This is a genomic window from Spirosoma areae (assembly GCF_054781775.1).
The window spans coordinates 56,652-114,322 of sequence record NZ_BAAGTT010000052.1; the positions used below are offsets into that span (position 1 = coordinate 56,652).

General features: G+C 52.4%; 43 protein-coding genes and 1 pseudogene (2 of these 44 cut by a window edge). 19 read left to right on the plus strand and 25 right to left on the minus strand.

Annotated features, from left to right (window positions below; translation table 11 throughout):
• Positions 1-1,424 carry the 5' portion of an ABC transporter ATP-binding protein gene (locus ACYVI1_RS29150; protein ID WP_460914940.1) on the minus strand. 358 nt of this gene lie to the left of the window's left edge, so only the first 1,424 of its 1,782 coding nucleotides appear in the window; the start codon lies at positions 1,422-1,424; its stop codon lies off the left edge, out of view.
• A 232-nt stretch (positions 1,425-1,656) separates the two neighbouring features.
• Between ACYVI1_RS29150 and nusB the strand changes: the two genes are divergently transcribed.
• From nusB to ACYVI1_RS29185, 7 genes are all read left to right on the plus strand, one after another.
• Entirely contained in the window at positions 1,657-2,793 is a 1,137-nt protein-coding gene (nusB, locus tag ACYVI1_RS29155) for a transcription antitermination factor NusB (protein ID WP_460914941.1), read from the plus strand.
• Between the two features lie 94 nt (positions 2,794-2,887).
• Positions 2,888-3,190, plus strand: coding sequence for a YtxH domain-containing protein (locus ACYVI1_RS29160; protein ID WP_460914942.1), 303 nt, complete (start codon positions 2,888-2,890; stop codon positions 3,188-3,190).
• A 90-nt stretch (positions 3,191-3,280) separates the two neighbouring features.
• Positions 3,281-3,733 carry a DUF1573 domain-containing protein gene (locus ACYVI1_RS29165; protein ID WP_460914943.1) on the plus strand — a complete coding sequence of 151 codons (453 nt, stop codon included), beginning with the start codon at positions 3,281-3,283 and terminating at the stop codon, positions 3,731-3,733.
• A gap of 13 nt (positions 3,734-3,746) precedes the next feature.
• Positions 3,747-4,070 carry a preprotein translocase subunit YajC gene (gene yajC, locus ACYVI1_RS29170; protein WP_460914944.1) on the plus strand — a complete coding sequence of 108 codons (324 nt, stop codon included), beginning with the start codon at positions 3,747-3,749 and terminating at the stop codon, positions 4,068-4,070.
• Between the two features lie 62 nt (positions 4,071-4,132).
• The gene (locus ACYVI1_RS29175; protein WP_460914946.1) at positions 4,133-4,828 is read left to right on the plus strand and encodes a YbbR-like domain-containing protein; all 696 of its coding nucleotides are present in this window, start codon (positions 4,133-4,135) and stop codon (positions 4,826-4,828) included.
• Positions 4,829-4,909: 81 nt separating this feature from the next.
• A complete protein-coding gene (coaE, locus tag ACYVI1_RS29180) occupies positions 4,910-5,515 on the plus strand; it encodes a dephospho-CoA kinase (protein WP_460914947.1) in 606 nt (201 codons plus the stop codon).
• Between the two features lie 163 nt (positions 5,516-5,678).
• Positions 5,679-7,103: a DUF937 domain-containing protein gene (locus ACYVI1_RS29185; protein ID WP_460914949.1), complete on the plus strand. Its 1,425-nt coding sequence runs from the start codon at positions 5,679-5,681 to the stop codon at positions 7,101-7,103.
• Between the two features lie 121 nt (positions 7,104-7,224).
• Here the strand turns inward: ACYVI1_RS29185 and ACYVI1_RS29190 are convergent, their stop codons facing one another.
• Positions 7,225-8,136, minus strand: coding sequence for a nucleotidyltransferase family protein (locus ACYVI1_RS29190; RefSeq protein WP_460914951.1), 912 nt, complete (start codon positions 8,134-8,136; stop codon positions 7,225-7,227).
• A 308-nt stretch (positions 8,137-8,444) separates the two neighbouring features.
• On the opposite strand from ACYVI1_RS29190, the gene ACYVI1_RS29195 reads away from it, so the two are divergent.
• The 7 genes from ACYVI1_RS29195 (at position 8,445) to ACYVI1_RS29225 (ending at position 14,884) form a co-directional block, all read left to right on the plus strand.
• Positions 8,445-9,638 carry a homogentisate 1,2-dioxygenase gene (locus ACYVI1_RS29195; protein ID WP_460914953.1) on the plus strand — a complete coding sequence of 398 codons (1,194 nt, stop codon included), beginning with the start codon at positions 8,445-8,447 and terminating at the stop codon, positions 9,636-9,638.
• Between the two features lie 102 nt (positions 9,639-9,740).
• Entirely contained in the window at positions 9,741-10,865 is a 1,125-nt protein-coding gene (gene hppD / locus ACYVI1_RS29200; protein ID WP_460914954.1) for a 4-hydroxyphenylpyruvate dioxygenase, read from the plus strand.
• Between the two features lie 75 nt (positions 10,866-10,940).
• Positions 10,941-11,675, plus strand: a complete 735-nt coding sequence (gene phhA, locus ACYVI1_RS29205) for a phenylalanine 4-monooxygenase (protein WP_460914956.1) — start codon at positions 10,941-10,943, stop codon at positions 11,673-11,675.
• Positions 11,676-11,759: 84 nt separating this feature from the next.
• Complete coding sequence (locus tag ACYVI1_RS29210; RefSeq protein ID WP_460914957.1) at positions 11,760-12,197, plus strand: MarR family winged helix-turn-helix transcriptional regulator; 438 nt, start codon at positions 11,760-11,762, stop codon at positions 12,195-12,197.
• A gap of 76 nt (positions 12,198-12,273) precedes the next feature.
• On the plus strand, positions 12,274-13,452 hold the full coding sequence (fahA, locus tag ACYVI1_RS29215; protein ID WP_460915318.1) for a fumarylacetoacetase: 1,179 nt from the start codon (positions 12,274-12,276) through the stop codon (positions 13,450-13,452).
• The gene (locus tag ACYVI1_RS29220; RefSeq protein WP_460914959.1) at positions 13,439-14,335 is read left to right on the plus strand and encodes a flavin reductase family protein; all 897 of its coding nucleotides are present in this window, start codon (positions 13,439-13,441) and stop codon (positions 14,333-14,335) included. Before fahA ends, ACYVI1_RS29220 begins: the two co-directional genes overlap by 14 nt.
• 12 nt (positions 14,336-14,347) lie before the next feature.
• Entirely contained in the window at positions 14,348-14,884 is a 537-nt protein-coding gene (locus ACYVI1_RS29225) for a hypothetical protein (protein ID WP_460914961.1), read from the plus strand.
• A gap of 1 nt (position 14,885) precedes the next feature.
• Here the strand turns inward: ACYVI1_RS29225 and ACYVI1_RS29230 are convergent, their stop codons facing one another.
• Positions 14,886-15,548, minus strand: coding sequence for an endonuclease III domain-containing protein (locus tag ACYVI1_RS29230; RefSeq protein WP_460914962.1), 663 nt, complete (start codon positions 15,546-15,548; stop codon positions 14,886-14,888).
• Between the two features lie 82 nt (positions 15,549-15,630).
• The gene (locus ACYVI1_RS29235) at positions 15,631-16,935 is read right to left on the minus strand and encodes an OmpA family protein (RefSeq protein WP_460914963.1); all 1,305 of its coding nucleotides are present in this window, start codon (positions 16,933-16,935) and stop codon (positions 15,631-15,633) included.
• 608 nt (positions 16,936-17,543) lie between these two features.
• Here ACYVI1_RS29235 and ACYVI1_RS29240 point away from each other — a divergent pair.
• Positions 17,544-18,017, plus strand: a complete 474-nt coding sequence (locus tag ACYVI1_RS29240) for a response regulator (RefSeq protein WP_460914964.1) — start codon at positions 17,544-17,546, stop codon at positions 18,015-18,017.
• 44 nt (positions 18,018-18,061) lie between these two features.
• Here ACYVI1_RS29240 and ACYVI1_RS29245 read toward each other — a convergent pair whose 3' ends face one another.
• From ACYVI1_RS29245 to ACYVI1_RS29265, 5 genes are all read right to left on the minus strand, one after another.
• Positions 18,062-18,820 (minus strand): hypothetical protein, encoded by a 759-nt coding sequence (locus ACYVI1_RS29245; RefSeq protein WP_460914965.1) that lies wholly within the window; start codon positions 18,818-18,820, stop codon positions 18,062-18,064.
• Between the two features lie 104 nt (positions 18,821-18,924).
• Complete coding sequence (locus ACYVI1_RS29250) at positions 18,925-22,995, minus strand: CheR family methyltransferase (RefSeq protein WP_460914966.1); 4,071 nt, start codon at positions 22,993-22,995, stop codon at positions 18,925-18,927.
• A 112-nt stretch (positions 22,996-23,107) separates the two neighbouring features.
• Positions 23,108-23,263 carry a chemotaxis protein CheB gene (locus ACYVI1_RS29255; RefSeq protein ID WP_460914967.1) on the minus strand — a complete coding sequence of 52 codons (156 nt, stop codon included), beginning with the start codon at positions 23,261-23,263 and terminating at the stop codon, positions 23,108-23,110.
• 502 nt (positions 23,264-23,765) lie between these two features.
• Positions 23,766-25,139, minus strand: a complete 1,374-nt coding sequence (locus ACYVI1_RS29260; RefSeq protein ID WP_460914968.1) for a RagB/SusD family nutrient uptake outer membrane protein — start codon at positions 25,137-25,139, stop codon at positions 23,766-23,768.
• 96 nt (positions 25,140-25,235) lie between these two features.
• Complete coding sequence (locus tag ACYVI1_RS29265) at positions 25,236-28,313, minus strand: SusC/RagA family TonB-linked outer membrane protein (protein WP_460914969.1); 3,078 nt, start codon at positions 28,311-28,313, stop codon at positions 25,236-25,238.
• A gap of 438 nt (positions 28,314-28,751) precedes the next feature.
• Here ACYVI1_RS29265 and ACYVI1_RS29270 point away from each other — a divergent pair, with 438 nt between their 5' ends.
• Both ACYVI1_RS29270 and ACYVI1_RS29275 read left to right on the plus strand, forming a co-directional pair.
• Complete coding sequence (locus tag ACYVI1_RS29270; protein WP_460914970.1) at positions 28,752-32,009, plus strand: PA14 domain-containing protein; 3,258 nt, start codon at positions 28,752-28,754, stop codon at positions 32,007-32,009.
• Entirely contained in the window at positions 32,006-32,581 is a 576-nt protein-coding gene (locus ACYVI1_RS29275; RefSeq protein ID WP_460914972.1) for a hypothetical protein, read from the plus strand. Before ACYVI1_RS29270 ends, ACYVI1_RS29275 begins: the two co-directional genes overlap by 4 nt.
• A 172-nt stretch (positions 32,582-32,753) precedes the next feature.
• Here the strand turns inward: ACYVI1_RS29275 and ACYVI1_RS29280 are convergent.
• Positions 32,754-32,855: pseudogene (locus ACYVI1_RS29280) on the minus strand (T9SS type A sorting domain-containing protein); the annotation flags it as partial.
• Between the two features lie 93 nt (positions 32,856-32,948).
• Here ACYVI1_RS29280 and ACYVI1_RS29285 point away from each other — a divergent pair.
• Both ACYVI1_RS29285 and ACYVI1_RS29290 read left to right on the plus strand, forming a co-directional pair.
• Positions 32,949-33,167: a hypothetical protein gene (locus ACYVI1_RS29285; protein ID WP_460914974.1), complete on the plus strand. Its 219-nt coding sequence runs from the start codon at positions 32,949-32,951 to the stop codon at positions 33,165-33,167.
• Positions 33,164-33,502 (plus strand): type II toxin-antitoxin system RelE/ParE family toxin, encoded by a 339-nt coding sequence (locus ACYVI1_RS29290; RefSeq protein ID WP_460914976.1) that lies wholly within the window; start codon positions 33,164-33,166, stop codon positions 33,500-33,502. Before ACYVI1_RS29285 ends, ACYVI1_RS29290 begins: the two co-directional genes overlap by 4 nt.
• Before the next feature lie 84 nt (positions 33,503-33,586).
• On the opposite strand, the gene ACYVI1_RS29295 is transcribed toward ACYVI1_RS29290, so the two are convergent.
• The 15 genes from ACYVI1_RS29295 to ACYVI1_RS29365 all read right to left on the minus strand — a co-directional run.
• A complete protein-coding gene (locus ACYVI1_RS29295; protein WP_460914977.1) occupies positions 33,587-35,962 on the minus strand; it encodes a M43 family zinc metalloprotease in 2,376 nt (791 codons plus the stop codon).
• Positions 35,963-35,966: 4 nt separating this feature from the next.
• Entirely contained in the window at positions 35,967-36,461 is a 495-nt protein-coding gene (locus tag ACYVI1_RS29300; protein ID WP_460914978.1) for a hypothetical protein, read from the minus strand.
• Between the two features lie 44 nt (positions 36,462-36,505).
• Positions 36,506-37,363, minus strand: a complete 858-nt coding sequence (locus ACYVI1_RS29305; protein ID WP_460914980.1) for a hypothetical protein — start codon at positions 37,361-37,363, stop codon at positions 36,506-36,508.
• A gap of 93 nt (positions 37,364-37,456) precedes the next feature.
• Positions 37,457-38,860, minus strand: a complete 1,404-nt coding sequence (locus ACYVI1_RS29310; protein WP_460914982.1) for a RagB/SusD family nutrient uptake outer membrane protein — start codon at positions 38,858-38,860, stop codon at positions 37,457-37,459.
• A gap of 34 nt (positions 38,861-38,894) precedes the next feature.
• On the minus strand, positions 38,895-41,930 hold the full coding sequence (locus ACYVI1_RS29315; protein WP_460914984.1) for a SusC/RagA family TonB-linked outer membrane protein: 3,036 nt from the start codon (positions 41,928-41,930) through the stop codon (positions 38,895-38,897).
• A 384-nt stretch (positions 41,931-42,314) separates the two neighbouring features.
• Positions 42,315-43,961, minus strand: coding sequence for a RagB/SusD family nutrient uptake outer membrane protein (locus tag ACYVI1_RS29320; RefSeq protein ID WP_460914986.1), 1,647 nt, complete (start codon positions 43,959-43,961; stop codon positions 42,315-42,317).
• Positions 43,962-44,036: 75 nt separating this feature from the next.
• Positions 44,037-47,279, minus strand: coding sequence for a SusC/RagA family TonB-linked outer membrane protein (locus ACYVI1_RS29325; RefSeq protein WP_460914988.1), 3,243 nt, complete (start codon positions 47,277-47,279; stop codon positions 44,037-44,039).
• A gap of 412 nt (positions 47,280-47,691) precedes the next feature.
• On the minus strand, positions 47,692-48,915 hold the full coding sequence (locus ACYVI1_RS29330; protein ID WP_460914990.1) for a monooxygenase: 1,224 nt from the start codon (positions 48,913-48,915) through the stop codon (positions 47,692-47,694).
• An 86-nt stretch (positions 48,916-49,001) separates the two neighbouring features.
• Positions 49,002-49,700: a hypothetical protein gene (locus tag ACYVI1_RS29335; protein ID WP_460914992.1), complete on the minus strand. Its 699-nt coding sequence runs from the start codon at positions 49,698-49,700 to the stop codon at positions 49,002-49,004.
• 126 nt (positions 49,701-49,826) lie between these two features.
• Positions 49,827-51,608, minus strand: coding sequence for a SusD/RagB family nutrient-binding outer membrane lipoprotein (locus tag ACYVI1_RS29340; RefSeq protein ID WP_460914994.1), 1,782 nt, complete (start codon positions 51,606-51,608; stop codon positions 49,827-49,829).
• Between the two features lie 34 nt (positions 51,609-51,642).
• Positions 51,643-54,921 (minus strand): SusC/RagA family TonB-linked outer membrane protein, encoded by a 3,279-nt coding sequence (locus ACYVI1_RS29345; RefSeq protein WP_460914996.1) that lies wholly within the window; start codon positions 54,919-54,921, stop codon positions 51,643-51,645.
• A 358-nt stretch (positions 54,922-55,279) separates the two neighbouring features.
• Positions 55,280-56,059, minus strand: coding sequence for a patatin-like phospholipase family protein (locus ACYVI1_RS29350; protein ID WP_460914998.1), 780 nt, complete (start codon positions 56,057-56,059; stop codon positions 55,280-55,282).
• A 114-nt stretch (positions 56,060-56,173) separates the two neighbouring features.
• Positions 56,174-57,010, minus strand: coding sequence for an MBL fold metallo-hydrolase (locus ACYVI1_RS29355; RefSeq protein ID WP_460915000.1), 837 nt, complete (start codon positions 57,008-57,010; stop codon positions 56,174-56,176).
• Positions 57,011-57,059: 49 nt separating this feature from the next.
• Complete coding sequence (locus ACYVI1_RS29360; RefSeq protein WP_460915002.1) at positions 57,060-57,395, minus strand: hypothetical protein; 336 nt, start codon at positions 57,393-57,395, stop codon at positions 57,060-57,062.
• Positions 57,379-57,671, minus strand: partial view of a DUF4267 domain-containing protein gene (locus tag ACYVI1_RS29365; protein ID WP_460915004.1) — the 3' portion only. The gene runs 118 nt beyond the window's last position; only the last 293 of its 411 coding nucleotides appear in the window; the start codon falls outside the window, past its right edge; its stop codon occupies positions 57,379-57,381. Before ACYVI1_RS29365 ends, ACYVI1_RS29360 begins: the two co-directional genes overlap by 17 nt.

Consider the following 57,671-nt stretch of genomic DNA (forward strand, 5'->3'; position numbering starts at 1 on the left):
GGGAAATCCAGCACATTCTGATATAAATCAGCATCGCGCAGAGCCTGTTCGACGCGCTCCTGCGGCAAATCGGGCTTGCCAAAGCGGACGTTGTTGCTGACGGTTTCTGAGAATAGAAACACGTCCTGCGGCACGTAGCCCATCTGCTCACGCAACGACGTCAGGTTGTAGTCTTTAACGGGAATGTTATCCACCCGAATCTCGCCCGATGTTACGTCATACATGCGCGTGAGCAGGTTCGCCAGCGTACTCTTGCCGGAGCCGGTTGTGCCCAGAATGGCTACCGTTTCGCCCGCCCGAACACGCATCGAAAAGTTTTTGATGGCAATAATGCCCGAATCAGGGTACACGAACCGCACGTTTTTGAACTCTACATCGCCATGAATGACGTGCTGGATATTCTTCTGGGAAACGATGTCGGTTTTTATGTTCAGGAATTCGTTGATGCGTTCCTGCGAGGCAGCCGCCCGCTGGGTTTGGCTGGTGGTCCAGCCGAGAGCCATAACGGGCCACGTCAGCATGTTCACATACAGAATAAACTCGGTGATGTTACCAGGCGTTAGTCGGCCTGCCAGAATTTCCTGCCCGCCAATGTAAATCACCAGCACGTTGCTTAGTCCAACCAGGATGGCGACGATGGGAAAAAACAGCGAATCGACCCGCGTCAGGCTCAGCGATTTAGCGCGGTATTCGTCGCTTTCAAGCTCGAATTTGGCCGCAGAATTGTTCTCCTGCACAAACGCTTTCAGCACGCGAATACCCGAAAAGGCTTCCTGCACATAGGTCGACAACCGCGACAACGACCGCTGAATCTCTTCTGACCGGCGAATGATGATGTTGTTGACAATGTAAATCGCCACCGACAGAATCGGCAACGGCAACAGCACGTACAACGACAGCCGCGCGTTAATACTGACCATGTAGGTGATGACCAGAATAAACAGCACAATCAGGTTCAGCCCATACATGATGCTCGGCCCCACATACATCCTGACTTTGCTCACATCTTCCGAAATACGGGCCATCAAATCGCCCGTATTATGCTGTCGGTAGAAGCTAAGCGGCAGCGTTTGGTAGTGGTCGTAAATCTCGTTTTTGAGGTCATATTCAACGTGCCGCGACATCACGATGAGCGTTTGCCGAACCAGAAACAGGAAGAATCCTTTCAGCAGGGCCAGTACGAGCGTGAGCACGCCGAACAGCAGAATACTAAAGCCAAACACTTCATACAGACCCGCTTGCAGAGGTGATTTATCGTAGAGGTAATACACATCGAGGGTTTCCCGGACTAAATCGAGGGCGTACCGCACCAACTGCGCCGGAAAGATGCCAAACAGGTTCGAGATGGCGGTAAAAACCGTTCCCAGAATCAGGTACCACTTATACTTGAGAAGGTATTTATTAAGGTAGGAAAGTGCTTTCACGGGACAACCAACAGCGTTTTGTTCGTAACGGCAGGGGGTAGGGAAAAGTTGCAACGTGGGCAAGGGGCGGGGAGCAAGGAGCGGGGACTTCAAACTGCCTACTCTACACCCCGCCCCCTGCACCCCGCTCCCTGCACCTTGCCCATTCCCTGCTTTTTCCCTATTTTTGCACAAAAATCAGTTCTTTTCTTACCGGCGGATGCTCAACAGGCGATTACTCCGAATAAAGGTCATGCAGGCGTTGTACGCGTTTCGCCAGGCCCAGTCTTCCAATCAGCAATTAGCCCTCGATGGCATTGATGACCTCTTTCAACCCGATTTAAACTCGATGCTGCCGCAGAACAGGCGGCAACTCGAAGGCTACCGAAAACTCGCCGGTCTGCTCTTTGAGGAGGCCATCAAAAGCGGACAGCCTGCTCAGGACGACGACGCGCCCCAACAGGTGCTCAAAGCCGCCAACGATGGGTTGCTTTTTTACCAGATTCGCGCCAAAAAAGACCGCCAGCACCTCGCCCAGATGCTGCTGAAGCAGGTTAATGGCATCTACGACGATTATTTGCGCGTGATGCTGCTATTGGTCGAACTCGGCCATACTGCCGACGTTGACCGCGACCGTGTTCACCGCAATGTTGACGAAACGCCGTTTCCGTTTGAGTCAACCCTTAACGATAACACCGTTGTGCAGGCATTGGCCACCCACCAGCCACTTCGTAATGAGGCACTTCGGCACGGTATTTCGTGGACTGAGGATCTGAGCTTTGTTCGTAAGGCCCTGCGCGACGTGCTGAAAACCGATGAGACATACCGGGCCTACTGTGGGCAAAAAACCCATACCGCCGACGACGATCAGGCATTGGCACAGTATGTGCTTAGAAGCTTGATATTCAAGCATGAAACCATTCGCGACTATCTGGCGGAGATTGATTTGAACTGGACCGAAAACAGCGAAGTCGTGCGGGGATTAGCCATCCGAACCCTCAAGTCGGTGCAAAGCCCAGCGGGGTTACAGCTCGAGCCGCTCACCGACGACTGGGAAGAGGATGAATTGTTTCTGAATACGCTGTTTGAGAAATCGCTGGAGAACGATGCCGACTACGAACAACTACTGACCGATCAGTTACAGAACTGGGATGTTGAGCGGGTAGCAATGATCGATAAAATCATTTTGAAATTAGCAGTTTGCGAGTTGCTCAGTTTTCCAAACATTCCGGTCAAAGTAACGATTAACGAATATATTGAGCTGGCAAAGGCGTACAGTACGCCCAAAAGCGGTAAGTTTGTCAATGGAATATTAGACAACCTGTCCGAAAAACTACAGGCATCGGGACGTCTGCGAAAGAGCGGGCGTGGGTTGCTGGATAATAAATAAAATGAGTTTGTAGTTTGTAGTATGAGGTTTGTCGTTCCGCCGGCGTAATGACAAACCTCATACTACAAACTACAAACCACAAACTGGTTGTCAAATGAGCAGAATTGGACGTGACATAACCTTTGTGCTGACCGGCTTAGCGATTGGCTCAGCGTTTGGCTTGCTGTATGCGCCCGACAAGGGCAAAATCACCCGGGACCGGCTGTCGTTCCGGTTGTCGAAGTATCGTGAACAAATCAATCTATTACTGCAGGATTTGGGAAGTTCGACCGATTTGCCCGAAAATTCGTCGAAGAACGAGGGGCAGCGCGTGGTAAACGACGCTCGTGAGAAAGCCGAGCGGCTTCTGGAAGACGTGGACCGGCTCATGGCCCAGATTAAGCAACAAAACGCCTGATACGTTAAAGGTTTCAAGTTCAGAGTTTCAGCCAGACTGTTGGCGCTAATCTGGAACTTGAAACCTGGAACCTGGAACTATCTTTTAAACATGAACCTCAAAAATTGGCTGCTCGCGCTGATTATAGCCGGAACAGGCATTAGTTACAGTGGTTGCGATAACCGGAAGCAGGGCGAATCGGCGCGGGCGACCGTATCCGAAAAACGGCCCAAACTGACATTTGCCGAAAACGGTATCTACGATTTTGGTACGCTCACCGAAGGCGACACCGTTGAACATGTGTTCGCGTTTACAAACACCGGCGAATTTCCGCTGATTATCAACAACATCACTGCTTCCTGCGGCTGCACAACCCCTGAGTGGCCGCGCGAACCGGTAGCACCGGGGGCCAAATCGTCGGTGCGGGTTCGTTTCAATAGCCGGGGCAAAAGCGGAGAGCAGAACAAAACCATCACCATCTTTGCCAATACCGAACCGGCCATGACTGACCTGCAGTTCAAAGCCCTGGTGCAACCTAAACCCGATTCTCCCAAAACATCATAAATTCAGTAAAAACATGTCATCAATTTTACTACAGGCCGCAGCCGGTTCCAACACGTCGATGATCTATAATGTGCTGCTGTGGGTGGCCATCATTGGGGTATTTTATTTCTTCATGATTCGGCCGCAGCAGAAAAAACAGAAGGATCAAAAGTCGTTTGTCGATAATCTTAAAAAAGGGGACAGCGTCGTCACGATTGGCGGTCTGCACGGCCGTATCGCGTCGGTCGATGGGGCCCTCATTACGCTGGAAGTGGATCGGGGGGTTAAGCTGACATTCGAGAAAACGTCTATCTCGCGTGAAGCAAGCGCGAAACCAGCCGAAGAGGAGAAAAAATAGTTATTTAGTGTTTCACGTTCCAGGTTCCGGATTGAACATGAAACCTGGAACACCCTTCCTTTGTGAATACCCATATCCAAAACGTTCGAACCTTTCAGCCAACAAAGGCCCTGCTTTGTTTGGGAGCAGCCACACTCTTTTGGTTTTTGAGTGCGCTGAACAAACCCGGCTACACCCTCAACGTTGAGTATCCGGTACAGTTTGTGTACGACGACTCGCTGTTCATACCCACCTCTCCGCTCCCCCGCACCGTGCAGGTCAATGTATCGAGCGATGGCTGGGGTTTGCTTCGCCATTCGTGGTTACCTTTCCGGGTCGATCCAATTAATTACGTTGTTAAGAATCCGCTGAAAGAGACGGTCATCAACACGGTATCGCTGGCAGCCGCCCTGGCCGAACACGTTAAAAAACTACACGTTAATTACGTTGTATCCGATACGTTAGAGATGAGTTTCGACCGGCGCCTGACCAAAACCCTCCGGTTGGTAGCCGACAGTCTGCATATCAATCTGGCTCCGCATTTTGTGGTATCCAGCCTGATTAACCTGACTCCGCGCACGATTGAAATAGAGGGTCCGGCTAAACTGGTACGTGGCCTTCCCGATACGCTGTGGGTAAAGATTCCGCGTAAGCGCATAGCCGATAACTATGATGAAGAATTACCGCTGAATCAACTGCGCCATCCGCTGCTGCGGACCAGCGCCGACCGCGTAGCCGTCAGTTTTGAAGTTGGTGAGTTGCTGTCGCCGGTTAAATGAATAATGAATAATTGATGATGCAGCCAACGTCCCATTTACCCTTTATTGTTCATTTTTCATTCTACATTATTCATTAATACTATGCCCCTCCAAATCGGTGTAACGGGCGGCATCGGCTCGGGTAAAAGTATTGTCTGTCAGGTATTTCGGACGTTGGGTATTCCGGTTTATGAAGCCGACGAACGGGCTAAATGGCTGACTGAACATGACCCAATCCTGAAAGCCGACATTCAGCGTGTTCTCGGAACAAATGCCTACACGGTTCTGGGCCAGTATAACCGGGCGTGGGTGGCCTCACAGGTATTTGCGAACCCGGAATTACTTGCCCTGCTCAATGGGGTTATCCACCCGCGCGTGTTTGCCGACACAACCGCATGGGTCAATCAGCACACCGGCAAACCTTATGTTGTGAAAGAGGCAGCCCTGATGACCCAACCGGCGGGCGTTGGGAATTCACTCGATAAACTTATTGTCGTACACGCCCCCATATCCCTGCGAATCGAGCGCATCCGCAAACGCGACCCGCACCGCTCCGAGGCCGAAATCAGCCACATCATCGACCGGCAACTAAGCGACGAAGAGCGATTTAACATTGCGGATTACGTGATCGAAAACGACGAAAGCCGATTGCTGCTGCCCCAGATTATCGGCCTGCATGAATTTTTTTTGCAACAAGTGGCGGAGTAGCGTTCGTGCTTCCCTACTGAAGCGGTTCGTTGCTGTGACGAAAAAGAACCGGCTCGTCTAATCCACTGTTGCAGTTTTTCTGCTAAACCTTTGTCGTGGTTTGTTGTTGACCTCAACAGCGCTTTAGGGTAAGCGCTGTTAACCTTTTAACCTTCTACGTTCTATGGAAGTGAATCTATTGGATTTAGCCAAGACTTACCTCAACGATACGATCGTTAGTCAGGTAGGTACCATGCTTGGTGAACATGAGCAGACTACCCAAAAAGCCTTCGATGGTGCCTTACCTACCATTCTAAGCGGTGTGATGCAGAAGCTCTCTGAGCCGGGTGGCACTGGTTCAATCATGGATTTAGTTGCCGAAGTGACGGCCCCAAATCGCGCGGCAGGCGATGTGATCACGCCCGTTGGAGGCATTTTAGGTCAATTAGAAGACCTGCTAACCAGCAAGAGCCAGTCCAGTAGCCTGCTATCTGTAGGTGCAGGCATTAGCCAAAGCCTGTTCGGCGATAATGACGAGCGAATAGCGGACGCTCTCTCCTCCTATAGTGGCATTAAGCAGTCGTCGGCCTCATCGGTGATGAATATAGCCGGACCTGTCCTGCTTAGCCTTCTGGGCAGGAAATTAGCCGACGATGGTACGGGTATTTCAGGATTATCCAACCTGCTCAGCAGCCAAACAGCGAATAGTCCGGCAGCCGTGCCCTCTGGTTTGAGTGTATTACTCGCCAAGATTCCAGGATTAAGCTTTCTGGGCGGATTGGGTAGTGCAGTAAGTGGCATGACCACTGCACTGAATGAACCCCTTCCTGTGGATGAGCCAACTCCGCGCGTGGTCGCCCCTGTGGCGGTGAGCGATATTCCCCCTATTCGGCCAGCCGCTGTGCCAGCACCTGCACCTATATACACTGACGACAACGACCGCTCATCGGGTAGTGGCAATCGGTGGTTACCCTGGCTATTGCTGTTACTGGGCGCGGCTGCCTTGTTTTTCCTGCTTCGCTCCTGTCGTGATGATAAAAACCAAACCGCTGTGACCACAACCGAAACCACCATCGACAGCACAGCTTCAACGATGGGCACGGCTGCTGATTCGACGGGTGACGCGATGCGTGAGGCAACAGCCAGATTAGGGGCGTTCTTTAAGCGCAAACTGCCATCGGGTTATGAGTTGAACATTCCCGAAAATGGCATCGAGAATAACCTCGTAAAATTCATCGAAGATGACAGCCGCCCCGTTGACAAAACCACCTGGTTCAACTTCGACCGGCTGCTGTTCGATACCGGCAAGGCAACCTTACGGCCAGAATCGCAGGAGCAATTAGGCAACATTGCCTACATCCTGAAAGAATTTCCGAACGTGACCATTAAACTTGGTGGCTATACCGACAACACGGGCAGTGCAGCCGTGAACAAAAAACTCTCGCAGGACCGGGCCGATTCGGTACGTGGCGAGTTGGTTAAACTCGGCGTCGACAAGGCCCGCATGGATGCGGAAGGCTATGGCCCCGAACACCCCGTAGCCTCGAACGACACGGAAGCCGGGCGGGCTGAAAACCGCCGGATTGCCATTCGGGTAACAAAGAAGTAGAGCCGCTTAACAATACAAACCCATAAAATGTAGCGAAGGCATCTCTGTCAATCTGACAAAGATGCCTTCTTCAGTTTAGTCAAACCTAAACGGTGCTATAGACGTTTAGGTTTTTACGTTCTCACCACAACTTTGCCGGATACGCTCCACCATCATGGAGTTTCTTCAGGGCGGCCTGCACCGTTGGCTTATCGTCGGGGTAAGTAACCCCAAACCATTCGGACCGGCTCCGAAACACTTTGCAATGGCCTGTATCGGTCTGAATTAAGTTCGTCATTATCGTTGGAATGTAAAACTCAGCTTTAGGCGAGTCGATGTTGGCGATGGCGTAACTCTCGAACTGGTGCTGCACCAACGGAAACACGCTTGGTTTGAATCCCCAGAAGTTCATCGAAACAGGTGTATCGGGCGGTAGCAGCGTAACGCCTTCGCCTTCCTCAAAAACAATCCGTTTAATGCCTGGGTCGGTTTCCTGCTCGTAAATCTTCGTGCGTTCGATAACAGACACGAGATTCCCATCTTCGGCCACGTCACAAACCCCCCGCGACACAGAGCCATTTTCCGACAGGGTATTCTTCACTTCATACCCTACCATCGCGTGAAGCTGGTCGTTGGTATCGGTTTGCAGGAATTTGCTGATTAACTGGAACGCTTCGAGACCATAAAAATCATCGGCATTGATGACCGCAAAGGGTGTATGGGTATGGTTTTTGGCGCAGAGCATGGCGTGGCCCGTCCCCCAGGGTTTTGTGCGCTTCACCTCACCCAACTCCTCCGGCACGAACGAGCCGAGCGCCTGAATGGCATAATCGACCTCAATTTTTCCGGCTAATTTTTTACCAAAAATCTCCTCGAAATCATCTCGTAGTTCTTCCCGGATGATAAATACGACTTTGCCGAAACCGGCCCGGATGGCATCATAGAGGGAATAGTCGATGATGGTTTCGCCGTGTGGTCCAAATTGGTCGAGTTGTTTGATACCACCATAACGGCTGCCCATACCGGCAGCCAGAATCAGAAGGGTAGGTTGCATAATAAGTCGTAGGTCGATAGTTGTGAGTTGTTCTAAGTGTTACCGGCGAACGTCGCCCGGCGAACGTCGCCCGGCCAAAATTAGATAAAAGGGTGGTGTCTACCAATCAAAGTCGGTTGGTCGCTGTTTTATCCATACACACACCGTTAAATAAAATTCTTTCTAAACAATATACCATTTTCAATAGTTGTCGTTATAATTGTACGCTCAACAATAGTTGTCTTAGCAATTAAATACAATTCATCAACAAACAGGCAGTTTTCTCCGGTCTATGGGCACCAAATCGGGGTGAACTGCTGTCCTGCACGATGCCTTTCTACCATACACTCGGCCAGATTCCACCCAAACGGCACACGCAGTTTGCTAAACCCACCGGCAGCAAGGGCGAGCCGGGTGTGCCTGGTGATGGCCCGTTTTATTACGAGCAATTATTCGGAACAATTGGCTTCGAGGGTATGTCGTCGCTGCTGTATCATGTGCACCGCCCCACAATGGTGCGCGAGGTGCTGGACAGTGTGGACATGACGCCAAAATTGGCGGTCCAGAAAAACATGCTGTCGCGTAAGTTGATTGGCTTTACCATCGACCCTGCCGATGATTTTATAGACAGCCGCGTGCCGTTATTAGCAAACAACGACCTGATTTTCGGGCTGGCAGCTCCGCGCCGATCCCTGACAACCTATTTTTATAAGAATGCCGACGCCGACGAGCTGCTGTTTGTGCATCGCGGGTCGGGCCGGTTGCGGACGCTGTTCGGCACGATTCCGTTTCAATATGGCGATTACCTTGTTATTCCGCGCGGAGTGATTTACCAGATTGATTTCGATTCTGTTGATAACCGACTCTTGTACGTCGAATCGCATTCGCCGATATATACGCCCAAACGCTACCGGAATCAGTTCGGTCAACTGCTCGAACACGCGCCCTTTTGCGAACGCGACATCGTTCGCCCAGGAAGCCTCGAAACCCACGACGAAACCGGCGATTTTCTCCTGAAAATCAAGAAACAGGGGTCGCTGCACTCGCTTGTTTATGCGTCGCACCCGTTCGATGTGGTGGGTTGGGACGGGTACAATTATCCGTATGGATTCTCAATTTTTAACTTCGAGCCAATCACGGGCCGGGTGCATCAGCCCCCACCGGTACATCAGACATTTCAGACCGATACGTTTGTCGTCTGCTCCTTCGTGCCGCGCCTGTATGATTACCACCCGAAGGCAATTCCGGCCCCGTATAACCACTCGAATATCGACTCCGACGAGGTGATCTATTACGTCGATGGTGATTTTATGAGTCGCAACGACATTGCGCCGGGGCACATCACGCTGCACCCCGGTGGCATTCCGCACGGCCCGGCCCCCGGTGCAATGGAACGCAGCATCGGCAAAAAAGAAACGCAGGAATACGCCGTCATGGTCGACACGTTCCGGCCCCTGATGCTGACCGAACAGGCATTAAGAATTGATGACGGAACGTATTATAAATCATGGATAGATATGTAGAGACGCAATACCCTGCGTCTCCTGACCGGATGGTTTTTCTGACACATAGGAGAGCACAGGAGACGCAAGGTGTTGCGTCTCTACACAACACATCAACAAACAATGGAAACACTCGAACTTGTAGAATCTCAGTCCTTACAGGATTTCCTGCCGCTTAATGGCACAGATTATATCGAATTATACGTGGGCAATGCCCGGCAGTCGGCGCACTATTTTCAAACGGCCTTTGGCTTCCAGCCGGTAGCCCACGCGGGCCTTTCGACGGGTCTGCGCGACCGCGAGTCGTATGTGGTGCAGCAGGATAAAATCCGGCTGGTGCTAACCTCGCCCCTGCACGGCGATTCGGACATTGGGCGGCACCTCGACCAACACGGCGACGGTGTTCGGGTGGTGGCGTTGTGGGTAGATGATGCCACGCGGGCGTTTGGGGAAACCGTTAGCCGGGGCGCAGCGCCTTATCTGGACCCCACCCGCCAGCAGGACGACCACGGCTATGTTGTCCGGTCGGGCATTCATGCCTATGGCGATATGGTGCATGTGTTCGTGGAGCGGAACGACTATTCGGGCGTTTTTCTGCCTGGCTACGAACCCTGGTCCCCAGCGTATCAGCCGGCTCCTGTTGGGCTGAAATACGTGGACCACATGGTGGGCAATGTAGGCTGGCACGAGATGAACCAGTGGATGACGTTCTATCAGGATGTAATGGGCTTTCAGCAACTCGTTTCGTTCGACGATAAAGACATCTCGACCGACTACACGGCGCTGATGAGCAAGGTCATGAGCAACGGAAACGGGCGCGTGAAATTTCCGATCAACGAACCTGCCGAAGGCAAAAAGAAGTCGCAGATTGAAGAGTATTTAGATTTCTACGGCGGGCCGGGCATTCAGCACATTGCCGTAGCGACCGATAACATTGTGGAGACCGTGCTGGCCCTGCGCGACCGGGGCGTTGAGTTCCTGACTGTGCCGGATACGTATTACGATCATTTAGCCGAGCGCATCGGTCAGATTGACGAGGAAATATCCACCCTGCGGCCACTTGGCATTCTGGTCGACCGCGACGATGAGGGCTACCTGCTTCAGATTTTCACGAAGCCTGTCTGTCCGCGTCCCACGCTGTTTTTCGAGATTATTCAGCGTAAAGGTGCCCGCTCGTTCGGGAAAGGTAATTTCAAAGCATTGTTCGAGGCCATCGAGCGCGAGCAGGAACTGCGGGGAACGTTGTAAGAAATGGACAATGGATAATGAACAATGCCTACGTCGGCCATTATTCATTGTTCATTCTACATTATTCATTAAGAAATGAACCAGAATTATCAAAAATACACTCCCGACGAGCAGGCCGTATGGAAACTGCTCTTTGAGCGGCAGATGGCCCGATTACCGGGGCGGGCCAGTCAGGCGTATATGGACGGAATTCTGGCAACCGGGTTCCCCAACAGCCGCATTCCCCACTTCGATCGCGACCTGAATCCGCGTTTGCTGCCCATTACGGGCTGGCGTGTGGTGGCCGTGCCGGGGCTGATTGGCAACCGCGAGTTTTTCGAACTGATGGCCAACCGCCAGTTTCCGGCTACCACCTGGGTCCGTAGCCGCGACCAGTTAGACTACCTGCCCGAACCCGATATGTTTCACGATACGTTTGGCCACGTACCAGTGCTGACCAATCAGTCGTTCTGCGATTTTCTGGCTGCCCTGAGCCGCATTGCCCTGCGGTTTGTTGATCATCAGGAAGCCATCGACATGATTTCGCGGCTATACTGGTACACGGTTGAGTTTGGACTTATACAGGAACCCGGAGGCTTACGAATCTATGGCGGGGGCATCCTCTCGTCGCCGGGCGAAACGATCTACAGTCTGGAAAGCACCATTCCCAACCGGCTACCCTACGACGTATCGACATTACTGCAAACGCCCTACATCATCGACCATTTTCAGACCCAGTATTTCGTCATCGAGTCCTACGAGCAGCTCTTTCACTCCGTTCCCGAAATCGAAGCAACGCTGGAAGAACTACTGTTAATGAGCAATGTATAATTTATAATGAATAATTTTGACGTGCCAGCAATAGACAGTTAGTAGTTGATTGCCCATTATACATTATACATTACTCATTTTGCCGTGACGCACCCAGCCGACACCCGTGCTTATTTTTTTAAGATTGACACCACAATCAAGAAAATCCGGAATGCCCTGCAAAAGCAGTTTACCGATGCGGGTTTCGACCTGACCGTTGACCAGTGGGTCGTGATTGACCACCTCTACCGCAATCCGGGCATCAGCCAGAATACCCTGTCAGAAATGACAACCAAAGATGCGCCCACCGTCACGCGGATTATCGACCTGCTCAGCCAAAAAGGATTAACCGAACGACGCATGGCCGACTCCGACCGACGTAAGTTTCTGGTGTATCTCACTGAAACGGGCGAAGCTAAATACCACGAAGTACTGCCCGTTGTGTCGGCGATGCGACGCAAAGGATGGGGCAGCCTGAGCGACGATGATTACCAGCACTTTGTGCGGATTATGGACTCGATTTACACGAATATTAGTGAATAAAGTAGCCTGGACGGCCACGTCCGGGAGTACTAATTTTTCTTTTTCACTCCCGGACGTGGCCGTCCAGGCTACAGGAATGTACGGCATTTTCAGTTACGGCAGTAACAGCCCCCGCGTAGGTTTTAAGGTCGGAAAATACATTCTCGACCTCGAAATCGTGAGCCTGCTGGGCTATTTCGATGCGCTTTCCATCGACCTGGCTGTTTTTGCTCAATCAGCGCTGAATAACTTTATCGCGCTTGGAAAACCGGCGCACCGGGCCGTCCGCCAACGACTCGATGCCCTGCTGGAGCATGAGGCCAAAGCCCTTGCCGACGTTCACGACCAGGTATTCATTCACGAATCCAGCGTACAGATGCACCTGCCGGTTCGTATTGGCGACTATACCGATTTCTACGCGGGTATCCACCACGCCGGAAACGTAGGGCGCATGTTCAGGCCCGACAGCGACCCCTTATTACCCAACTACAAACACATGCCGGTGGCCTATCATGGCCGGGCATCGTCTATCGTGGTGTCGGGCACACCCATCCACCGCCCGAACGGGCAATTTATGCAGGCGGGTGCGCTGACCTTCGGGCCATCGCAGGCGCTGGATTTTGAGCTTGAACTGGGCCTGATTATTGGTAAAAGCAACCCCCTCGGCGAATCGGTTCCGGTCGACGAAGCCGAAGACTTTATTTTTGGGGTTGTGCTGTTCAACGACTGGTCGGCGCGGGATATTCAGCGGTGGGAGTACCAGCCGCTGGGGCCATTTCTGGGTAAAAACTTCGCGTCGAGTCTGTCGGCCTGGGTGGTTCCGTTCGATGAACTGGAACCGTTTCGGGTGAGTGGCCCCGTTCAGGAACCAACGCCCCTCCCCTATTTGCAGACCCCAAAGCAGGGTCATTATGCAATTGAGTTAGACGTGTGGCTGCAGGCATCCGATGGCGACGACGTGTGTATTTGCCGCACCAACGCCCGGCATTTGTACTGGAGTTTTGCCCAGATGATTGCCCATCATACCGTTGGCGGCTGCAACCTGAACATCGGCGATGTGCTGGCTACCGGCACCATTTCGGGACCCGAACCCGGTAGTTACGGTTCGCTGCTCGAACTGAGCTGGAACGGAACGGAGCCGGTATTATTACCCGATGGCGCGGCCCGGACGTTTTTGCAGGATGGGGATAGAGTGACCTTTCGGGCCTTTGCCACCAACAACGGATTTTCTCTTGACTTAGGCGACGTAACAGGGACGATTTATGAGAAAAATTAACCCTGCCGACTTACAGCCGAACGAGTTTTATCGGTACATGATCGGCACCATCGGCCCGCGCCCGATTGCCTTTGCCAGCACCGTTGATGCCGCCGGCATTGTCAACCTAAGCCCGTTCAGTTTTTTCAACATTGCCGGTTATAACCCGCCAACGCTTATTTTTACCCCAACCATTAACCGGCATGGCCACAAAAAACACACGCTTCTGAATCTGGAAGAGGTTGGCGAGGTGGTCATTAACGTTGTCAACTACGCCATGGTCGAGCAGATGTCGTTAGCCAGCGCCGAGTTTGAGCGGGGCGTAAATGAATTTGAGAAAGCAGGCTTCACGGCGGTGCCCTCCGATCGGGTTCGCCCGCCGAGAGTGGCCGAATCGCCCGCGTCATATGAGTGTGTTGTGAAGCAGATTGTTCCTGCCGGCGATGGATCGGGCATTGACTCGCCGGGTGCCGGGCATTTGGTCATCTGCCAGGTGGTTATGGCTCATTTCCACGACGCTATTTTCAGTACCGACGGGACCATTGACCCGCACCACATTGACCTTGTTGCCCGGATGGGGGCCGACTGGTACTGCCGCGCTCAGGGTGACGCCCTGTTTGAAGTGGTTCGTCCCAAAGTCGGCATTGGCGTCGACCAGATGCCATCTGCCATTCGTACCAGTGCCATTCTGTCGGGCAACGATATCGGAAAGCTGGGCAGTTTTCCGGCCCTGCCCACGCCGGAGGAAATTCAGGCATTTACTGCGTCGGGTATTCTGAAGGATCTTTTCGAGGAAGCCCGGAACGGCTGTCAGTATTTACCTGATTTAGTGCATCTTCGGGCAAAACAGTATCTGGCCGAGAATAAGGTAAAAGAAGCCTGGCTAACGTTATTGTCAATATAGAGGATCATCACGATGAAGTACGCACGTTTATTTTTTCTATTTTTCCCGGTATCTGGTTTCGCACAGGTCCAGTTGCCAGCCAATGAAATCGGACAGGTTCAATACCAGGAGATTGTGAAGTTGCCGAACTCCAAACAACCCTCCCGACAAGTTATGGAGCAGGCTCGCTCGTGGATGGTTCAGCACTATCGGGACGAACTAACGGCTGAACAGCAACACGACCAGGAAAATAACATTCTGTTCATCAAAGCGGCTTATTTGCTTGACAAACAGACCATTCGCTACACGCTCACCATCGAGCCAAAGGTTGGGCGCTACCGGGCAACGATAACGGATCTGATAACGGAAAGTGATGGCCTTGTGCTGCCCGTTCGGGCCAGCAGCAGCACGGTTAGCGAAATGGAACAGGCAGCCGGTGGGAAAATCACCAACAAAAACCTGATTGAGCAGAGTACCCGTCAGCAAGCCGAGCTGTATAAACAAATTGATGAAGCCTGCCGAAATACCTTAGCCAGTTTAAAAGAGGCTCTGATGATGCCGAACGAATAGCTTACCGATGCCGCTCTACGCCCACCTGTTCGCAAAAAGCCAGTACCGGACAGGTTGAACAATGCGGCAGTGTGCCGGTGCAGATATGCTTGCCAAAGGGCATCAGCAGCCGGTTAATGCTTACCCATTGCTCACGCGGCACCTGTTTCTCCAGAATCTTCAGCGTTTGTTCGGGTTGCGTTGTCTGCACGTAGCCCCAGCGGTTGACCACCCGATGCACATGGATATCCACACTGATGGCGGCCTGCCCCGTTGCCACGCCGAGGGCTAAGTTAGCACACTTCGGCCCAACACCTTTCAGGGAGGTAAGTGTCGCGAAATCAGCCGGAAGGCTGCCCCCAAACTCATGTACAATTCGCTCGGCAATGCCCCGCATCGTGTAGGCTTTCTGATCGGGGTAGGTTGAACCATACAGCAAATCCGTCAGCGTGGGAATAGCCAAAGCGAGGAGTTGTTGGGGGGTTCGTGCCTTTTCGAACAACCGAAGTGAGACCGGAATGGTGGTTTCATCGAGCGTTCGGATCGAGACAATGCACGACATCAGTTGCTCAAATAAGGTGTTGTAGCCCCGGTCAAACAGGTCGAACATAGCCGCTTTCGGATAGGGACGAATGGCTTCTTCGATGCGGGAAAGAACCGTATTGAGGTCGAAGTTAGGCTTCATGTTTCAGGTTCAACGTTCCATGCTAAACGTGCGTCAGCCAACCTGGAACGTTGAACCTGAAACATGAAACAACACGTTAAGTTTAAACTTTCACAATCACCATTTCTACCCGCCGGTTTTCGGGGCGCTCTTTCAGCGTTTTGTTGGTGTTGATGGGCCGGGAGGGACCGTAACCGACCGTTTCGATCCGGCCCGAACTGATGCCCTTATCCACCAGATAACGCTTCACTTCGTTGACCCGGTTGCGGGATAGCTCCACATTCGCATCGAACTCACCAACGGTGTCGGTATGCCCTTCCAGCCGAATCTGCATGGTTGGGTTCGACCGCATCATGGTCACAAGCCGGTCCAGTTCGGGGAACGACTCGGGTTTGAGGTCGTATTTCGAGACGCTGAAGTAGATGTTATTCAGCGTAATTTTCGCGCCCGCTTCAATGGGCACCAAATCAAAATCGCGGGCCACGTTTACCCGATTGGTGACCAGCGTATCACTCTGGCTAAAATAGCCTTTCGCCGAAGCAGTGACGGCATACACACCCCGCCTGTCAATTGAGATTCGGTAGGTTCCGGCTGGACTGACACTCCGCACGGAATCAGCCGGTTCGTCGCTGGAGGCTTCGGCACCCGACAGCAACCGATACGTAACCGTGGCCCCGATTGGCTGTTTCGTTTTCGCATCACGGGTGACGCCGTTAATGGTTATGGCTGTTGGCGCGGGAGTTTCCTGGGGTTTAGCTGGTTTTGGCGTTTCCTGGGGCGCATCCGTATCCAGGCCGGGTTTCGTGCGGGGCGTGTAGCGGGGCTGCGGCAAGGGTTTGGCCTGAACAGGCGGCAGCGTTTTGGGTTTCCGCTGCGAATAGGTCTCTTTGCGAATTGGGTTGACAATGTGAACACCCCAGAAATTGAAGCAGATATATCCCTTACTATCTCTGCATTCAAACAAATCAAAGGTTGTGTATCCGGGGTCTATCCGCTCAAAATAAGCCACAAAATCGACACGTTCACCGGGCTGAACCCGCCGACGGGTTTCGGCGGGGATATTCTCCGCCCGAATAAACTTATAGGAACGTTCCCCCTGGTTTACATACAACCTGGATGTTGGCTGAAAGCCAATATTGCTTGTCGATTCTACCTTTCCGCCTAAGCGGCCCCCATCGGGCAATGGAATCGGAAACGGCCAGGAGCGGCTCCCGGGCGATTTCTCCGCAGGAGTCTCAAATTTCATGTAGATGATGGTGTACTGCTCGGTTAGTTCAACCCGTTTGATGGTTACATCCCGGTCGTTAATATCGTCAACGCGGGGGGATTCGGTCGTATACTGCACCTGTGCGTGCAGACCCAACGCAGAAAGCATCAGAAACAGACAGGTAAGTACTGGGCGGTTCATAGTCGTAATAAAGAAGGCGTTTGCTTTATAAACGTTTGACTACGCCGGGTAGTTTAAGGTTTACTACTAAGGTTGATGGCTATGGTACTTTTTCACGCCATTTTCAACACACCTTGCCTGGCAGACCCGTCTGCTGTGGTTTCTTAGGCAGAATTTATTTTGGTGAATTTTATGATACTTATGCGCCTAAAGTATGGGGGATTATTTTGAGCGCCAATCTGTCCAGCTTCCACGCAGAAGCTATCCTGACGAATACGTTTGCGAGGGCCTGACAGCAGTTTGGTATGCCTGCGGATACGGAAAAACAGTTGCTTACCAGCCTACTCGGTTTAGCTTGCCAGGAGGGTTTACCTATCGACTGCCTACGGGCCATTCTGAAAGCCAAACGGTGCTGGGGCGCTGATTCTGATGAAGGTGGGCTTAACCCTCGCGGGATGAAAAGCCGGGTCTGCCAGCGTGTGGTAAAAACCAACCGCTTATGGCCAGGTGTCTGTCATTGGCCTGACTTGGTCCGAAGAGGCTACTGATCGTAGCGAATTGTACAACTACGGTCGTGTTTTAGCGAATAAGGGTGCAGGGCTTGAATAACTAAAGGCGTATATTTAAGCATGGATAAATCCTACGGACCACAGGCTACCATTCGGCGAAACGTTAGGGGCGCTAAAATTCTCTTAATCGACGACAATCCGGATCAGTGCGCCTTAATCCAGACCGTGCTGCAAGCCTGTATGCCAGAGGTAGGCTTGCTGGTCGCGTCAACGGCGGAAGCAGCCTTAAGCCACCTTCATCTCTGTTTAGAGGCTAAAAAGGAACTACCCCGCCTGATTTTATTAGACCTCTACCTTCCACAGGCTGAAGATGGGTTACGAATCGTAGAACAGGTAAAAAAAGCGAATTCGCCTTTTCGATCGATTCCCCTGACCCTGATAACCCAGTCGACAAAGGAGCATGATGTCCGGCGGAGCTACGATCTGGGCGCTAATTCCTACATCATCAAGCCTACCAACTACGATAAGTGGCGGCTCTATATCGACTCGCTTCGACAATACTGGTGGTATACGGTGACCTTACCCCCTGTATAAGCGGCAGAAATTAAATTTGCCCGGGGCCGGAGTGGAATGGGCAGCTATTTGCCGGTTGATGCAGGGTTAGCCTGCCCCCCTTCCACCGGCATGTACTCCGGTAGCTGATTGAGGAGGTGTTCGGCAAGTTTTACGTTCCGGTTCAGCATCTCCCTGTAGGTTGCCCACTCGTCGGGTTTGAGCGGCAGTTGCAGCAGGCTGGCCGCCGTGGAGATGATACCAAAGTAGCTGCGGAGATCATGCATGGTTTGCCGCAGGTGATCTGCCTGCTGGCTGGTCGGTGGGTGGCGGCTGTCCAGCGCTGCCTGACGCACTTGTGCGGGCTGTTCTGCGGGGGGTTGCCGCCATTGCTCAATGGCGAAGACACTACCTATGCTGATATGCGTCGAAAGCCGAAGCAGTTGCGTGTGCGCCTGGGTAATAACCTGGGGCAGCGTTTGGGGATACAGCCCCAGGAACTGCTGAAGCCCCTCGGTAAGGGCCTCGTAGAAGAGGTTCCATTCGATGAACAAGTCCGTCAGGGAGTAGCCGCGCTGCCAGCGGTGGCGTGCGTGTTGACCAGCCATCTCAACCGGGTCACCTTCCTGGGGCTTCCCCCCAATGCGCTGGGTAAGCATAGCGAACAGGGCTGGTACTTGGTCCGTAAACTCCTCACGCGAGAAGCTGGCGCGGGTGTTCGTATTCAGGTCTTCATTGGTCAGGCATTTCGTTCGCCACTGAGTAACGATCATCTCCCGGCTTGCCAATAAGTAGTCGGTTAACTGAGTAAGCTGCGTTTCATAGTCAGCGGTTAAGATTGCCATATGGAATGGGTTATCGGATCGGTTTGCCTTGTCTTTCTCGTCATTCAGCGTCGGCAGGCGGCATACGGCTCCTGAATCAGGCTGTCAGCACCCGGTTGGGTTAATCAGGCGGACTTCCCCGGAGGTAGCAATGAAGCCAGCAACTGCGTCAATGCCTCCACCTCGATGGGTTTAACCAGGTGGCCATTGAAACCGGCTTCCTGGCTCCGCCGTTTATCGTTGCCCTGTCCATACCCCGTCAGGGCGATCAGCATCAGGCTGCGGCCCCACGGCTGCTGACGCATCCGGCGGGCCGTTTCGTAGCCATCCAGACCCGGCATACCGATGTCGAGCAACACCACCTCCGGCTGCACCTGTTCGGCGGCTTCCAGGGCCTGCTCACCGCTGTAACGTACATCGACGGTATAGCCAGTCAACTTCAGCAGCATGGCAAACGAATCGGCCGCGTCGTGGTTATCATCCACAACCAGAATCCGGCGACCAGCCTTCGGCGGGGATACTGGCGCCAGGGTAGCCGCCGACGACTTCTTTAAGGCGGGTAAAGCGGGCAAATAAATCAGAAACTCACTCCCCTGGCCCAGACCCGCACTCTGCGCTTCCACCCGTCCACCATGTAACTCAACTAAGCGTTTAACCAGCGTCAGCCCCAGCCCGCCCTGAGTGCGGGCCAGTGAACTGTCTACCTGAGCAAACAACTCGAAGATACGGCTCAACTGGTTGGCCGCCAGACCAATACCAGTGTCGCGCACCCGCAGGCGAGCTGTGGGCTGGTCCAGCTCATCAACCGTTTGGTCGAGCGTTATCCAGACATGGCCGCCTACAGGCGTGTAGCGGGCGCCATTGGTCAGCAGATTGGTGATGACCTGCGTCAGCCGGGTGGCATCGCCCGACAGGTAGATTGGCGCATTCGGCAGCGAAACGGACAACTCGGCCTGGCGTTCCTCAAAGAAGGGCCGCACGACCTCAAAGGCATCCGTCAACAGAGTTTTCAGATCAAGCAACTCCAGTTGCAGCGCAATTTTTCCCTGGTTAATGCGGCCTACATCCAGTAAGTCATCGACCAGTCGGACCAGATGGTCTACCTGGCGGCTCATCAGAGCGATGGCCGCGCTCATCGGCTCGGTCTGCCCGGCGCTGAGCTTCAGCGTTTGCAGGGTGTTGCGAACGGGAGCCAGCGGATTGCGTAGCTCGTGGGCCAGCATAGCCAGAAACTCATCTTTCCGCCGGTCCGACTCCTGTAGAGCTACTTCACTCGCGGTCTTTCGCTGAGTGATGTCGCGGGCCACGGTCGAGATGCCGATGACCTGCCCGGCCGCATCTTTCACCGGCGAAAGCACCACTTCCAGATTTAGTTCCTGCCCGTTTTTGTTGACCCGAACGGTTTCGTAGGTTTCAACCCGTTCATACTCTTTGATTTTGGCCGTATTGCTCAACACCTCGGTCAGGTCCTGAGGCAGGGTCAGCATCTGCAGCGGCTGGCCAATGGCTTCTGCCGTCGGGTAGCCGTAGAGGGTTTCCGACGCTTTGTTCCAACTGGTAATAATACCGTCGAAATTGACAGTAAGGACCGAATCCTGCGACGATTCGACAATGGAAGCCAAAAAATAGTTGGCTTCTTCGGCAGCCTTGCGCCGGGTGATGTCGACGAAGGTAATAACAACGCCGTTAATGCGGTCGTCGGCCGTGCGGTAGGGCATCACCCGCATCAGGTACACCTGTCCGTCGATGGTTCTGACTTCCCGATCCAGGGGTTGGAGCGTGGCCAGCACCCGTTCCGCATCTTCCAGTAGGTGGGGGTAGGCCAGCCGGTTGGTAATGTCGGTCAGGGGCCGCCCGAAATCCGTCGGAATCAAATTAAACAGAACCTGCGTGGCGGGCGTAAAGAGGTTAACCCGCAAACTGCGGTCCAGAAACAGGGTGGCAATGTCGGTAGAGTTAATGAGATTCCGCAGGTTGTTGCTCGTCAGCGAAATCTCCTCCATTTTCACTTTCAGCTCCTGGTTGACTGCCGTCAGTTCTTCATTGATCGACTGAAGTTCTTCCTTGCTGGTCTCTAACTCTTCGGTCGACGAACGCAACTCCTCATTGATAGCCTGCAGCTCTTCGTTGGTCGCTTTGAGTTCTTCGGCCTGTACTTTGTGCTGCTCGTTGGACGAACGCAACTGCGTTTTGGCCCGAATCAATTCTTCCTCTAAGTGGTGGGCCACCGGCTCAACCGGGGTCAGCACGGGTTCCGGTTGGCCAGCGTCGTCGGGGGTAGGCTCAAACAGGACCAGCACAAAACCACGGGCCGGATCGCCCTCCCCCAGCACCGGACGAACGTGGAGGGTGAGGGTATGGTCGTCGAACTGGAGTTTGACCTGGCGCACGGCCACATTCGTCCGGTGCTGGCTGGCCTGGTAGAAGGCGGTACGCAGTTCCAGGCGCAATTCGGGCCGGATAAGTTTCAGCAGGTTTTTGGAGGGTTCGCCCCCGCTGATCTGCAGGTAGCGCCCGGCGCGTTCGGATACGTGCAGGATGTCATAGTCATCATTGACGACAATCGACGGGGGCGCATACTGTTCCAGTAACTGCTGGTGCAGCTCGCCATAAGTCAGCCGTGCGTTCGGGCGGTCGTCCCCCCCGGATGCGGGTTCGGGAAGTTGCAATTTTGCCGGCCCCGGAAACGAAATCGCGTCGGGTATCGGGAAGGATCGCGTCGGCACGGATCGGCTCTGAAACAGGTGATAATCCCGATTCAGGGGAACAAACAAATTGCTGGCGGCATCGGTGGTTTCCGACAGGCCCAGCAGCAGGTAGCCGCCGGGATTCAGCGCGAAGTGGATTGTTTCCAGCACCCGCTGCTGGGCCGTGTGGTTGAGGTAGATGAGCAGGTTGCGGCAACTCACTACGTTCAGCCGGGAAAAGGGTGGGTCTTTGAGCACATTGTGGTAGGCAAACAAAACCATTTCGCGAATTTCCCGGCGGATGCGGTACTGGTCACCTTCCTTGGTGAAAAACCGACGCAGTCGCTCGGGTGATACGTCGGCCGCATCGTTGATGGTGTACAACCCTTCGCGGGCAGTAGCGATAGCCGCCTGATCGATGTCGGTGGCGAAGATCTGTACGAAGGGTGCGTCAAGAACGTCGAGTGTGCGTTCGGCGCACAGCATGGCCAGCGAGTAGGCCTCTTCACCCGTGGCACAACCGGCCACCCAGATACGCAGGGTATCGTTCCCGTTTTTTTCGCGGGTTAACAGGGGTATTACCTGTTGCTCTAAGGTGGTGAAGACAGACCCATCGCGAAAAAAGTTGGTGACCGAGATCAACAAATCGTTGAGCAGCGCCTGGGTTTCCTCGGGATGTTCCTGCAGATAAACAACGTACTCCGGTAGGCCCGACAGGTTGCGGACGTTAATACGACGCTCCAGGCGACGCAGCAATGTGGGGCGTTTATAATTGGAGAAGTCGTGGCCGGTGCGCTGGCGCAGTTGGGTAAACACTTCGCGCAGAGCCTGTTGCTGGGTTTCGGCATCCGGCTGGGCTTCCAGGGTAATAACCACCGTGCCCCGGTTTTGCGCGTAGGCCAGCAGCTTCGCCGGAATCTGGGCCACGGGCAGAATGTCATCTACCAGCCCCGTGGCGATGGAATGGCGCGGCATCTCGTTGAAGGCGGCCTCGCGGGGATTCTGCACAAAGGCCGCCCCGCCCCGCTCCTTAATGCGCTTAAGGCCCATGGAGCCGTTGGCCCCGGTGCCCGAAAGGATGACCGCTACGGCCTGGGCACCGTGTGACTCGGCTAAGGTACGCAGGAAAATATCGACCGGTGCCCGCCGGTCTTCGATGCGGACATTGGGCAGTACGACGATGTGGTTATCGTCCATTTGCAGGTGCTTATCGGGCGGCACCACGTATACGTAATTGGCGACAACCCGCATCCGTTCCACTACCCTCGTAACGGGAATGCTGGCCACACCCTGCAGGATTTGGGTTAGCTGGCTGTCATAGTCGGGCGACAGGTGCAGGATAACGACATAGGCCAGGCCCGAATCGGGCGTAACCTGCTCAAAAAACTGGGTCAGCGCTTCCACTCCGCCCGCTGAGCAACCGATGCCAACAATCAGGGTCTCGCCGGGGACGGTTTCGTCGGGAGCAGTTTCGTCGGGCGTTTCCGGGGCTGTTTTTTTCTTACTCACGAGGTAATGGTTGTCTGATTAAGGGTTGTGCAGCGAAAGCGGTAGTTACTGAAGCCGTTCAGTAGTGGTTGACTCAGCCACCTGCCAGGTCATGTTCTCCTGGCTGAGCGGCTCATGGGTGCGTACAGCCAGGCCGAATGGCGGGGGCCATGTGCCAGACGATAAAGACGGCCTCGTCCAGTTCGGCAGGCAAGCGGGCGATAAGTTGTTGAAATGCCTCAAAACCACCGGCCGACGCGCCCATAACAATAATATTTCGTTTCTCCATGCGCTTCGTGTTAGTTGGTAGCTCAGCTACTGGTGCCGACTATAGAAATATTCGATTCGGCGCTGGATTCTGGGTCCGATGTGAAAAGAACCGGTCTCTAACGACAAGGGAAAGACTTCTGCCTATAGCTAAAGGGTATCGCTCTACGAATCTACGGAATTGCCAGCTACTTTTGCTCATCTTGGGTTCCCGGCACTCTGTTGAGTGCGTAAATCGCTTCAGGCTGGCAAGGTTTATCGTCAGCGTAAGGCGTGCAGTGGTCTCAGGAGTTTTTCTCGCACGGGAATTGCAACGGCGCAGCGTGGATTTACCCGCTTAGCCATGCCCGATGGTGCGGCAAGACTGTACATTAAGTGGTTATCGGTATTGTTCGCGTATCTCCCTGAACAATAAAAAGCGTGTTCTTGTCATCCCGACAAGAACACGCTTTTATAACCCCGATTCACCTACTGATCGTACGCTAAAAACTCCTGGATGCCCTTAGCTTACCCCGTTTAACCGGTTAATAACCGGCATTCTGTGTTAATGCCGCATTCGTTGTCACCTCGCGCAGGGGAATTGGAAAGATCAGGCGCGGACTGGTGTAGGGCAGCGTGCCAACGTTCTGTTTGTTGCGTTTGAGGTCGTGAATCAGTGTGCCCTCAAAAGCCAGTTCGAGCCGGCGTTCGGCCAGGATGGTGTTAAGATTCAGTTGGGCTGCTGTCAGCGGAGCTGCGCCTGCCCGGGCACGAATCAGGTTGACATCGGCCAGCGGAGTTGCTCCAACTGATGTACCCGCGCGAAAATTAGCTTCAGCGCGGGTCAGATACATTTCAGCCAGACGCAGCACCTGAATGTTACCATACTGGTTGATGTATTTAACGGTCCGAATCTGATCGTCGCTGTCTTCATAGAATAGATCGTGACGTTGATCAGTAGCGGGGTATAGGGCCAGATGGCTCTCCGTAATGTTGATGTCGCCCCGGCCACCAACGTCTGTTGAGCCGTAGAAGGTATTGAGATTATTGACTCCATCCTGGTCGGTTATCTGGAGGGCGAAAATCGTTTCGGATGTGTTGACGCCATTCACGTTTTCGCGCTGGTCGAATACCTCCTCAATGTCGGCCAGGCTATAGGCTTTACTGACAATAACCCGGTTGGCGGCATTGGCGGCATTGGAGAAATCGCTTTTCTGCAGGTAAACCCGCGAGAGTTGAGCGGCTGCCGCTCCTTTCGTGGCAAGAAATCCATATTTGGCATCAGTAGCGCCAAGTTTAGCTTCCGCATCGGTCAGGTCTTTAATCACCTGGTCATAAACAGCCGCCACCGTGCTGCGGGGCACGTTGCTGCTGGCATCGAGTACGGCGGTAGGCGTTGTTACCAGCGGAACACCCGGATTGGTGGCCGCATCGCCATCGCCCCAGGTCCGGGCGAAGATGCGAACGAGTTCAAAGTACATCGAAGCGCGGATGAATTTAGCCTGTCCTTCAACGCCGGGCCGGTTAGCCTCTAAGGCTAAGTTCAGATTGGCCAGCACAGTATTGCAGATGTTGATGGTCCGGTAGGCGTCCGTCCAGGTAATGTCGGCCTGGTCGTTGGTAACCAGCAGGCGCTTGAGATAGACCTCGCGCGGGGCCACGAACGTGCCGCTCCATTCGACCTCCCCATTGTCGCCCAGTAGTTCGCCATCGCGCTGTATGTTACCGCCATACAGATCGCCATCGCCCAAGCTATTGTAAGCGCCAATGAGCAACGCGTTCAGGTCATCGGGTGTGCTCAGGGCCTGCCCCGTTGCTACCGTATTGACTGGGTTAACGTTTAATTTACTGTCGCAGGACGTCAGCCACAGGCTAACCGTCATTGCCGACAGGATCAGTATAGATTGATTCGTTCTCATGTGTATGCGTTCGTTCAGAATATAATGGCCATTGATAAAACCATTGCCTGGCTCTAATCAACGTCCGGTGTCTACTATTTCTTTGTTCCAGTGGATTTAAAATCCGATCTGCAAACCACCAATAATCGTGCGGGGCTGAGGAGCAGAGTAGAAATCTACGCCAATGTTGACTGCCGTGCCCGAATAAGCATCCGAGTTGACTTCAGGATCCCAACCATTGTAGTCGGTGAAGGTCAGCAGGTTCTGCCCCGTTACGTACAGCCGTACCCGGCTCAGTTTGATGCGGTTGACTAAGGTCGTCGGCAATGAATAGCCCAGCGTGACGGTCCGCAACCGGACGTAGTCGCCCTTTGACAGGTAACGAGACGACTCGCCGGTTCCGTTGCCACCCAGCAAACGGGCCTGTGGAACATTCGTTACGTCGCCCGGCTTCCGCCAGCGGTTTAACTGATCGGTCGTCTGGTTGTCGTAGAAATCGGCATTGGCCGACTGAAACTTACCTCCTCCGTTGTAGATGTAGTTACCAGACTGACCACTGAACAGGGCACTCAGATCAACCCCTTTGAAACTGAACGTGTTGGTAATGCCGCCAATGAATTTGGGCGACGGGTTACCCAGCGGTACAAATTCAGCGGCATTGTAGTCGTTGGTCGTTGTGCGGTCACGGCTTCCGTCGGGTCTCTCGTTGTTGAGGTAATAGAGTGCGTCGCCGTTCTGCACATCGACACCGGCGTATTCCGGCCCAACGAACACGCCCAGCGGCTGCCCCTCCTGCGCCCGGTTGAGAAAACTTCCGTTAATGGTTGTGCCACCGAGGTCCGTTACTTTATTGGTATTGTAGGCAATGTTAAAGGAAGTGTTCCACTTGAAAGCCCCAACCACATTATTTGAATTAAGAACGACCTCAACACCTTTGTTTTCCATTTTCCCGACGTTACGCAACTGTGTGCGGAAGCCCGACGAACCCGGCACGTTCACGTTGAGCAACAGACCCGTGGTGTTTTTGACGTAGTAATCGATCTCGCCCGATATGCGGTTGCTCAACAGGCCAAACTCCAGACCGATGTCGGTTTGCAGAGTTTTTTCCCAGGTCAGGTCGGGGTTGGCAAGCTGGTTGGGCGTCTGCCCCGGAATGCCAGCATAGCCGGCTGATTGTCCCACAGCCGATTCTGCAGAATATAAAGCCAGCGACCCAAAATTGTCGATCTCCGCATTACCCGTCAGGCCATAGCTGGCCCGCAGTTTCAGCAGGCTCAATACGGGCAGGCTCTTCATGAACGACTCTTCGGTAAGGATCCAGCCTACCGATGCAGCCGGGAAAAAGCCGTACTTGTTGTTAACGCCAAACCGTGACGAACCGTCGATCCGGCCTGAAACGCCCACTAAGTATCTATTATTGAACCGGTAGTTGGCCCGCGCAAAGTACGACAGGAAACTGAAGCGCGTTTCGGTACCCCTGCCAGCGGTGATTTTAGCCCCCGAAACGATTTGTTTATAGGCATTACTCGGAAACTGCTGCGCGGTTACGCTGTTGAAGTTCGAGCGCGACTCCTGATACGACATACCCAGCGTGGCGTCGATGTCGTGTTTTTCGGCAAACGTCCGGCCAAAGCTAAAATAATTGTTGGTCGTATTATTAACGACCTGCCGAAAGCTGTTTGACCCTAATCCGTTGGGGGCACCCGTATTTCGGGCTGTTTCGCGGCCATAGTATTCGTCTTCCTGCTGGCTCAGGATATCTGTGCCGAACTCAGTGCGGAACGATAAGCCCGGCAGCAGTTTATAATCAGCATAAGCGCTGCCAAATACCCGGTACACGCGGGCCTGAAGGGCAGCAAAATCGCGGTTCAGCAGCGGGTTGTAATACAATGTATAGTCACCGCTAATCTGGTTGGTGCGTGGGTCGATAACCGGGTGCAGGGGCGGCAGTGCCACAATCTGCATAGGCGTAGAGAACGCATTGTCATTTGATACGCGGTCGTTTTTAGAGTGCGCTACGTTCAGGTTTACGCCTATCGTGAGTTTTTCGGTGGCACTGTGGTCGAGGTTAACCCGGCCACTCAACCGGCGGAAGCGGTTTTTGATAATGATACCGCTTTGATCGAAATATTGCCCCGACACAAAGAAGCGGGTTTTGGCATCGCCCCCTCTGGCGCTCAGATCAAATTGCTTCGACGGCGCATCCTGATACGCTTCCTGCTGCCAGTCGGTGTTATACTTTGGGGTAGGTCCTTCCCAACCGGCCCGGTCACCGGCGGCATAGCGCGTGAAGCGGCTTTGCAGGGAGGTAGCGGTTGTACCGATTAATTTCAGCGCCACCGAATTAGCCCGGGCTTCCTCGAACAACTCAACATACTGCTGGGTGTTGATGAATTCCTTCACGTGCGTTGGTTTGCTGCTGCCCATGTAGGCCGACGCTTCAAAGGTCGTCTTGCCAACGCGGCCTTTCTTAGTGGTAATTAAAACAACACCATTGGACGCCCGCGAACCATAAATAGCGGATGCCGAAGCATCTTTCAGGATTTCCAGCGACTCAATATCGTTCGGATTCAGGTCGGCAATGGGGTTGGTTGGCGCCGTTGTCGAGGACTGATCGCCCGATGTGATGGGAATGCCATCAACCACGTAGAGGGGCTGACTGCTGGCCGTTACAGACGAGTTCCCCCGCACCCTGATTTGCAGTCCCTGCCCAACTTTACCATTCAGGGACGTAATCTGTACACCAGCCACTTTACCCTGAATTGCCTGCTCAACGCTCGGCACCGGCACATTTTCGATGTCTCTTGAGGCAACCCTGGCAATATTACCCGTCAGGTTGCGCTTTGATTGTGAACCATATCCGGTTACGACCACCTCATCGAGCGAACGACTATCGTTGCTCAGGGTGACATTTACCGTAGAGCGATTGCCTATGTTGACTTCCTGCGTTGTGACGCCCACGAAGCTATAAACTAACGTTCCGATGTTAGCAGGCAGCGCCAGCGTGTAGCTTCCATCGGCATCGGTTTGGGTGCCTTTCGTGGTTCCTTTCGCTACGACCGATACACCCGGTAATGGACTTCCATCTTCGGCTGAGGTGACTTTGCCGGTCACGCGCCGTTCCTGTTGAGCCAGAGCTACTGTGGAGAATATACTGCTCCAGACCACCAGTAGAAGTAGTAGAAAATTTCTCATTTGGACTTATTTAAGATTGGTAAATGGCGAAAGTAACGATTAAAATTTGGCTAACCCAACAGACTACCTAAAAACTCGTAAGTTTCTGAGCTTATGTAACCACAGGTAGACTTATGGGCCAATTCTTCAGTAATTTCTATAGTGAGCAGGTTATTTTTAGCGTAGTTAATTCTATGAACCGGTTAACTGCTGATTTTGCACGGCGAAACTTTCATTACTGCGATGGGAGACGAGCACAACGTTTACTACATTCAAGTAGGTATTCGATAACCATTAACCTTAAAAATGATTTAATTTAAGTAGTATTTAATTTGTTTTTTGATTATTTACAATCAGTGCATTATACTTGCCATCGGAAATTAAATCAACCTCCCATGGCAAAACACTTACTTACTAACTTACTTAAAGGCTAACCGAACTGTCAATTGGCTGCTACCAATGGCCTTCCTGCTTTTTTCCGTCAGCCTTTCTGCGGTTGCCGACGATAAAACAAATCCCCGAAAGCCTGAACGCAGGCAATCCACACTCCCCCTCCCGCCCGTACACAAAACACCCGTTCGCCCATTCGATGCTGATCCCATCCGGTTCATCCTGCGGGCCGACAAACCCACGGCTGCCATTGGTGAAGAAATCACCCTCACCGTCTCGGCCCATTACCTCAACATCCCCTCCGCCCTGCTCTTTTCCACCGCTGGCTCAACCGCCTTCCGCCTAAAGCTGCTCCTGCCCGATGGCTTTGTCCAAACCGGGGGCGAGAACCTGGAGTATGTCGGTACCGAACTTTCGGCCACCAAACCCACCCTCACCTACACCCTCAAAGGTTATTTTACCAAAGCGGGCAACACCACCGAATTCCGCCTGCTCCGCAGCCATGCCACCGCCGATGCCAACAGCCTCTTTGTCGAAAAAGCACGACTATCCATTCGGCTGACGCCAGCGGAGAACAGCACCCAACAACACCAAAAGGGTGCCCGGTCAGCCGCCATCACCAACGGGGTGGGCTTCCTCGATGAGGCCGACTGCAACAGCGTCCGGGGCTGGGCCGCCGACCAGGCACAGCCTAACGTGGCAGTAGACGTGGACTTCTTCGTCGACGGGCAGTATGCGGGCTCAACTCAGGCCAACCAGAGCCGCCCCGATGTGGGAGCCTACTTAGGCGATAACGGCAATCACGGCTTTGTCTTCCCGATGCCCCAGTCGTTCCGGTCGGGGGGTAACCACTCGGTCGAGGCCCGATTTAGTGGCAGTTCGCAGGGGTTAAACAGCGGTCCTAAAACGTATGCTTGTAGTGGCAGCAGCAGTACCCCATCGACCACCCCCACGCCCTCCTCGGGCGGGTGTAGTTATTCGGAGGGCCAGTTTCTGCTCAACTTCAATGGGGAGCTGATCTATGCCCACTATTATAATGGGGTGTTGTTCGCGGCTTACCAGAATGCGTCGGAGGGTTTCAAGCCTCAGCATTGGATGCAGGCCGCAGGTTTCGACCCCGCCAAAGTGCCCTGTTTTGCCGCTACTGACCCCCGCCTGGGTTCGACTCCAAGCACTCCCGCCACCAACCCGGCTTCGGGCAGCAACAATGGCAGTGGGCTGCTGGGCAGCTATTACAACAACACCAACCTGTCAGGGAACCCCGTCCGCCAGCAGGTAGACGCGATGGTCAACTTCACCTGGGGCGACCAGGGACCCAGTCCGGCAGCGGGGGCCAACGCCACCAACCTGTCGGTTCGCTGGTCGGGGCAGGTGGAGGCTCCCGTGTCGGGCACCTACAAATTCAAGACCTTCAACGACGATGCCACCCGGCTAACAGTCAACGGCCAGCAACTCATCAACGACTGGCCGGGGGGACATGGTCCCACCTGGTTCGAGGGCAGCATCAACCTGACGGCTGGTCAGAAGTACAGTATCAGTCTGGAGTTCAACCAGGGCTACGGGGGTGCCCAGTCGCAGTTGCACTGGGAGTATCCGGGCCAGGGCAGCCAGCTCATTCCGCAGTCGCGGCTGTATCCCGATGGGGCTTCAAGTGTTCCCACCAGCAATCCCTCGCCTAATCCTACTACCGGCAATTGTGGCTATGCGGAGGGTCAGTTTCTGCTGAATTTCAATGGCGAGTTGATCTACGCCCACTATTATAACGGCGTGCTGTTCGCGGCTTATCAGAATGCAGCCGAAGGCTTCAAGCCTCAGCACTGGATGCAGGCCGCTGGCTATGATGCCAGTAAAGTGCCCTGCTTTGCCGCCACCGACCCCCGCTTAGGTACCACCACCAACCCCACCACTAATCCCACTCCAGCGGGGGGCTGTGGCAATGGCCTTGGATTGACGGGGTTTTACACCAACAGCCCCAACTTATCCGAGGCCCCTGTTTTTATTCAGGATGCTGCCATTAATTTCTCCTGGGCAAATGATTCACCAGCTCCTGGCATAGTAGACACTGATTTTTCTGTGCTATGGGTTGGGCAAGTTGAAGCGCCCATTTCCGGCAATTATATCTTTAAAACTAATAATGATGACGGTACTCGTCTTCGAGTAAATGGTCAGCTTATAATCAATGATTGGAACGGCCATGGGCCAACATGGCAGCAGGGAAGTGTCTATTTAAACGGGGGTCAGAAGTACGATATTCAAGTCGAATTTGTTGACTTTGGGGGGGGCGCCCAAGCTCAACTGTATTGGGAGTATGCTGGTCAAGGTTTACAGATAGTTCCGGCCTGCCGTTTATATCCAACCGCCTTAGTAAGCACTCAAACTCCAAATGGCCGCCAAAGTGCGGGAAGATGTTTCGGTACAGTGCGGGAGTATATCTTAGGGGATTATAAATTTTTAACCTGCAATGGAGAGGTTATAAGCTACACTAAATATGAGGGTAATGGAATTTATAGCGGTGGGCCTTCGGTACCTCCGTCGTCACCTGCTAATGATTTTGTTAAATCTATCAGTCCAGTATCCCGTAAGAGTGGTGGCAGTTCAACGGCTTCTGGGGGAAGTAGTGGCACTCAGATGACTACCAGGGATCAGATTAATTACGCTGTTGAGTTGCAGGAATTTTACGTGAGCATGCAGCAACGAGGCATCTCGTTTAGCAGTGGCGAGAAGGCGCTTCTAAAACAATATCCAGATTTATTTGATCAAATCAGAACTTACATTGATCAATTTGGAAGCAAGCCGGATTTAACCTTCCTTACGCTGGATGTAAATACGGCCTCTGAAGATCAGATCAAAGAAGCAATCCGTAAGATGAACTTTAATGGAGGAGAGATAACAAGTGGAGAGCTCATTCTGTTAGGCTTAGGTACTTTAAGTATGGATGCCTATCACGACAATTTGGAGAAATATTACGATGATGCGAAGAAGGCTACTCTAAGAACTATAGCTCACTACGGGTATTCACAATCTATGGAGAACGGAGTTTCAGTAGCTAATGCCTTTAAACATGCTTTTTTCCAAATCATGCACTGCCGTTCATTTGGCAGACAAGTAGGTGCTCAATTAGCTAGAGAACATGAAGAGAATCATCACAATTTAGACAATGAGATGGATTACTGGAACAATGAACGGGGCCTTGCCATTTATGATGCTGTTCCCAATAGCACTGACCAGCAATTTGATGACGCGGTTTTTTTTGGTGTGAGAGACGGTCAAATGCGTTATCTGAAAGAAGGGAGAAGCTCTACCCGCTTAACCCCGACAAATCAATGAAAATCAGAGCACTACTACTAAGTGTAGCCTTGCTTATGGGGCTATGGGGTTGTGGACCTGACCCTATTCGGACAGAATTAGTCGGTTACAGGATTCAGTTTCCTATCACAATGATGGAGTTACAGAAAGCTTACCCGAATGGTTCTCTATTTGGGCATCACAACTTCATAGATTCTACTGCGTCAATCAGGACGGAATGGCAGTTTGATTCTTGGGGTGGAGCAGGGCGTCAGGATCGCAGAAATCAGCCTTATGGAGTCGTTATCTTTCTAAAAAATAAAGGGAATCAATTAGATTCTCTGAAGATGGCTTTAGAGGGGCAATACAAGCAAAGCCTAAAGCCATTGGCAATACAGAAGTTGGAAGGGGATTTCACCAGAATTGACCCACCCATCTATGTATGTCATATTAATAGGGAGACCATTCTGGCACTTACTAAAGCGGTTAGCTATCGTGGAGACCGGTGGAGTGAGTACAATAGTCTACGAATTTCTATTGGCTACAATCTGAGTAAAAAAGAGGAGGAATTGTTTGCGTTGACAAGTGGAGATATTCACGAAGATACAGACTAAGTTGAACTTAGTCTGAGATAGTTAGCGGGTGATGAAATAGTATAAGGTAAACTGCTCATCACCTGCTAACTAAATATTTCATATCTGATTCTTATTGCCACAAAATATACCCCACCCGGCAGAACTTTCAGATTGGATAGTTGCTAAATAAGTTCGTTGCAGCACTATATTCTCAATTCTTAACAACCCGTTTCCTGAACACCTGCTCGCCCACGCGAACCTCCACAAAATAGACGCCACCCGGCGCGGTCTTCAGGTCGAGGGATTGCTGGAAGGTGTCGGTCGTTTTCGGGCGGGAATCGAAGAAGGACCTTTACCTTTTGGTTATAAACAGGTTATCCCGTATTTTTACTATAAAACAATAGTTATGGCAACGATAACCTTAGAGATAGACGACAAGAAGCTTAAGTTCTTTAAAGACCTTATCAAGCACTTTTCGTTTGTCAAAGTTCAGGCCCCTGAACTCGATGAAGATACTGACGAACAGGTAGTTGCTAATATTCGGCAGGGAGTTAAAGAAATGCGGCTTGTTGAACAGGGAAAACTAAAAAGCCGTCCAGCCCGCGAATTTTTGACTGAACTATGAATTACCGGGTCGAAACCATTGAGCATTTCGAGCGGGAAGCCAAACGACTTAAGAAAAAGTTTCGTTCGCTAAAAGACGAACTTAACACCCTGATTGATGCGCTGGAAGAAAACCCGTTTCTGGGTACATCTATGCGGGATGGATTTTATAAAGTCAGATTGGGCATAAAATCGAAGGGAAAAGGAAAGAGGAGCGGGGCCAGAGTCATCACCTGCGTTAAAGTCATTGCTGAAACGGTTTACCTTGTTTCAATTTATGACAAATCAGAACAGTCGGATATCAGCGATGGTGAATTAGATAAGTTTCTGAACGAATTGCCGCCTAACGAAAAATAATCTTACCTGCTCCCTCTATAGTTTTTCCGTTCCTTATGAAGCAGTAAAAATGTGGTGTAGGAATAAGATTCCTACACCACATTTTTACTGCTTCACCACCCGTTTCCTGAACACCTGCTCGCCCACGCGAATCTCCACAAAATAGACCCCGCCCGGCGCGGTCTTCAGGTCGAGGGATTGCTGGAAGGTGTCGGTCGTTTTCTGGTATTTTTGCTGGACGATTTCGGCTCCGTTTACCGTGCGGACACCCAGCGTCAGAGCGCCCCGCTGCGGCCCGCTGAACGACACCACCATGAGCCCATCGCTGGGGTTAGGTGTTACGGTCAGGGCCTGTTCAACGGGGTCGGGGGTGGCGGTCACCGTACCGACCCGCACATACACCTGCACCACCGCATCGGCAGTGCAGAGATCCAGCCCCGAACCCGATACGGTATAGGACGTGGTTTGCGTAGGCTGGGCTGTCACCTGCGGCCCCAGGGTACTGCTCAGACCCACCCCTTTCCAGGTAAAGACACTCGCTCCCCGGGCATTCAGGGTTACAATTTCGCCTGGATTGATGAATATAGCGGAGGAAGCCACCTGAACGGAAGCCTTCATGCCAATGCGAGCTGTTACATGATGCGCGACGTTCAGGCCCAGGCTATCGGCATAGCGAAGCCAGTCGCCTTTCTGATTCTGCCGCCAGGAGGTAGCAAACGTCGATTCGCCGTTTTTGGTTGTTATCAGCGCAACGGTATCCCCGGCCACATAAGGCAGGGTCAGGCCAATGTGATACGGTAAACTGGAGAGCGGCACATTTCGGTCGAAGGTGACGGTGGTTGGGCGGTTGTTGGCCACATCGTCCAGAATAACCCGCAGGGGCACATCTTTCTGGCCCAGAACGGCGCCCGGCCCATTCTGAAATCCCCGGCCATTCCAGACCGTTATGGTCACAACCGATTCGGTAGCAGCTCCTTTGGCAGCTTTGGCAACCCCAAAGCGCAGCGCAGCGCCAGCCAGGTTGGTGTAGCCCAGGGTGTTATCGAAAAACTCCGAAACGGCCTGCGTTCGTTTGCTGTTTTGTCCGGCCACGTAGCCCCGGCCATTTGGTTCAGGCAGCACGGTGGGTGTTCCGTTAAAATTCGTTACTTCGGCGCAAAGGCCCTGATTCAGCACTTCGATATAACCGACCCGCTCCAATGGATCCGACTGGCCCACGCTGTTGGCTACTACCAACCTCACTTTAAACAGACCGGGCTGATTATACGTTACGACCGGATTCTGTTCGGTCGATGTAGCGGGTGTGCCACCTTCAAAGGTCCATTCCCAGCGGGTCGGGAAACCACTCGACACGTCGAAGAACCGCACTTGGCCACCCAGCAATACACGCCGGGTTTCGGCCCGGAAGTTGGGGATGGGGCGCGAAGCAACCTGCGTACCGCACACGTTGGAGGTGAGCAGACTGCTTCGGCGGGGGCTAACGTCCATTACGGCCCGGATGCGGGCTTTCTGGTCGAGGGTGAAAATATTCATGCATATATCGTCCGAATAGTCCATGTAGTTCTGCACCATGTTGGTCGTACCGCAACTAACCCGACCCGTTGGACAGCCCCGGCTTTCAGACGCCTGCGGGGGCGTATCGGCACAGAAATCGTCGCCACAACTGGTATCACCCCAGATGTGCCGCAAACCAAGCCAGTGACCGGTTTCGTGGGTTAAGGTGCGCCCCAGGTTGTAGGGTGCCCGCATACTGGGGAAGTTACCTTTCTCGGCATTGCCAAAGGAACGATAGTCAACCACCACGCCATCGGTGCTGGCTGGTCCCGATGAGGGAATACCCGGCAGGTTCGACTGGCTCGGAAACTGAGCATAGCCGAGTAACTGTCCCCCCCCCGCAAAGGGTTCGTTCAGGTCCATAATCCAGATATTGTAATATTTTTCAGGGTTCCAATACGTGCCGGGTTTCAATACCCCTTCGATGTCGTCGCGCCCCCAACTGGCCCGGTTGCCGTTTATCCGGTCGATGCCCGGCTCGGACATGGGTTGTCCCTGTCGGTTAAGGGCCGCCAGACAAAATTCGATTTCAATATCGGTCCCAACCGGATTGTTGTTAAACCCACGGGTTCCGGGTCTCCGCCGGAAGTCTTCATTCAGGGTTGCCAACTGCGCCTGTACCTGCGCCTGACTGATATTCCGCCCCACCCCGACGGCTTCGCCATTATGCACAACGTGAACAATAATGGGGATGGTAATGAGCGGAGCCGCCAGCCGACCAGCCTGCATCCGTTTTTTGATGTCAAGCATTTTTAGCTGTAACTCACGCTCGAAATCATTAAGCGTTCCCAGTTCCGGGTGCCGAACGCGCAGGAGGCTGTCCATCTCCATAGTGGCGCACTGATCTGGCTTACGGAGGGATGTTTGAGCGTACAACGACTGACTCAAAAGAACAAACAGTGACAGGTTGAGTAATTGTCGAAACATACGCCTATTTGGTAGTAACTGAGTTAAAGGTGAACCGGTAGCTGGCATTGATGTCATCGAAATAATATTCAACCGTCAAGGTTTTGTCGGTCAGGTTTTTAATTTTCCAGGGGTATTTCCCATCGAGAACCGGTATATAAAATTCGGCGGTAGCATTGGCATTGACGAGCGCCCAGGTATCGGTTACGTACACGTCGGGGTCAGCAGCGTTGCACTTGGTAGCTCCTTCGCTGGCCTCGAACTTCCGTTCCGGGTTAGCATAGAAAGTAATCAGGTCATCCGTGATGCAGGGGTCTATACGAGTGTCAGAAATGGGACGTACACCATCCGACTTTCCGTCATCGATAATCTCAAACGTAACGGTCCGCCAGGTTTTCTTTTCGGTGCCGGTGAGGAGCTGAGAATAGGTAACCGGTTTCGGCTCAATTTTTTCGGAGCAACCGCCGAGCAGCCAGCCGACGACACCCGGAATCAGCAGTAAACGTATCAATTGTCGCATAATCGAAGCTTGTTTAACGAATAATCAATGAGTCAGCCGCTTTCTTATTGGGGCGTGTAGGTCTGCGTAAACGCAATCGTTGTGTCTCTTTTGGGGTTTGTAAGCGGAAATTTCAACCGAAGGTTCAGCGTAATCTTACGGTCGCGGGGGTTCCAGGCTCCCGTTCCGCTGAGGGTGTCGGTTGTGTTGAGGTTCGCATTGCCCTGGGGTGGAACCGTCAGCGAGTTATCGCCATTATCCACAAACGTTAGCTGGGCGCGGGTGGCGTCGAAACTAAAAATACCCAGGTTCCAGTTGCTTAGCGTATACTGCTTGCAGTCGGTACTGGTAATTTCAACATTGGCTGCGGTATAGTTCTGATTGCCAAGCCGTGAGGTACCCGTGTAGAAGCCACCAAACAGGCAATCGTCCTGAATAACAAATTTTACCTGTTTGCCAACAATGCCTTCGTTGCCAAAGCCAACCTGGAGCGTGTTCGGCTGAACACTTGTTAGCGTAAAGGTGAGTGTCTGCGACTCCAGAATGTTGTTGGCGTTGTTGATAAGTTTCACGGTAATCTCGCCAAAACTCTTTTTTGCCGGAATAACAACGGTTCCTTTTGTGCCCTCAATTGTATACTCCCTGCCTTCCCGTGCCGTGCCGGTAACAGTGTAGGTTACGGTAATAGGCTGGTCTAATTGCGGGCCGACGTTATGCACCCGAATAACCACCGGCTTTCTGTAACTCTCTTTGAAAGTCAGGGTTGTATCGGTAAAACGAACGAAATAGGGGCCTTCAAAAGTCCGGTCCAAATCCTGTTTTTCGCAGGCACTTGCTCCCCAGCCGATAGCCGCAATAGCCGACAGCATGAACAGCCAGCGTCCTGGTGTATTGAACTGATTCGATTTAACTTGGTTTTTCATCTATGATTAAAGAGTGAAAGAGCGAAAGAGTGAAACCGAATCGGAGTGATGAACTATTTCGCCCTTTCACTCCCTCATTCTTTCGCTCTTTGATTAATAGCCAGGATTTTGTTGGAGGGCGGTATTTTGCTGAATTTCGGATTGCGGTATCGGCCAGAGTTCATAGCGGCTATTCCAGTTGGGCGAAAACGCCGACATGACGGCTTGTGCCCGGCCCGTTCGGACCAGATCATACCAGCGATGGCCTTCAAAAGCCAGTTCATACACCCGCTCCCGCTCAATCGTGAGCAGTACATCGGCCTGAGCGGCCACGGCGGCTGCGGGCGCTTTGGCTCTGGTACGAAGTACGTTAATATCGGCAACGGCACCGGCCGCACCCGACAATTTACCCTGCTGCGCCCGTGCCTCGGCCCGAATCAAATACAGTTCAGCCAGCCGCATCAGCACAATATTATTATTATCCTCTGAAGCGGTGCCGTATTTCCGAACGGTCCAGCCGTTGTCGTTGCCCCGTTGTTGCTGGGCATTAAACGAAATGGTCCCGACTCTATCTACCTGTCCATTACTCGTCCCTCCACGTGTACCCGCTTCGTTCGAGGTAAGAACAGCCACCAACTGGTTTGAGGGAATAACCTCCCGCCGACCAACAAACAGGTTGTTTAAGCTATAGGCACCCGTACCGGGGTCGTCGGTAAGGTTATAACCAACTTCAAGAATTGATTCGCTGGTAAAATCTTTCGTGATAATATCAGAGAAATTGGTCTCCAGTGTATACACGCCGGAGTTGATAACCAGTGTGGCCAGTTCTTCGGCTTTTGCCCAGTTCTTCTGATACAGGTAGTACCGGGCCATAGCCGCCCGGCAGTTCACTTTATTCAGGTAAGCAGCATTGGCTGTTACATTGGTAGAGGCCGATGTAATATTCGGCAAATCGGTTAAGGCCGCTTCATAATCGGCCAGCACCGAGGCCAGAATATCGGCTTTAGGCGTTCGCGGAACTGTCCGGTTGGCCAGTTGGTCGGTGGTTATTATTTTCGGAATATCGCCGTAGGTGTAGGCTCCAATAAAATTGGCCCACCCGCGCAGAAACCGGGCTTCGGCGGTCACCCGCTTCCGGGTAGCTTCGGACACACTGCTGATCAGTGGCAACCGTTCCAGAATGAAATTAGCCACATAAACAGTCCGGTACATACCCCCCCACAAATCCCGGACGGCTCCATTAGTCGCCGTAATCCGCTTGGTGCCAAACTCAATGTTATCGGTAAACGTCCCATTGGCCTGAATATAATCGGCGGTGAAGTCGCCCGCAATGATATTTGTCGACGCCATGCCCCGAAAGGCGCTATAAAGCCCGATCCGAACCGGCTCTACATCGTTGGGTTCATTGAGCACCAGCTCATCAACCAGCAAAGTAACCGGTTTAGGCTCCAGCACCTGTTTGCAGGAGGCTAAGCTAATCAGCAGAATACCAATGCTATATCGGAAGAAGCGAGTCATAAGTTAAGTGTTGTCTTTCACGCCCACGCATGAATTAAAAAGTTAGGGATAAACCAGCGATGATGGTTTTCACCTGAGGAAACGTAAAAAAGTCGATACCCTGCGCCGTTGTCGAACCGTCGAGTGTGCTCACCTCCGGATCAGCCCCGCTGTAGCGCGTCAGCGTCCAGAGGTTCGTAGCAGACGCGTAGATGCGTACATTCGTAAGTTTATACCGATTGACTATTTTTTTGGGGATGCTGTACCCAATCGATACGTTCTTCAAACGCAGGAATGATCCATCTTCCAGAAACCGGCTGCTGAGGTAATTGTTGTAGGTATCCTGATACACGTAGCGCGGCACACTGGTGATGTCACCCTCTTTGCGCCAGCGATTCAGGGCAACCCGCGCCTGATTATTCTGTATGTCTGCACCCGTATTGACAAGCGTCACATTCGTGAAATTCAGAATGCTGTTTCCATACGAAAACTGAAGAAACCCGCTGACGTCGATCCCTTTCCAGGAAACCTTATTCGTAATGCCCCCATAGAATTTAGGCTGAGCATTGCCAATCACCTGGGCATCGTCGGGTGTGATGCGCCCATCGCCGTTATTATCGGCATACAGGGCATTACCCGTAGCCGGGTCGACTCCCAAAAATTTCAGTCCCCAGAAGGTTCCCAACGGCTGACCGGGCAGCACCACGTTGGTGTTGGAAACGCCATTGCCCTGATACCCCCGGAAAATTGGCTCCTCGCTGGCGAGTTCGACCACTTTGTTGCGGTTAAAGGCCATGTTGAAATCAGTATTCCAGCGAACGGCTTTATTACTGTTCACCGTCGAAACGGTTAGTTCCATACCCCGGTTCGAGATTTTCCCGATGTTCCCCTGCACGGTGGCAAAGCCGGTTGTTCGCGGAATGGGCTGGGCAAACAGGAGTTTGTCGGTGAGGTTGTCATAGGCATCAACCGTTACGCTCAACCGGCCATTGAAAAACGAGGCATCGAAGCCTATATTGGCCTCGCGGGTGCGTTCCCATTGCAGGGTTGCGTTGGCCAGGGCCTGCGGTCCAACACCCGTGGCTCCGCTATACGTAACGGATGACCAGGTGCCCAGAAACTGAAAATCACCGATACGCTCGTTTCCCGTAAACCCATAGCTCGCCCGCAGTTTCAGGTCGTTCAGGAAGGTGAAGCGTTCCATGAAGGGTTCGCCCGAGATGCGCCAGGCCAGCGATGCCGACGGAAATACGCCAAACCGCTTGTTTTGACCGAACCGCGACGACCCATCGTACCGGGCGGTTATCGTGGCTAAATATTTTTCGTTGTAATCATACCGAACCTCGCCGAACGTAGACAGCAACCCACTGTTGGTTATGCTGGAACCGCCCTGATCGACAACACCGGCCGAGTTGATATAGGTGAAATCATCACTCGGAAACAAACGGCCCTGCACATTTCCAAAACGTTCGACGCGATTTAACAACTCAAAGCCAAGCAAGGTGTTGATGCGGTGTTTCTCCTTTAACTGAAAATTATAGGTGAGGGTATTGGTGTTGATAAATGTGGCCAGGGTTGTGTTGCTGAAATCACCATATCCCTTAAAGCCAACACTGGGCAGAAACCCCCCGATAGCCGTTGATGAAGGCTCAAAATTATCCTCGGTTATGTTGTTGTAATCGACGTTAATTTTTGACCGAAAACGCAGATTTTGGAGAATCTCATACTCGGCATACAGGCCACCGAGCATTTTGATGCTGTAGGTTTCAAAGCGGGGCAAAACGGCCTGGGCTACCGGGTTGAAATTCGGAAATCCGGGGTAGTTCGGATCGTTGGGGGTGTAGAGTTGACCCTGTTCATTATAAGGTGAGTAGTAGGGCAGACTTTTTATGGCCGCCGAATAAACGCCATCTAAAAAATTGTCACCCTTCACCCGTTTATTCTTGGCCCGCGACAGCGTCAGGTTCGTCCCGAACGAGAGTTTCTGCGTGGCTTTGTGGTCGAATTTAAACTGGCCCGTAAAGCGCGTAAACTGGTTGTTGAGCTGTACACCTTCTTCGTTGCGGTAACTGCCACTTAGGTAGAACTGCGTTTTGTCGTTGCCACCCTGGGTCGAAAGCTGATACTGCTGGTAGATGCCTCTCCGCAAAATCGCATCGATCCAGTCGGTATTGACGCCATCGGTCACGCCCTTAATCAACCCCAGTTTATCGGGGTCTAATCCGGCATTCGTAACGGCTTCCCGCTGTAGTTCGAGCAACTCCGAGGCATTCAGCAAATCGGGTCGGCGAACAACGTCGGTTATGCCCCGCTGAACATCGGCGGTAAAGGTTGTTTTCTGATTGGCTTTGCCCCGTTTGGTCGTAACCAGCACCACGCCATTAGCCGCCCGCGACCCATAAATTGCTTTTGCTGATGCGTCCTTCAATACGTCAATCGACTCGATGTCATTCGGGTTAAATAAGGAAAAAGCATTGTCAGTCTGCCCGCCAAACTCGCGGCCTGTCAGGGCGCCATCCTCCACCGGAACGCCATCGACAATAAACAGGGGGCGGTTGCTGGCCGAAATCGACGTATTTCCCCGTATCCGAACGGTTAGCCCACCGCCCGGTGTGCCTGATGACTGTGTTACCTGCACACCGGCTGCCTGGCCCTGAAGGGCCTGATCGAAACTGGCAACGGGAATGTCCTTAAATTTTTCGGGAGATACCGACGTAATAGAGCCGGTAATATCTTTTCGCTGGGTAGTATTATAGCCAGTTACAACAACCTGAGTCAGTTCGTTGATGGCTTCCTGCATCTGAACATTAATGACGGTGCGGTTGCCGACCGTTACTTCCTGCGATACCAGACCAATGGACGTCAGCAGCAAAACGGATGTATTACCCGGAACATTGATACTATAGTTACCGTTGGCATCGGTACTGACCCCATTTGTGGTTCCTTTGACAACAATGTTCACGCCGGGCAGGGGCTGTCCATCCTGAACAGATATGACCCTACCCGATACACGTACTCCCTGAGCCAGCAGCCAGCCCGGCAGTATGGCCAGCATAGCCGACCAAATAGTAACAATAAAGAACTTTCTCATGTATAGGTTATACGCCAAGCAAAAGCTTTTAAGGTTGAATACGTTATGCCAACAAAATAATGTAATAAAACGGGTAGTAATCGCTATCTTTTTTCAAACGAAAAACTTAGTGCCATCGTATAAATATACAGCCTATTCAACGGATTCCAAGCAGCTTATTTTTTAACCGAATAGTAAACTTATACCCGTAAAATTGAGCGGTTTGGTGAGCAATTCACTACGCTGACTTTCTACTACCCATACGCCTGTAGGCTCCCGTTTGATGCAGCTTCGTTTATAGTGCAGCCCATACAGCAGTAATTCCTACGGTTTTTCACGACAAAAAGAGGCTCCCCATTGTTACGGAGAGCCTCTTTTCAGTAGTTGACCTGTTTTGCCGGGCAGCTATTTCGGATTTTTGATTGCCGCACTGCCCATAGCCGGTTTGTTATAGGCCAGCTCATTATCGGGTACGTCCCAATAATCCAGGAAGTTGTAGTTGATGGTCGCTTTGGTATTTAATTTACCAGCTTTGTCAACAACAACTGCGTTCGTGCGCCCTCCCCCTTTTGATACATCATCAAGTATACCCCAGCGCCGGGCATCGTAGAACGACAGCCCGCGAAAAGCCAACGCTACCCGCCGTTCTCTGCGAAGCTCTTCTTTAGCCGTAGCCAGGTCAGCAGATTTACCAGCCACAGCGGCTAAACCTGCTCCCTGCATGGTACGAATGCCATCAATCAGCTTAAGCCCATCGTCAATTTTACTGGTGTTGATAAGCGCTTCGGCTTTCATGAGTTCGTTTTCCTCATAGGTTCCGGCTAAGTAAAGCTCATACTGACCTACCGATTTGCTACTCAGCACAGCCACACCGGCAAGTTTATTGCCACCGTCCAGAAGTTCAAAGCGTGTATTAAACGAATTGCCCCGGTCGCTGTTTCCCACCCAGGGCGTAGCGCGTTGCCTGAAGTTGTTCTCTAATCGTTTATCACCGGCCTTGAAATCCTGAACTAACCGCTCACTAACCTTATAGGTAATCCCACCGCCGGGATCGCCCGTTGCTTTGGCAGCGATGGCGCCATTGGTCGCCGAAAAGAAGTCGCCATTTTCGTTGGAACGGCCGGTAAATACGTTATCCGTCGATTTGATTCCATCGGTAGTCAGGGTCAGAATCTGAGCCCACTGAGCGGCTGTCATATCCTTGGTGCGGGTATTAACCAGCAGGTTGCGGGCTTTCATGGTATTGATGTTGCGTTTCCACATGTCGGGGGTGGGAACTCCTCCTTTACCAACCTGATTAAACCCTGGAATTAGCTGACCGAGTACACTTGTATAATCACCACCAGCCGCTACATTCCCTAAGGCAGCGGCTGCTTTATCGAGGTTGGCGTTGGCTTCCTCAATGATTTTCTCTTTTGTAACGTAGTTGGCATTCGTACCCGTCGAGGCATCATTGATAAGGCCAGCATAATAAATGGAGCCAAGCCGCGAGTAGGCGTAGCCCTTCCACCAGTAGGCCCAGGCCTGGAGTGTGCTCTTTCGAACAGCCGCATTGCCCGAAAAAGCCGCCTTCGCAGCCAGTTCCAGCACACTGTTCATGGAGCTGTTCAAGGAGTACATATACGCCCATTCGTAGTAGAGGGGGTTTGCCCCCGCGTTGGCATTCTGGTTAATCTCCCGAAGCAGGCTAATTTGCTGATTGGGTGCATTGGGATTCAGCACTTTGGTGCCATCATCCAGAATAACATAATCGGGCGCACCAATTTGATTCAGATACTGATTGGCAGCTTCAACGCCAATATCATCACCCATAATGTCGTGAAAGCCAACCGCCCCGGTCCAGAAGTAGCCGGATACCCCGTCGAACGGGTATTTGTACTGTCTGAATCCGTTGACATAAACGCCCCCCTGCGCCAGGGCAATCAGGCCCGATTCGGTTTCAGCGCTGGCAGTTGTGGGCTGATTCGGATTTTTCACGTCCAGCTGCTCCTTACAGGCCGTAACAGAACCCAATAAGCAAGCCGTAAACAGATATGCTTTTATAGTTTTCATTTGTGATCCGTGTTTTTATGAATTGATTTTCAGATAGGTTCTAATCGCTGTTCAGAACAACGCGATTGAAAGACCTTAAAAACCAATATTCAGTGTTGCCTGATAAGACCTGTAATTCGGCATGGTGTTGTGATCGGTACCCCGGTCAAATGCGGAGTTGCTGGTGCCAGAACTAACCTCCGGGTCGAAGCCAGTGTACTTCGTGAAGGTCAGCAGGTTACGACCCGAAAGGACTACCTGAACCCGTTTGGTAGCGGGAATCCTGACAACTTTTCCCAGGTCGAACCCTACGGCTACGTTCCGCAGGCGAACAAACGACGCATCTTCGTAGAAGTAGTTTTTCGTACCGTTCCGGGAACGTTCGGCATATACGCCCCGATAGAAGGCCGTCCAGGGAGCCGTTTGCCCGCCAATGGTGATGGCATCGTCGTAATCGCCACTGATGCCATCCCGATACATCCACTCTTTTGTCTGATTATAGATGTGGCTGCCGTTCACCCAGTCGAACTGGAACGAGAACGTCAGGAAATTACGGAACGTGAGGTCGTTTGTAAACGACATATTGAATTTGGGATTAGGATCGCCAAAGCTGTACAGGTTGGGCGTGAAATACGGAGCTTTGGTGGCCTTATTGACTACCCAGCCGTTGCTGGCCACCTCGTAATTGGCCTGCTGGTCAGCCGTAATGTAGGGCGTTCCTTCCGGCCCGGTAGCATTCACATCGTGCAGCCCTAAATACCCGTATAACTGACCGATTTTTTCGCCCGCCTGCAGCACATAGTTCGTGCTGCCTGCATTGGAAATAACCACAACTTTCTGATCATCTTTTACGCTCAGAATCTTCGAGCTTTGCCGGCCGAAATTGGTGGTCATGTTCCACGTAATATCCTTATTTCGAAACAGCGTCGCATTCAGCGAAGCCTGGAAACCGTTCGATCCCAGGGAGAAGGCGTTATCCAGCAACGTACCCGACCCGCTCGATGGCGCTACGTCGATTTTATAAATAGCATTATTGGTTTTCCGATCCCAATACGTTGCCGACAAACGAAGGCTGCTTAACCAATTACCCGTTTTGGCGGGCGTGAAGGCCAGATCGGTTCCAATTTCCAGTTCCTCCGAAACTTCAACGTTCAGGTTCGGATTGGGCTGATTCGGATTGTAATAAAAGGCGTTGCCGCTTCCCAGTGTTTTAGTGCCCAGCGTTACGTACCGATCAAACGGCTGTGGCTGAATACCCGCCTGCCCGTAAGCAGCCCGCAACTTGAATTCGGGGAAGAAACCGGCAATCGGCGAATTTTCCCAGAACTTCAGCGCCGACAAACGGAAGTAAGCATCACCACGCGGGAACGTGAAGGGCTTGGACCCCTGACCGAAAGCGGAGGAGTAGTCGGAACGAACCCCACCCGATATACCCGCTACATCACCGAATTCAATCCGCTGGTTTACCAGGAAACCATAGGTTATAAACGGGAATGCGTAATCGCCACCACCGGGAATGATATTGATCGAATTAACCGTAGAGTTCAGCATCTGATCTTCCGATGGCACCTTGAACGTAGAGGCCTGACTGGCGTTGAAGGGTGTGTAGGTCGGCAACCCTAATGCATAGGTAATGTACTGCCGGTCGTTTCGTTTCCGCCAGTCTATCGACACCTGCGTTGAGGTATTGATGGGCAACCGCGATTTAAAATCCTGCCGCCAATCCGTGCGGAAAGTGGCCGATGCCAGAAAGTTCTGAAACGTTTTGTTATAACTGTAATTGTCAATCTCGCCCGTCAAATCACCAGCCGGCCCGAAGTTATTAAGCGAATTAACCGTATAAACCGCATTTTTATTCTGCGACTGGTTGGCAAAGGTGTAAATCAGTTCATCGCGCTGGTAGTTGATCCCATATTTGGCATCCACTTCGACAAAACGGGGAAACTTATAATTCAGGTTAAAGCTCTGAACAACATCTATTTTGTTTTCCTTCGTATCCCAGTACTGACTGTAGTAGTTTGGATTAAAGTGGTTTACACCGACAGCATCCCCCAGGTAGATGGGGTAGTTTCCATCTGCATCTTTATACGAAAAGTCGGCAAATGGACGCGCATTGTTCAGGCTATACAGAATTAAGCGGTCGAGACTCCGAATGGAATTCTTGGTATAGGCCAGTTGCGTTGTTGAGCGAAACGTCAGCCCTTTCGCTATCTCAAAACCAATATTAGTCGTCAGGTTCGAGCGGTCGTAGGCCCCATTGTTTACCAGATTGCTGGTCTGGTGGTTGTTAGACACGGCTACGCTGAAGTCTAATTTATCTTTCCCACCCGATACAACAATGCTGTTGTTAGTTGTGTAGGCGGGCTGAAAAAACTCAGCATAGTGATCGTAGTACTTGAGATTCGCATTATACGGTTTGTCGTTTTTGGTAGCCGGGTCCGTACTAAGCCATTGCACGTTCTCATTATAGGTACTGGTAGCCGGATCGAATTCAATCGGTTTGCCCGACGAACCGATCACGTTATTGCTGCCATCCGTAACAAAGCCGTGCATACGTGCCTTGTGTACATTGCCCACATTGAGGTAGGTATTCTGAGCAATGCTGGACGACACGTCAACGTTCAGTTGCCCTGCTTTCCCCTTCTTCGTAAAGAGTTGAATAACGCCATTGGCACCCTGTGCACCATAAATCGTAGCCGCAGCCGCTCCCTGAACAACCTCTACCCGTTCGATGGTATTCAGGTCGATGGTATTCAGGTTAGTAGCGGCCATCTGGATACCGTCAATCAGAATCATTGGCTGCGTACCCCGGTTAATGGTATTGATACCCCGCAAGAGAATGTTGACATCGGAGCCGGGGGTGCCGTTCGTACTGGAAATCTGTGCCCCGGCAATTTTACCGACCAATGCCTGGTCGATGGAGGCCGACGGAGCGGCTGGTAGTTTACTGGCTGTGATCGACTCGACCGAAATACCCAGTTTCCGCTTGTCGGTTGCCACCCCAACACCCGTAACCACCACTTCCGAAAGCTGCCGGCTGTCGGTGACTAACTTGACGTTGACAACCGACTGATTCCCAATAGCCACTTCCTGGCTTATTGAGCCAACGAAACTAAACACCAGTGTAGCTGCCTGCCCATCAGGGATAGCCAGTTCATACTTACCTGATGCATCGGTAGTAGCCCCCCTCGTTGTTCCTTTTGCCAGAACAGATACACCGGGCATGGCTAAACCATCTTCAGCCGAGGTTACGCTACCCGTAACCCGGCGATCCTGCGCCCACACCGTGGACCAGAGTGAGCAAACCAGCAGGAAACTCACAGATAGAATTTTACTCATTTACGTTTTTAGTTAGATTGATAAATAGGTATCTATTCACAAAGCTATATAGTAGAAAAATACAATACAAATTTTTCGTAATAATTCCATAACACAAGCACTAATTTGTAGAATTACCATAATATCAGAATAATATTTTGAATTATATTAGTTATACATGCTTACATAATCATCCTATAAGGCTTTTAGCAACTTTTTTAGAAGATATTCTATATAAGTAATATTCCCTACGAATTCTAAAAATAGAAGAATAGTACAATTTGAAAGAGCAAGAGATAAAGACAAACAATTCGGGCATTAAGTTGCATCGGGGTAACTCTTTTTCCACAAACGGTCGAAAAAGCCAGTGCAAAGGCTAACTGTCTACTCACGATTCTTGGTATTTCGATGACTCCGAAGTTAATATAACCGGCTATTTGATGTAATAAAACACCAGATTCATCATCTCATCAGTGGAGTTCCAGCCGTAGCCGACGGTTCGGGCAGGGCGGCTGGGATTGAGCGGATTTTGGTCTGTATTGTCGTAATGGGCTTCGGCAATGATGGTCGAGCCTTTGGGCAACACAAGAGGCTTTTGGAAAAAATAAGTCAGTTGCCAGTTATAATCCCAGTCGTTGATGCTGATGAGATTGATGGCATCGCCAGCCGGCGTAATGGCAAATGCCCTCACCGAACGTCCCAGGCGGTGCATGTGCGGTAGAATGGAAAGCAGCCGAACGGTATCGGGCAAAGGCCCATAATTCATATAAAACGTCGGCTTTGTATTGGCCGCCAGCCGAAAGGGTTGGTTCGTCACGTTGTTTTCGGTGAGCGTGAGCGTCTGCACAACCCGTTCGACCGGTTTTTTGGCGAAATATAACCGCACTTCGGACTGGTCCTGTTCGGCTTTTGATGATGGCGAATAATGGATGTTAAGAATCAGGTCGCTCCCCGCCCGAATCCGCTTGGCGGCCCCGGCAGGAAAGGTTACGCGGTCGTTACCCGGCACCCAGCCGTATAAAAACTCATCGGCAAGGGCTGTTTTCTGAAAGTCGTGCAGGTGAGGGTCATCCTCGGTAATGCCGTCGATACCCGCCATTGTGCCGGTTGAGTCGACCATTAGGCGGCTATGGTGCAGGCGTTTGCGATTGCCCGGCACAAATTCGATGGCTTCGATCCAAACATCCTGCGTTAGATTCATGGGGACGTGGAAATAGCGAAAATCCTCACGCCCATCTCCTTTGATGGCATAAGGCTTCATGCGAAGCACAAGGTCGGGGGTAGGCGCAGGGCGCACAGGGCGGGGTGCAGGGGAATTCGCTCCGCGCGCTGCGCCCCGCACCATCCCCCCCTTCACCCACGCCTGAATCGTGTTGATTTCGGTGTCCGACAGCCCGCGCTCATTGGCATAATGCTGAAACTGACGATCAGCCGGAAAGGGCGGCATGTATCGAATCTGGGTTACTTTCGCCACAAACTTGCCCCGTTTGGCCACATCTTCGTAGCTCAGTAACGGAAACGGCCCGATACCGCCGGGCTGATGGCAGGGCGCACAGTGCCGGTTAATGATGGGCTGGATGTCGTCGGTGTAAGTAGGCGGCTGAGCGGATAGATTACCGGCAATTGCCAGACACACAACAAGGAGAACGCTACGCATACACCCGAAGATACAAAAAAAAGCAGACCCGACCGGGTCCGCTTTTTTCGGGAAGACGAATCTCATCTATTGAACAGTGTGTAGGCTTATTTTACGCTCGTTATCAGGCTACAGTTAGCCGATGCGTCCGAATACAGGGTCGGGTCAGCGCAGATGCTGCTTGGTTCCCACGTTTTGAATACCAATCCATCGGAGGTGGTCAGCCGCCAGGTAATCACAAACGAGTCGGCAGAAACGTTCAGGCCTTTCACCTTACCCGCTGGCTGTAGCCACTTACCCGCTGTACGCATCCGGTCCGGATTGGCAAACACCTTCACGGCATTCACTTTATCGTACTTCACAGTGGCATCTTTGTAGAGATTGTAGATTTCCATCGGTGTAATACTGAACGTATTCCACTGCCGGTTAGCCGCCGACGGGCTGATGGTTTTAACCAACAGGCCCCCATTTCCCAGCGACGCCGTTTTCGGGTTGCCATCGGGGTCGTTATAGGATTCGATCATATCTAAGTAAATGTCCACTTTGGTGACCGTCAGCTTATTATCGAGCGATACCCAGCGGATTTTGAAATCCAGTTTGGCTTTATCCTGATCGGCCATGCCGAACGTTTTGGCATTGGTGGCAATGTTTGTTTTTTTGGTTTCGGCAGTGGCATCGAAGCCATCAAAAACACCGTAGGCATGAACAGCCGGCTCAAAAGTTGGCACCGGATTAAGCGATTCGTCGCGGCAGCCTACCAGGGCAAAAAAACCAGCCGTCAGCGTGTAAATTATAGTCTTTTTCATACAAGTTCTTTTGGTTATTGATGTAGAGACGCAACCCTTTGCGTCTCATTCGCGTCATCCAAAACCATCCGGTCATTAAAAACCATCCGGTCAGGAGACGCAACGTGTTGCGTCTCTACTGGATTATTAAAATTCCCATTTCAGTTTGGTTTTGTCCCAGAATATCGGGTCCCGGTCGAAGATAACGTCGGACACATACTTGGCCGCGTTACTGTTCAGGCTGCCTTCCTGCGCCGGATACGGCAGCCGGAGGGCATATTGCCGCCCTGGTTTCAAAATTGGAGCCAGAATTCCGGTCGAGAACTGCTTAAAGGGCCCCTGCACTGGATAGCCCGTCCGGCGCATCAGGTTCCAGGTTTCCTGACCCTGCCCCCAGGTGCAAAACCAGATTTGCTTCGCCACTACGTTCAGTTTGCTGGCGTTGGACGGGGCCGCATCGTAGAGCGCCAGCCAGGCGTTCACGTAGGTTGTTACATCGGCAGCTACGAGGGCGGGTGTTTTTGTATCAGCCGCCAGGCTAAATTTGTTTACCGACGCCATCTGCTCGCGCATGGCCGTCTCGAACAGGGCACGGGCATCACCTGTCACGCCCGTTCCGTCCAGAATGGCTTCAACCTGATAAAACTTCACGTTCCAGCTCATAATCAGCGGCCAGATACCGTTGCCACTGGCTCCGTCTTTGGCGGCTGCAGTCAAGGCTTTTGGCGCTATTTCGCGGCCGCCATACAATCCACCGGCAGGATAAGCCCCCGGCACGGTCCGCAGTGTACCGTCGGCCGGTGCGCCGGTATTATCACCCCGGTCGCGCCCGAAAATCCCCGCCAGAAACTTAACATCGTCGGCGCTTGGCTCCTGCTTATCAGCATAGAATACCCGCTTATACTCTGCCAGGAACGTAGGCCGCGTGGCGAGGTAGGTACCCGCATAAGGCAGCGTTCCCCGGTCGGTGGGGTTGTTGGCATCGAGCAGCGTGCTGGTTTGCCGGAAAAAATACATGCCGAAACGCGGGTCTTTGTTCAGAATCATCTCGCCCATCAACTGGTGGCTGATGTAGCTAAACCCATTTCCGGCATTATACGTACTGATGAACCAGGGGTGCCGGTCGTCCTGCGGAGAAATCTGCTTTGAATACTGATAGTAGAAATCGTTGGCTGCCGAGGTGATGTAGCCGCCCGCATCGAAGGCGGCTTTCAGGTCGGCATTGCCCGTCGTGCGGCCCTTGCGCGAATTGAAAAGCAACCGCAGTTTGATGGTTTTGGCGAGCCGTGTCCAGGTAGCTGCATTGCCGCTTCCGATAAAGTCGCCCGAAACCGCTACGGCCTGTGTTTTGGCAAACTCAGCCACCGCCTGATCGCAAAGTTTTAAGAGGTCTTCGTAGATCTCGGAATCCTTATCAAAGGCGACATTCGCATCGCTTCCTTCGACATTACCCTGCCAGGCTTTCGAGTAGGGCACATCGCCAAACATATCCACGAAGTTACCCATCGCGTAGGCTTTCAGGGCCAGGGCAATTCCCCGATAAAAGGGGTTTTTACCATCGCTGGTGGCCCTCAGAATCTGCTCGACGTTCTGCATATTCCGGTAGAACCGGTTCCAGGTTTCGTTATAGGAGCCATTGTTGAGGGCGTAGTCGTCGGCGCTGTTCATCATGCCCGCAAAGCCCGACGCATTGTCGACCACCGTGCGGAGGTTACTCGGCGAGTAGGTGGTGCTGTTGGTGTTGATGCCGACCACCCCAATATTAAGCGCACCTAATTCAGCCGGGGGTAACAGCAGATTTAGAGCCGCCGACGCCGGTTTGTTGGGGTCGGTATTGATGTCGAGATTGGTGATGTCGCAGGCACTAAGCGACAGCAGCAGGGCCGTTGACAGCAGCCCTTTCCCGATGTATGTTTTTGAAACAAGCATAGTTCGTTTTATCAAAAAAGTTACGTGGATCGGTTTAGAACGAAGCCGTCAGGTTAACGCCAAACCGCCGGGTCGACGGAGCCGCGCCGAGGTCGAAACCCTGTATATTCGAGTCGGCGTAGTTTGCCAGTACTTCGGGGTCGAAATTCAACCCTTTCAGCATATTCGGTGCGTAGAACCACAGGTTGCGGCCCGATGCCGACACCCGCAGGGACCCGAACAGTTTAGCGTATCGTTTCAGGAACGCCTTGGGTACATTGTAGCCCAGGGTCACCTCCCGCAGGCGAATGACGGTAGCATCGTACACGTTGGTCTCGTTGGCGCCGTAGGCACCATAGCCGTCGGTAAAGTGGGTAGCGAATGCCGTCATGGCGATGGTATTTTTCTGTTCTTTCCCATCATCACCCAAAATCGCTTTGTACGTCGCCGGATCGCCCAGTACGCCCGGAATCACGCGCATTCCCTCGCGATCTTCCGACGATTTCAACTGGCCCCGCAGCAACAGCGAAGCTGCTGTAACGGAGAAAATTTTACCACCCTGCCGGTAGTCCATCAGCGCCGACAGCGTGAAACCCTTAAACGTGAAGGTGTTGGTCCAGCCCAGGGTGAAGTTCGGAGCCGGATTACCCAGCAACACCGACGAGGGCTGTACGAACGGCAGGCCCGTTGTTGGGTTAATCAGCAGCGCACCCGATTCGCTGCGGGCATTCTGCGTACCGTAAATCATGCCGTATGGATTGCCAACGCGGTGCATCGTACCGAGCGTGGCCGTTATGCCACCCAGCAGGATTTCGTTCGACGGCCCGGCATCGACTACGTTGGAGCGCAACCGGGTGAAAGCCGCCGTTGAATTCCACTCAAACCCATTCGCTAAGCGCACGGGCACAAGGGTCAGGGCCACTTCAATCCCATTGTTATCAATCTGACCGGCATTGGTGATTTCGTTATAGAAGCCGGTGGTGGCCGGAATCCGGCGCGACACGATCAGGTTCGTTGACTTCCGGTAGAAATAAGCGAAATCGACATTGATTCGGTTGTTGAAAAACTGCAGCTCAGCGCCCACTTCCGTTTCGGTCGTAAACTCTGGCTTGAGGTTCAGGTTATTCAGCGTCGAGGGCAGCGATGCCAGGGTACTGGCCGTTCCATTCACGTAGGTGCTGCCAATGTTGTAGGCCGTCAGTACCTGATAGGGGCTGGCATCTTTACCAACTTTTGCGTAGTTGGCGCGGATTTTACCGAAGTTCAGGATGGTTTTCGGTAGGTTCAGTGCCTGCGTAAACACAAACGCGCCCGTAATGGCCGGGTAGTAATAGCTATTGTTCGCCGTTGGCAGCGTAGACGAGTGGTCATTCCGAACAGAACCCGTCAGGAAGAGGAAGTCGTTGTAGGACAGGCCGACTTCGGCAAAAATCCCGTACAGCCGGCGTTTGCTGCTGTATTCGCTGGCAATCTGGGTTTTGGTCCCGCTTACGGTCAGCACCGACGCGTCGATGACTTCGTTACCCGTTTCCACGGCTTCGGTGTACGACCGTTCGTTGGCATTGAAACCGACTAATGCCCGCACGTTGAAGCGTTCGCCAATATCGTGCGAAGCCGTTGCCAGGAAGGTCAGATCGGTTTCGGTATTGGTCAGTTCGGTGCGGCTCACCCGGCCAAGCGGTATAGTGGTGCCACCGGGGCGAACTTTATTCGTACGGGTTTCGTGGTAGGTGTTCAGGCCACCCCGCGCTGTCAGGTTCAGCCAGGGCAGCACATCGTAGGTCACGGCCATGTTGCCGAATACCCGGTTTACCTTCGAGTTATAGAGGTTATATTTGGCTGTCCAGAGGGGGTTATCCAAAGCCCGGTAGAACACATTCGAGCCATCGACGGGGTTCTCAAACGGATAGCCGTTGAGGTTATAATTCCGGGGTAGGTAAAAAAGCCGGTCATAAATGGAACCGCTTGACGCAGCGGGACCATAATCCGTGAAAAACGACGCGCCCGACTGAGGGCTTTGCTGCGAGGTATTCACGTAGTTTACGTTGCCTGACACGTTCAGGCCGTTGACTAATTGAGCCGTACCCCCAAAGTTGAGCGATGTGCGCTGCGTGTTCGAATTGGGAATGATGCCCTCGTTTTTCGTGCGCGACACGCCGGCGTTGAGCGTCGTTTTGTCGCCCGTTGAACTGATGTTTACGCCGTTTTCGATAACAGACCCACGCTTGAAGAATCCCCCGATTATGTCGTAGGGCTGTAAGGGAACCGTTTTGCCTGCCAGTTCAGGAAATACACCCGGATAGCGGGCAAAGGTATAGGAGATGTTTGGCGAGGTAATCGGGTTAAATATTTCGCCGGTGGGTGCGCCCGGCTCAATATCTTTCGAGTAGCGGTTGAAGCCCAACTGGGCGTTGATACGGTCTACTTCAGACGGAAACACCGTTCCCCAGTTGCCAATAAATCCGCCGTTGTACTGCTGGTTCGACCCTTGCGTGTAGGTATCCTGGTACTCAGGCAGGCTCGAAATTTTTTCGGTTGAGTAGGAGCCATTGTAGGTCACTTCCAGCCCCTTCCTGGCCGATTTGCTGCCTGCCTTGGTCGTGATCACGATAACGCCGTTGGCCGCCCGCGACCCATACAGCGCCGAGGCTGCCGCGCCCTTCAGCACGGTCATGGCTTCGATGTTGTTGGGGTCAATGTCGTAGGCCCGGTTCGAGACAACCGAGTTATCCCGGAAGTCAGCGCCCGCCGAGTTGGTCGAGTTGTCGAACGGAATCCCATCAACCACAAACAAGGGCTGGTTATTCCCCGTAAACGACGTATTGCCCCGGATGTTAATCTTGGTAGCCTGTCCCGGCGCCCCCCCACCCGACGTGATGGTTACGCCCGGCACTTTACCCGAGAGCGCCCGCAGGGGGTCAGGTTCGGAGCGTTGTTGCAGAATGTCGCCTTTCACGTTCGTGATGGCATAAGCGAGGGCTTTTTTCTCGCGCTGAATACCAACCGCCGTAACAACCACTTCGCCGAGTTGCTTGGCATCATTGGCTAAGCTGACGTCAATAGTCGAACGGTTGCCAATCTCAATTTCCTGAGACGCTGATCCGACGAAGCTGAAAACTAATTTGCCGCCAGTGCCGGGGATGCTGATCGAATAGGCGCCACTGGCATCGGTGTTTGCCCCTTTGTTGCTGCCCTTCAATAAAATTGATGCGCCAGGAATTGGGGACCCGTCCTCGGCAGCTATCACCTTGCCCGTAATTGTTCGCTCCTGGGCCCACGCCGGGACCCAGAGTGAGCATACCAGAAGCATACTCACCAGTAAAATTCTCCTCATAAAACAGTTTACGTTTAGATTAAGAACTAAGTACTTTTCACAAATATATCAAAACCAGAATTGTTAACAATTTTTTTGCATATTATTAAAACATCTTCATTTTATTACTCCCTAAGACTGGTTGTTAAAATTTTATTCTGAATTAAACTATTTGGTCAATTTATATTGAATTTCATTTACAACGACTCCTCGCCCCTATCCTCAGCTCTGTAGTAAGTAATTACTGCAACAATATCTTTCCTCTATCTACCTTAGCCTGCACACATGTGCTTCTGGCTAACCCGGGTATCTGTAGTTCATAAAAAACGCCGGGTCATCTGACCCGGCGTTTTTTATGACTTATCCATACAGCATACCTTCAGGAAATTTCGCGAACTGACTGCGTAAGGGCTTTGTCAATATCTGCCGATAACGAGCGGGCGTGCTGGTAGCCGATACGGAACAATTCCCGCGCTTTGCTTACGTCGGTTGTACCATATTGAGCCAGTTGAGGTGGCTCAATCAGGACATTGCATTTGGCAAACCGGTCTCTTGTCTTGCTATGCACAGCCAGAATCAGGCTCCGCTCAATAACTCCTCGCATAGACGTGATGGGTCGGCGTCCACCCAATACGTTGCAATGAGACCCGATGATAAAGTCAACTTTATTTTCGATAATATCGACGGGCAAGTTATTCAGAACGCCCCCGTCTACGTACTGTCGTTTGTTGATAAGCAAGGGTTCGAAGATGCCGGGCAAACAGCACGACGCCAGCACCGGACGAACCAGTTCACCCTGCTCGAAAACAATCTGTTCGCCATCGTTGAGATCGACAGCAACGACATGTAGCGGAATTTTTAGCCCCTCAAACGAGTCATGCGGCACATATTTGCGGCACAGGTCGATCAAGGCATCGATTCGCAGCAGCCCCATTCGGTTCCAGGCGGGGCGCAGATGGCGCATGAACGACGACGATTCGATAATTTTCAACCCCTCATCCGGCGAGTAGCCCTGGGCGAGCAAGGCCCCGGTAATGGCTCCCGCGCTGGTACCGGCAATCTGGTCGAAGCCAATCCCCATTTCCAGCAGGGCTTTACTAACGCCGAGGTGAGCAATACCCCGTGCTCCCCCCCCTGATAAGACCAAACCTATTTTCATAAATGAATACGCATTAACGATCTGATAACGGTGGGTATAGAATTTTGGTTTATGCAGTGGAGCAGCGTGGGCGAAACCGCACGGGCGGCCCCGCGCAACGGCGGACCGTCCGCCTTACAGTAACTCCACCAGTTTACCTTTCTCCTTTATCCGAATGCCTTTTTCAGTGTGTTCAACAGTGGCCGCTTCCGTTAGGGGGTCGTGTTCAAAAACGAGTAGCCAGTTTTCATCGGCGGCCTGTTGAAGAAGACGGGTTTTCTCATCCATTGTCAGCAGCGGCCGCACATCGTAACTCATCACATACGGCAACGGTACATGCGCCGACGACGGAATCAGGTCAGCCAGATAAGCCACCGTCCGGCCCTTGGTTCGGACGATGGGCAGGGCCATTTTTTCGGTATGCCCATCTACATAAATCAACTCTATAGTGGCAAACGGAAATTGACGCTGCGTTAGAAACGCAAGCTGACCGCTTTCCTGCAGAGGCAATATATTCTCACCCAGAAAGGACGCTTTTTCGCGCGGGTTGGGGTCGACGGCCCAGTTCCAGTGGTCGGGATGCGTCCAGTATGCGGCATTCGGGAAAACCGGCGTTAAGTGGTCATTAACCCGTTTGACAGCCCCGCCCACATGGTCGAAATGCAGGTGTGTGAGTAATACATCGGTCACGTCGGTTTCTGAATAACCGGCTTTATGAATGGACGTAAGTAATGATGCGTAGCCGTGAAGGTCGTAGTGGCCGAAGAACTTTGCGTCTTGTTTGTCGCCGATGCCCGTGTCGATAAGTAGTAGTTTTCCGTCGGATTCATACAGCAGGCAACGCATGGCCCAGGTGCAGCGATTCTGCTCATCGGCAGGGTTGAGTTTGCTCCAGAGCGGCTTGGGGACCACACCGAACATGGCCCCGCCATCAAGTTTAAAAAGACCGGTATCGAGGGTTTGCAGCGTCATCAGTAGGTGAGCAAGTGATGGGGCAAAGGTACAGCCATTGCCCCATCACTCAGACTGTTCGCCAAAGGGCGATGAGTGCGGTCAATATAGTTAAACCAATTAGCAACTGCCATGTTTTCTTCGCCACTGTCTTTTTTCGGTGTGCGGCTATGATGCTGGCAATGATGACCAAGAGCAAACTTTTTGGAACAATTTTCCAGTAATTGATGATTGGATACCGGATGGCAACCAGTCCAATACCAGTTATCAACAGCGTAATGCCGCAGTAAAGCATCAGGCTACTGGTGCGTTTGACAGGCCATTCCCACTGACGGAGCAGTGTTGCCAGATACACCAGAAAAGCACAATAGTGGGTACAGAGCACCGCATTAAGCAGGAACAGCATGACGCAGAGCCGGTTGAGGACGAACCAGAAAATACCCAAATACCCACGATGCTACGGCGGTGGTGCCATGAATCCACTCCGCACCCGAAACAATGTTTGGTGCATTCAGCACAATCAGCATATCCACAAGCGGAATTAGGGATCCGGACAGAACCGCTACGGCCAGCGATTTACGCGAGCCTGTAACCGTGAAAATAGTCAGGACTAACCCCGAAAAGATGTCGCGAATGCCCTTAATAGCGTGGAATGAATTCGTTGGCTGGTCGTAGACTAAAC

What these genes read in the sequence shown, in the direction of transcription:
- nusB (WP_460914941.1), top strand. Translation starts at nt 1,657, where the DNA reads ATGCAGGCGTTGTACGCGTTTCGCCAGGCCCAGTCTTCCAATCAGCAA.
- ACYVI1_RS29160 (WP_460914942.1), top strand. Translation starts at nt 2,888, where the DNA reads ATGAGCAGAATTGGACGTGACATAACCTTTGTGCTGACCGGCTTAGCG.
- ACYVI1_RS29165 (WP_460914943.1), top strand. Translation starts at nt 3,281, where the DNA reads ATGAACCTCAAAAATTGGCTGCTCGCGCTGATTATAGCCGGAACAGGC.
- yajC (WP_460914944.1), top strand. Translation starts at nt 3,747, where the DNA reads ATGTCATCAATTTTACTACAGGCCGCAGCCGGTTCCAACACGTCGATG.
- coaE (WP_460914947.1), top strand. Translation starts at nt 4,910, where the DNA reads ATGCCCCTCCAAATCGGTGTAACGGGCGGCATCGGCTCGGGTAAAAGT.
- ACYVI1_RS29185 (WP_460914949.1), top strand. Translation starts at nt 5,679, where the DNA reads ATGGAAGTGAATCTATTGGATTTAGCCAAGACTTACCTCAACGATACG.
- ACYVI1_RS29190 (WP_460914951.1), bottom strand. Translation starts at nt 8,136, where the DNA reads ATGCAACCTACCCTTCTGATTCTGGCTGCCGGTATGGGCAGCCGTTAT.
- ACYVI1_RS29195 (WP_460914953.1), top strand. Translation starts at nt 8,445, where the DNA reads ATGCCTTTCTACCATACACTCGGCCAGATTCCACCCAAACGGCACACG.
- hppD (WP_460914954.1), top strand. Translation starts at nt 9,741, where the DNA reads ATGGAAACACTCGAACTTGTAGAATCTCAGTCCTTACAGGATTTCCTG.
- phhA (WP_460914956.1), top strand. Translation starts at nt 10,941, where the DNA reads ATGAACCAGAATTATCAAAAATACACTCCCGACGAGCAGGCCGTATGG.
- fahA (WP_460915318.1), top strand. Translation starts at nt 12,274, where the DNA reads ATGTACGGCATTTTCAGTTACGGCAGTAACAGCCCCCGCGTAGGTTTT.
- ACYVI1_RS29220 (WP_460914959.1), top strand. Translation starts at nt 13,439, where the DNA reads ATGAGAAAAATTAACCCTGCCGACTTACAGCCGAACGAGTTTTATCGG.
- ACYVI1_RS29225 (WP_460914961.1), top strand. Translation starts at nt 14,348, where the DNA reads ATGAAGTACGCACGTTTATTTTTTCTATTTTTCCCGGTATCTGGTTTC.
- ACYVI1_RS29230 (WP_460914962.1), bottom strand. Translation starts at nt 15,548, where the DNA reads ATGAAGCCTAACTTCGACCTCAATACGGTTCTTTCCCGCATCGAAGAA.
- ACYVI1_RS29235 (WP_460914963.1), bottom strand. Translation starts at nt 16,935, where the DNA reads ATGAACCGCCCAGTACTTACCTGTCTGTTTCTGATGCTTTCTGCGTTG.
- ACYVI1_RS29240 (WP_460914964.1), top strand. Translation starts at nt 17,544, where the DNA reads ATGGATAAATCCTACGGACCACAGGCTACCATTCGGCGAAACGTTAGG.
- ACYVI1_RS29245 (WP_460914965.1), bottom strand. Translation starts at nt 18,820, where the DNA reads ATGGCAATCTTAACCGCTGACTATGAAACGCAGCTTACTCAGTTAACC.
- ACYVI1_RS29255 (WP_460914967.1), bottom strand. Translation starts at nt 23,263, where the DNA reads ATGGAGAAACGAAATATTATTGTTATGGGCGCGTCGGCCGGTGGTTTT.
- ACYVI1_RS29260 (WP_460914968.1), bottom strand. Translation starts at nt 25,139, where the DNA reads ATGAGAACGAATCAATCTATACTGATCCTGTCGGCAATGACGGTTAGC.
- ACYVI1_RS29265 (WP_460914969.1), bottom strand. Translation starts at nt 28,313, where the DNA reads ATGAGAAATTTTCTACTACTTCTACTGGTGGTCTGGAGCAGTATATTC.
- ACYVI1_RS29270 (WP_460914970.1), top strand. Translation starts at nt 28,752, where the DNA reads ATGGCCTTCCTGCTTTTTTCCGTCAGCCTTTCTGCGGTTGCCGACGAT.
- ACYVI1_RS29275 (WP_460914972.1), top strand. Translation starts at nt 32,006, where the DNA reads ATGAAAATCAGAGCACTACTACTAAGTGTAGCCTTGCTTATGGGGCTA.
- ACYVI1_RS29285 (WP_460914974.1), top strand. Translation starts at nt 32,949, where the DNA reads ATGGCAACGATAACCTTAGAGATAGACGACAAGAAGCTTAAGTTCTTT.
- ACYVI1_RS29290 (WP_460914976.1), top strand. Translation starts at nt 33,164, where the DNA reads ATGAATTACCGGGTCGAAACCATTGAGCATTTCGAGCGGGAAGCCAAA.
- ACYVI1_RS29295 (WP_460914977.1), bottom strand. Translation starts at nt 35,962, where the DNA reads ATGTTTCGACAATTACTCAACCTGTCACTGTTTGTTCTTTTGAGTCAG.
- ACYVI1_RS29300 (WP_460914978.1), bottom strand. Translation starts at nt 36,461, where the DNA reads ATGCGACAATTGATACGTTTACTGCTGATTCCGGGTGTCGTCGGCTGG.
- ACYVI1_RS29305 (WP_460914980.1), bottom strand. Translation starts at nt 37,363, where the DNA reads ATGAAAAACCAAGTTAAATCGAATCAGTTCAATACACCAGGACGCTGG.
- ACYVI1_RS29310 (WP_460914982.1), bottom strand. Translation starts at nt 38,860, where the DNA reads ATGACTCGCTTCTTCCGATATAGCATTGGTATTCTGCTGATTAGCTTA.
- ACYVI1_RS29315 (WP_460914984.1), bottom strand. Translation starts at nt 41,930, where the DNA reads ATGAGAAAGTTCTTTATTGTTACTATTTGGTCGGCTATGCTGGCCATA.
- ACYVI1_RS29320 (WP_460914986.1), bottom strand. Translation starts at nt 43,961, where the DNA reads ATGAAAACTATAAAAGCATATCTGTTTACGGCTTGCTTATTGGGTTCT.
- ACYVI1_RS29325 (WP_460914988.1), bottom strand. Translation starts at nt 47,279, where the DNA reads ATGAGTAAAATTCTATCTGTGAGTTTCCTGCTGGTTTGCTCACTCTGG.
- ACYVI1_RS29330 (WP_460914990.1), bottom strand. Translation starts at nt 48,915, where the DNA reads ATGCGTAGCGTTCTCCTTGTTGTGTGTCTGGCAATTGCCGGTAATCTA.
- ACYVI1_RS29335 (WP_460914992.1), bottom strand. Translation starts at nt 49,700, where the DNA reads ATGAAAAAGACTATAATTTACACGCTGACGGCTGGTTTTTTTGCCCTG.
- ACYVI1_RS29340 (WP_460914994.1), bottom strand. Translation starts at nt 51,608, where the DNA reads ATGCTTGTTTCAAAAACATACATCGGGAAAGGGCTGCTGTCAACGGCC.
- ACYVI1_RS29345 (WP_460914996.1), bottom strand. Translation starts at nt 54,921, where the DNA reads ATGAGGAGAATTTTACTGGTGAGTATGCTTCTGGTATGCTCACTCTGG.
- ACYVI1_RS29350 (WP_460914998.1), bottom strand. Translation starts at nt 56,059, where the DNA reads ATGAAAATAGGTTTGGTCTTATCAGGGGGGGGAGCACGGGGTATTGCT.
- ACYVI1_RS29355 (WP_460915000.1), bottom strand. Translation starts at nt 57,010, where the DNA reads ATGACGCTGCAAACCCTCGATACCGGTCTTTTTAAACTTGATGGCGGG.
- ACYVI1_RS29360 (WP_460915002.1), bottom strand. Translation starts at nt 57,395, where the DNA reads ATGCTGTTCCTGCTTAATGCGGTGCTCTGTACCCACTATTGTGCTTTT.